The sequence below is a fragment of the Stappia sp. TSB10P1A genome (assembly GCF_900185725.1).
Lineage (GTDB): Bacteria > Pseudomonadota > Alphaproteobacteria > Rhizobiales > Stappiaceae > Stappia.
Window position 1 is genome coordinate 222,324 of record NZ_FYAU01000026.1, and the last position, 55,010, is coordinate 277,333.

Here is a 55,010-nt window from a genome sequence, read left to right on the forward strand (position 1 = left end):
GAACTGGCCGATACCGACGGCGTGGTCCGCGCCACCCATCAGGTGCTGGGCACCGAACTGGGCACGGCCAGGGAGGTCGTCTCGCGGACCTTGTCGGAGTTCCAGCGCCGCGGCTGGATCGCCCAGTCGCGCGGCGAGGTGCGCCTGCTCGCCAATGACGGGCTGGCGGTGCTGGCCCGCGCCGGCGGCGACCGCTGACCGCTATCCGTGTTTCAGCGCCAGCCGCGCCAGCCGGTCCAGCGACTGCAGGAAGCGCGACCGGTCGGCCTTTGAAAACGCCCGGCCGCCGCCCTGGTGAAACGGGTCCGCCGCGCGGATGTCCTGCATCAGATCGCGGGTCGCGAGCCGACCGCCGATATTCGCGGCGTCGAGGATCTGCCCGTCATGCTGCACCACATGCGCGCCCGCCTTCAGGCAGCGGTCGGCAAGCGGCAGGTCCGAGGTGACCACGATGTCGCCGGGACCGCACTCTTCGGCGATCCACTTGTCGGCCATGTCCGGCCCCTCGGCGACGATCCTCAGCGAGACGAGCGGGTTGGCGGGAGGCCGGATGCCGCCGTTGCAGACCAGCACCACCGCAATGCCGAGCCGGGTCGCAACCCGCTCCACCTCCGACTTCACCGGACAGGCATCGGCATCGACATAGAAGGTGGTCACGTCCTGCAATCTCCATGGTGGCAACGCGGCGCGTAACGCCGGGGCCTCCCTCGTCGCTCCAGCACGCCCCCTCGCGCGGCGTCTTATAGACGGCTCCTGCCCGGAGTGAAATCCGCAAGGCGCGCCTTTCCAGGGTCCGGCTACAGCATCTGCCTCTGCGCCAGATGGTGGAAGGTTCCGCCGCGGGCCAGCAGCGTATCGAAGCGCCCTTCCTCGACGATCCGTCCCCCGTCCAGGACGATGATCCGGTCGGCATGGCGGATCGTCGAAAGCCGGTGGGCGATGACGATACGGGTCGCCTCGATCCTGTCGATGGCATCGGACACGATGGCCTGGGTGGCATTGTCCAGCGCGCTGGTGGCCTCGTCGAACAGCACGATGCGCGGCCGGCGCACCAGGGCGCGGGCAATCAGGATCAACTGCCGCTGACCGCCCGAGAAGGTGCTGCCGCCTTCGGTCACCACGGTTTCCAGCCCCATCGGCAACCGCTCGACAAGCGGCGCCAGCCCGACAGCGCGGGCGGCGGCCATCACCTCGTCACGACTGGCCATGCTGGAGGCGGCGATGTTCTCGTAGAGCGAGCCGGGCGTCAGTTCGACCGTCTGCATCACCGCGCCGATCTGGCGGCGCAGCAGGCGCAGATCCATGCCCGACAGGGCCTCGCCATCATACAGAACCTGTCCCGCGCGCGGGGTCTCGAAGCCCAGCATCAGGCGCATCAGCGTGGACTTGCCCGACCCGGACGCCCCGACAATCGCCACGAACTCGCCCGGCGCGATGTCGAGATCGATGTTGGAGAGCGTGAGGCTGCGCTTGTCGTCATAGGCGAAGTCGACGCCGTTCAGGGTGATACGGCCCGAAAGCACCGGCGGCGGGGCGTTGGAATGCAGCGTCTCGGGAGCCTGGGTGAAGACCGGCCGCGCGCGGGCGAGCAGCGGCGCGGCCACCAGCGCGGCGTTCATCGTCTGGCTGAGGCTGGCAAGCCCGCCCACGAACTGCCCGAAGGCGACGTTGAACGCGGCGAACGTCGCCAGCGTGATGCCGTCGCGCCCCACCAGGAGGAAGATGCCGAGCATTCCCACCGGCGACAGCAGGGTGGAGAAGACCATCTCCAGATTGGCGATGCGCCCGGCCGCCAGGCGACGGCGCACCTGTTTCTCGAACAGGCCGGCAAACCGCCCGAGCGCCCGCTCCTCCGCCCCGCTCATCCGCAGCTTGCCGATGGCGCCGAACAGTTCGACCAGGAGGCCGGAGGTGGCGCCGACTTCGGCGAAGACCTTGCTTTCGCGCCGCACGCGGAGCCAGCCCAGCAGGGCAAGGAGCGCCGTCGCGCTCACCCCGTAGATCAATCCGTAAAGGGCCAGTCGGGCGTCGAAAGTCAGCATCAGGACGAGGCTGCCCAGGGCCGAAACCGCTCCCAGCAAACCGCCCAGCGCCGCCCCGCCCAGCGCCCGGCGGGCGTGATCGACGCCAAGGACCCGTTGGGCGAGATCGCCGACGGTATAATCGCGGAAGAACCGCGTCGGCAGGTCGAGCACACGGCCCCACAGGGCAGCCTGAAGCCGCAGGTCGACCCGGTTGAGGATGCGCGTCAGGGTGAGCGAGCGCATGATCTGGAAACCGGCCGCACCGATCGCGCCGGCGCAGAGCAGGAAGACCATCTCGCCGACCATCCCCATGCGCCCGTCCGGCAGCGCCGTGCCGACAAGGGTTCCCATGGCGATCGGCGCGATCAGGCTCACCAGCATCATCAGAAAGACCGCCAGGGCGAGCGTCGCCCCGTCCCGCGCCACGCCGCGCAAGGTGAAGGACAGCAGCGCGGAGCGGGTGATCTGCGCCGGCAGCGGCGCATAGAGCTGGATCGCCTGCGGAGCGATGGCCCTCGCACCGGCCGCGTCGAGCGGGATCGGAGGACTGTAGGGCGACGACGCGACGCCATAGCCCGCGCTGCCGGCAACCAGCGCCACGGGGCGCCCGGCGGCATGGCCGAGGAGATCCGGGCCGGACCTACGCCACCACTCGCCGCCCAGCGTCACCGGACGCAGCAGCAGTCCGGCGCGGCGGGCGAGGGTCTCAAGGTCGCCCGTGCGGTCGGCGGGCAGGTCCACCCCTTCGCGCTCGGCCAGGATCGACACCGCCTCGATGAGCGCCCGGCCGGACGGAGCGGACGCGGCTGCCGCCCGATCCGGACCCTCGACCTCCTGCGATCCGGATCCTTCCGGGAATTTTCCGAGAGCGAGCCCCACGGCTGTCAAATCTCCCTCACCAGACGGGCATAGGCCCCGCCCGTCGCCAGCAGGTCGGCATGGCTGCCCCGCTCCACGATCCTCCCGTGATCGAGCACCAGGATCTCGTCGCAGTCGCGGACGGTGGACAGCCGGTGCGCCACGACAATCAACGTGAGGCCGCGCGCCCTGACCGCCGCCATCACCTGTTCCTCGCTGACGGCGTCGAGCGCGGAGGTCGCCTCGTCGAGCACCAGCAGCGCCGGGTTCCGGACCAGAGCGCGGGCGATTTCGACGCGCTGACGCTGGCCGCCGGACAGATTGCGCCCGCCTTCGGTGAGCGGCATGTCGGGCGAGAAATCGCCGAGGCCGGCGTCCTGCATGGCGCGCCGGACGTCGGCGAGCGGGATCTCCTCGTCCCACAGGGTGATGTTGTCGCGCAAGGTGCCGGAAAACAGGCGGATGTCCTGATCCACCCGCGCCAGCGCATGGGAGAGATCGGCGCGCGGCCATTCGGCAAGCGGGCGGCCGTCGAGGCGGATGCTGCCCGCCTTGGGCAGATAGAGCCCGCAGACCAGCGAGCCGATGGTGCTCTTGCCGCTGCCCGAATGGCCCACCAGCGCCACCGACCGTCCCGGCTCCAGCGACAGGGAGAAATCGGCGATGAAGGGCGGATCGAGGGGGCCATAGGCAAAGGCGACGCCGTCGATGTCAAGGCGGCCGCGCGCCCGCTCCCCGGTCGCGGCCGGCGTGGCGTAGCGCCAATCCTGCCGCGCCGCCTCGACATCCGCCAACCGCGCGAAATCGGCCCGCGCCGCCTGCAGGCTGCTGCCCGTTTCCACCAGGTGGGAGGCATGGGCGGAAAACGCCCCCATCAAGGCCTGAAACGCCACCAGCCCGCCGACGGTGAGACTGCCGGCCATCACCTCGACCGAGCCGGCCAACAGCACGCAGGCCGCGGCGATCGCCGTGGTCAGGGGCGTCAACACGGCAAAACCCTGTTCGAACAGGGCCGACCTTTGCTCCGCCTCCAATGCACGGGCATGGTGGCCCGCCCATTTGGCGAAGGCGCCGGTCTCGTTGCCGCCGGCCTTTATGGTCTCGATGGTGGCAACGCCCGTCACCGTGGCGGAAAACAGCTTGGCGGCCTCGGTCTGCAGGCGCAGGGCGAGATCGGTGCGCCGCCGCCGCACCATGTGCAGGACGCCGAGATTCACCAGGACCATCAGCAGGGCAATGGCGGTGAGCAGCGGGCTGTAGGCCAGCATCAGGGCGAACAGGAACACCGCCGCCAGCCCGTCGAGCCCGACGCCGGACAGATCGCGCGACACCAGCCGCGCGGCCGTTTCCACCGAGCCGGTTCTCGACACCAGATCGCCCGTGTGGCGGCTGGCGAAGAAGGCCACCGGCAGGCGCAGGAGATGTTCGACGAAACCGAGGGTGCGCCCGCGCAACAGCGCCATATGCACGCGCAGGCTCAAGGACTGGGTGAGCAGGCTCACCCCGGCCTGCACCAGCACGGCCACCGCCAGCCCGAGAACGATCGGCCCGGCCCAGCCGGGAGACCGCTGCACCAATACGCCGTCGATGAAGGTCTTGATCATGCCCGGCACGGCCAGTCCGGCGACCGCCAGCACCAGCGCGTAAAGAACGACCAGAACGGCCGGCTCGCCGAGCCCGCGCGCCATCTCCCTGACCCGGGGCCAGAAGGCGGGCGGACGCCCCCCGGCGGCAAAGCCTTCTCCGGTCTCGAAGACGAGCATCACGCCGCTGTAATGGCGGGAGAAGTCCTCGCGCGTCATCTCGCGCGGACCATGCGCCGGATCGTTCAGGAACACCGTCTTCCCCCGCGCCCCTTCGAGCACGAGGAAATGGTTGTAGTCCCAGAAGACGATGGCCGGAAACGGGCCGGCGAGCGCGGCCTCGACGGGCCGCCGCAGCCCCTTCGCGGCAAGACCGTAGGAGCGGGCGGCCTTCAGGATGTTGGCGGCGTTGGCGCCGTTGCGGTCCACGCCGCAGCGCGCGCGCAGGTCCTCCAGTCCGACGAAGCGCCGGAAATGCCCGAGGATCATGGCAAGCGAGGCCGCGCCGCACTCGGCCGCTTCCATCTGCAGGATGGTGGGGGTCCGCGCGCGGGCCATTGGCTACGACTCCAGCCAGCGCTTCAACAGCGGCAGCACCAGGGTAATCGGGGCCTGGTGGAAGACGTCGATTTCGACGTTGGACAGTGTCCCGCGTTCGACAGGGAACTGGGGACCGGTCCCGCCCCACCACGCGAAGCCGTTGGGCGTGTCGGCGGTGACGAGCTTCAGCCGCGCGACGATCGGCGGACCGGCCTGGGTGTAGTGGCGGGCCATCTCCGCGTTGCGGATGAGCGCATAGACCTGATCGTAGCTGACCGGACGCGGATTGATCGCCACCACCTCGGCGCGGATCGCGCCGAATTCCTCCTTCTTGATCGAGGCGGGAATGACATGGGCACGCATGCCGGGCTGCACGCGCAAGCCTTGTGCCGGATCGAGGAAGGCGATGAGCTCCGCCCCATCCGCGTTGCCGTCGTCCAGTTCCTCGTGCAGACCGAAACGGGCACCGCCGGCAACGACGATCCCCTGTTGCGCGGCCACCACGCTGTGATCGCCCGACGCCGCCAGCACCGCGAGCTTCTGGCCGACGCCGAGGATATCGCCAGGATCGGCGAAGACCTCGGCAATCGTCCCGGCATAGGGCGCGCGCACCTCCTCGTCGTGATCCAGCCTCTCCAGCAGGACGACAAGACGGGCTTCCCGCGCGGCCAGTTCGTCCTCGGCCGCACGCAGTTTCGCCGCCAGCGCATCGAGAAAGGTTCCGTGCTCGGCGCGCAACTGGGCAAGACTGGTGCCGACCCGCGCCAGGGCCAGGGCGGCGTCATTGTAGGTGTTGCGGGTATCCTCCACGTCCAGGCGGCGGATCACCCCGCGCTCGAACAGTTTCTCCCGGTTGGTGAGCAGTTCCTGCAATTGCCGCGAGCGCTGCACCAGCACACGCCGCTCCTCCTCCAGCGCCGCCACCTGCTCCTCGAAGGCGGCGATCCGGTGGGTTCTCTCCCGCTCGCTGGCCTCGCCCAGACGCTCCAGCGCCCGCGCCGCCTGATCGCGTGCCAGCTCGCCGGAGCGGATTTCCGCCTCGATCTCGCGCACGTCCATCCGGGCGATGACCATGCCCGCCTCGACCTTCTGCCCGGGGACGACGGAGATCTGCTCCAGCCGGCCGGCGACCGGGATCGCGATGGTATAGAGCGCCTCTCCCGCCGCCAGGATCTGTCCCATCCCCTGAACCTTGACCGAGACGGTGCCGACCACCGACCAGGCAAGCGCGGCGCCGACGACCAGAAGCGCACCCAGCGCTCCGGCCCAGTAGCCGCGCGGCAGGTAATGGCTGGGCTGGCGCGTTTCGTCGAAAGGCTGAGGCAGAGCTGGCAGGCTCATGGAGCAAGTGCCCCCATCGCTTTCCCCTTTTTTCCTGCCGGCGGGCCGATCCCGACCGAATCCGCCAACACCTTCAACCCGCGGCGGGATGCGGCATTGCGCCCGATGCAGGGCTCCGCATCCCCTCGCTTGCCCCTACTTAAGCGTGGGGTAGCCGCCAAACTCCGTTTCATTCCAGATGACCTGCTGCCCTGCCCGCATGCGATCCCGGATGAGCTGACGCTCGTTACGAGACATTCCCTGCGGCCAATCGTAACCGCCACTGATGGTTTCAAGTTCTTCGTCGGAAAGAACTTCATGGTCCGGGGGGATATGGTCGTTCCGCTCACGCATCTCGGCCTCTTCTGCTCAATCCAATCCGTCAGTCCGCAGCAATCGCGGCGCCAACGCCAACGGTGACCGCTCCTGCCTTGACCGCAGGAAAGGCAGCGCCTTGCGTCATGATAATCACGGGGAGGCCCGCAACCATGGTGGTGCCGTAGCCCGTCATGAAGGCCGTTACATGCTTCATCTTGATCTTGTCGAAGAAGCCGCCATTGATCGCCTCAAGCTCTTCAGCGGACAATTCCTCGGACAGTTTCGGCGGCAGAACGAGGTGAAGCTGCGCGGGCGTATCCTCCACCACCGTGATCTCGATCCCTTCGGGGATTTCGACGCCTTGCGATTTCAGTGCCCCCTTCGCATCCGCCAGCAGCGCGGCGCGGAAAGCCTCGTCGGTCGCAGCGCGGACGAGGAATTGGGCGTAAGCGTTCTGTTCGATCTGTTCGGTCATTGCTACTGCTCCCTGGTTCAATCCGCGATCACCGCGCCGGCGACGCCACCGCCGATCATGGCCGCTCCGACCAGGGGCGCGGCCGCCCCGCCCGTCGCGATGATTGCCAAGGCGCCGCCTCCGATCATGACGGCGCTGGCGCCGATGCCGAAACCGGCCAGATGCTTGAGCTTCAGGAAGCCGCCATTGATCGCCGCAAGCTCGTCGTCCGACATGTCCTCGCTGACCAGCGGCGGCAGGACGAGATGGAGGCTCTCGTGGGTGTCCTCCACCGCCTTGATCTCGATCCCTTCGGGGATTTCAACCCCCAGCGACTTCAGCGTGCCGGTCGCGTCCGACAGCAGCGCGGCGCGAAAGGCCTCGTCGGTCGCAGCGCGGACCAGCACCTGCGTATGGGCGTTCTGTTCGATCATCACACACCTCTCAGATTGAGCCGCCGATTTTTGCCCCGGTCGCCTCGCCGCCACGGACCAGCCCTGACGCTTGACGAGCCCCATTGCCCCCGGTTCCTACAATCACACCCGTGGCCAGAAGCCCGCCGAAGGCAGCGCCGATGCCAGCCCCGAGAGTGCGACCGAACCACCCGCCATTGACGGCGCCGAGTTCCTCATCGCTCATCTCTTCCGAGATCTTCGGCGGGACGATGAGATGAAACACCGTGCCGGTGTCCTCCACCGCCTTGATCTCGATCCCTTCGGGGATCTCAACCCCCAGCGACTTCAGCGTGCCGGTCGCATCCGACAGCAGCGCGGCGCGAAAGGCCTCGTCGGTCGCGGCCCGGACCAGCACCTGCGTATAGACGTTCTGTTCGATCTGTTCGGTCATCTTCATGTTCCTTGGCTGAAGGGAAGGTCGCGATTATCGCGGCGGCGCAGCAGCCAGGGCGCGCTCGATATGCTCCATCGCATACTCGACAAGATTCGCATTGGGGTCGCGCGGACGCACCGGAGCGGCGGTTCCCGGCGCAAGTCCGCCGACAATGGAGGACAGTTCATCCTCGCCGAGTTCTTCCGCTTCTCTGGCGAACAACTCGCGATCCAAGTCTTTTGTCATTTACAACCCCCTGCTATCCAGTTTTTTGAGACGATTTCCCGTCCTGCCTACAGAAGATGACGCAGGGGCTCTTTCCGAATTGTGAACTTCCGGCGGCAAAACAGAAACTTCGGACCATTCGTCAAGGAACTGCAACGATCCGCGCACAGATGACGCAACGGGCGCCACAATTCACGCAAATCGGCCGATCCAGGCGTGCCAGCTTTCCGACTTGCCCTCGCTCGCAAGCGTCCGCGCCCTGGAGACCTGGCGATACTGCCCCGGCGTCATGCCGAAGGCGCGCTCGAAGGCTCTGGCGAAACTGTTGCGATGGGCAAAGCCGTGGTCCTCGGCGATCCGCTCGACCGTCCTGTCCGCCTGCGCGGGATCGGTGAGGGCGCGGCGGGCGAGCAGCAGGCGCTGATGCCCGATATAGGAGGCAACGCCGCCCAACTCCGCGAAGAGATAGGACAGCTTTCTCTCCGAGATGCCGAACAGCCGGCCGAGCGCTGCCGGGGACAGGCCAGGATCGCGAGCATGGGCGCGGATGTGACGGCAGATCGCATCGACGAGCGCGGCCTGCACGCTGCTCCGCCCCACCTCCGGCACCGCCCCCCTGATGGCCGCGACGGCCAGGTCGAGCGTCGGGCCGACGAGCAGCCCCGCCTCGGCGACCGTCATGCCGGGTGCGGCGCGCATCACCGCCGCAAGATGATCCTGGAACAGGCCGACAAGCGCGTTGTCGCGCCGGATCACGGTCATGTCGAGCCCGTCCACCGTGCCCAGGCGCGCCTCCAGCTCCGCGCGGGGCACGACAAGCGTGAGGCTATCGATATCGGGGATGGCGGTGCGCTGAACCTCCGCCAGATCGGTGACGAACAGATCGCCAGGCCGCACCCCGGCATCGGCGTCCCGGTCGCGGCAGAAGACGCTGCCCCGGTCGAAGAACCGCAGGACGAGCTGATCCAGTCCGTCGCGGGCGATGCGGAAGCGGGACCGGTCGAAGGTCTGGGCGGGCTGGATCGAGCGGCCGAGCACCAGCGGCCCGATCTGGAAAGCCTCGACCTGGACGTGGAAGCCACTCGCCACCGGCCGCAGGGAGCGCGCCTCGCCCATCGCGTTCAACTGCTCGCGCCAAAGCTCGAACGCCGCCCCGCCCGCCATGCCGCGCGTGTCGACAACGGACTGCGGAACCCGGTCCCGTGCCTCCTCCATCCCTCCCCCCGTCATGCCGAAGACGTCCCCCATCCCGCGAAAGCGACACCGGTAGATGCCCCGCGGATCGCATCCAGCGCCTGCGCAGCTTGGCCCGATCGCCGCCCGATCTCAACGATCCCCGTCGCCCCACAGCGCTTTGGGGATCGTCGCGTGAACGCCGAAATTGCCGTCCGCGACCTGGGTGACGCCGAAATCCGCGCCGAGCGACAGCAGACAATGCGCCTCGTCCTCGTTCATCCCGTAATGCTCCATCAGGAACCGCCGCGCCTGCCGGAACGCATTGCGCATCGCCAGATCGATGGAGGAATGCTGGTAGATCTTCGACTGGGCATCGCGCCCCAACTCGCGCAGATAGTTGGGATAGCTGAAGCTCTGGAGCACCCAGTGGGTTTCCGTCTCGATCAACGGTCCGCTCAACGCCCGCAGAAACGGCCTCCCCTCCCCTGACGCCTTGTGCAGGGTCAGGCGAATGTCGGCGGTCAGCGAACATTCGAGCCCGGTACCGTTCACTTCGCTGTCGCCTTGCGCGAAATGACCGTCGCCGATGGACAGCAGCCCGCCCGGCACGGAGACCGGCAGGAAGACCCGGCTGCCCTTGCCGAGCCTCCAATTGTCGATATTGCCGCCGAAGTAACCGGGAGGAATGCTGTCGACCAGATCCTCCTCCCGCGGCGCCAGCGCGACGGTGCCGAAATGCAGCCGCGCCGGGATCTCGATCCCCCGAAGCGCGCGCCAGTCGGGGGTGACCGTCGCCGGATCGACGAGGACGCCGGGATAGTCCATCGTCTCGTGGACGATGCCGAACGGGTCGGTCTGCGGCGTCCAGCGATAGCTGTAGAGCGGCCGCGCCACGTCGGGCTCAGTGAGGTCGATCTCGAAGATCGTGACGGTCTCTCGCCGGGCGCCGGGGACGATGGAATCCTGGTACTGATACCCCCACCAGGCCGAGACATTGGAGGCGAAGGCTTTCCCGGCAAACTCCGGATTGGCGCAGGGGCGCAGGCGGATGTCCAGAAACTCCACCTCGATCACGTCGCCCGGCTCGGCCCCGCGCACGAAGATCGGCCCTGTCAGGATGTGAACACCGAAGCCTTCGCCCGCGCCGCGCCCGAAGATGGAGGCATTCATCGGCCCCGCTCCGCGCCGGTCGACCGCCTTCCAGTCCCTGGTCCATTCGAACACGCTTTCGGCGCCCGCATCGCCCTGGATCATGCGCTCGGATGCGTCGCCGGCATGCTGGGTCAACGTCTCCACGGTGACGGTCGCACCCGACCTCACCGTCAGCACCGGCGGCAGGCTCTTGCTCAGATAGCCCCAGTGCACCGTCTGCGCGTTCGCGGGAAGATGGAACCGCGCCTGCCGGAACGGCTCGGCCAGCTCCGTCGTCGGGCTTTCGCCATGGGTGCGAAACTCAGCCGCCGACCGTGGAAACGCCATCGGCGCGGCCGGGCGCTTCAGCGGTTTGCCGCGCTGGAGCGGCCGGCCGTCCGCAACCGTCCCGACACCCCGTCTGATGTTGCTGGGCGACACTCCATAGGCGCTGCTGAAGGCGCGGCTGAAATAGGACTGATCGCGAAATCCCCACCGCATGGCAATCGCGCCCACCGCCTCATGCGCATGCGCCGGGTCAGCGAGTTCGGCCTTGCATCGTTCAAGGCGAAGCCGGCGCACATAGTCCGAGAAACTCTCGCCATGCTGCTTGAACAGCCGCTGCACATAGCGTTTCGACAGGCCTTCGTCGCGCGCCACATCCTGGATCGAGAGACCGGCTTCGCCCAGCCTGCGATTGACCGCGGCCGCGACGCGGCGAAAGTTCGCCATCTGCGAATCCGTCCGTTCATGGCCGTTGCCGCGCAGTTCCGCCAGCAGCGCGCCGCTCACCAGTTCGGTCACCGCGACCTCGGCGGCGGCGAAGTCGCCGGCACCGAGCGTGTCGAGGTTCATGGCCAGCGTGCGCAGCACCGGCCGGGCAGCGGACGCCGCCACGGTCCCTCCCAGCACCACCGGAAAGCCGGCACGGTTCCGGCCCACACGCGCCTCCACCGCGCTCCGGGACAGATCGAGCAGCAGGATCGAGAAGTCGCCGCGCATCTCCACCTGCACTCCCGCCTCCGGGGCAACGACGACAAGATCCGCGTCGGCGAGTTCGAAGGCCTTTGAGGGCGCGACGATGCGCCCGCGCCCGGACAGCACGAGCAGCAGCACCAGCGGACCGGGAGCCTTGCCCGGCGCGCTGAAGGCAAAGCTCTGGCCGCGGGCCTGGACCATCGTCATCCTGGCGCCGGCGGGCGCCCGGAACGAGGTCACGGTGCCGGTGTCCAGGCAGCCGGTCTCGGCAAGCGGCAGCAAGCCGACCCCGCGCAGCGTCTGACGCCAGATGTCGGACCGGCCATCGCCGGGCACCGCATCGAGATCGATCTGCTCCACCGCCATCCGGCTGGACCTTTCTCTCGCTTCCGCAGCAAACACTATCCCAGAACCGGGCGGGATACTTGTCCCAGAGCGTCCGTAGTTTTGACTTTACGGAGCGCCGCCCCCGAAGGAAGCCGGCGTAAAAACCACTCAACACTTTGCGATAAAATAATTTTTCGTCACCAGACGGGGAGTGACGGGGCAGCCGGCGCGCCGGTCGGGCGGTTGCGTGGAGCCCGTCGCCAGGCATCATGTGCAGTGCACAATCCACCCATAACCAGAGAGGAACGGCAAATCATGTGCAAAGGCGACGACGTTCACTGCCCGCATTTCGAGGCCCATTACAAGGCGTTCAGGGAAGACCTCAACCCGGAACGGCGGAGCTTCCTGAAGAGCGGCGTTCTGGCGGCGGGAGGGCTTGCGGCCTTCGGCGCGGCCGGCGGCGTGACGCTGGTGACCCCGGCCCTGGCGCAGGCGAGCGCCGCACGCCAGAAAGGCACCCCCAGCTACCATTATCTGCCGGCGACCGCCGACACGGTGCATTGGGGGTATTTTTCCAAGACCCTCAAGCCGCAGGTCGAGATCGACTCCGGCGACATCGTCACCATCGAAGCGCTGACGCATCACGCGGCCGACGACCTGGAACGCATGGTCCAGGGCGACCCCGGTGCCGAAAGCGTCTACGAGTGGACGAAGGACAAGAAGGGCGTCGACCGGCGCGGCGCGGGGTCGACCGATCCGACCGTCTACACCAAGGGCTCCGGCGACGGTCTCGGCGTGCACATCATGACCGGCCCGGTCTATGTCCGCGGTGCCGAGCCGGGCGACGTGCTGGAGGTCCGCATTCTCGACTGCGTGCCGCGTCCGTCCGCCAATCCGGCCTATGCCGGCAAGGCGTTCGGCTCCAACGCGGCGGCGTGGTGGGGCTTCCACTACAAGCACCTGCTCGGCGGCGACAAGCGCGAGGTGGTGACGATCTACGAGATCGACGCGACCGGCGGCAAAAGCTGGGCCGAGGCGGTCTACAATTACAAGTGGACCCCGCAGACCGACCCGTTCGGCGTGGTGCATCCGGTCATCGACTATCCGGGCGTGCCGGTCGACATGTCGACGGTCGATCGGAATTATGACGTGCTCAAGGGCATACGGGTGCCGATCCGGCCGCATTTCGGCACGCTGGGCCTGGCACCGGCCGAGGCGGACTTCGTCGACACCATCCCGCCGAGCCATTTCGGCGGCAACATCGACAACTGGCGCATCGGCAAGGGCGCGACGATGTATTACCCGGTGTCGGTCGAGGGAGCGTTGCTCTCCGTCGGCGATCCCCATGCCTCGCAGGGCGACAGCGAGCTGTGCGGCACCGCCATCGAGTGTTCGCTGACCGGCACCTTCCAGCTCATCCTGCACAAGAAGGCGGATCTGGCCGGCACGCCGCTGGAGGACCTCGACTACCCGATGCTGGAGACCCAGACCGAATGGGTGGTCCACGGCTTCAGCGTTGCCAACTACCTGGCCGAACTCGGCCCCGATGCCCAGAGCGAGATCTACAACAAGTCGTCGATCGACCTCGCCCTGCAGGACGCGTTCAAGAAGATGCGGCACTTCCTGATGACCACCAAGGGCCTGACGGAGGACGAGGCGATCTCGATCATGTCGATCGGCGTCGACTTCGGCGTGACCCAGGTTGTCGACGGAAACTGGGGGGTGCACGGCATCGTCAAGAAGGATCTGTTCTCGGGCCGGGCCGCGTGACGCAGGCCTGACGTCCGGCGAGCAGCCCATGTCTCGTGCCGCCCTCCGACAGGAGGGCGGCACTTTCCGGTCATATCCACGGACGGCAGCGGCCGCGCCCTTCGGTTCGAACTGCCGGGACCGTCCGCGCATGACGTCCGCTGCGCTGGATCCCCCGGCAGACTGCGCTGCTCAGGACAAAGTCGGCCGGCAGGAACAGACAGATGCCGGCGACCGGGCGGCTCTATGGCAGGGTGAGGATCACTGCGCCGATCTGCCCGTCCGCCCCGTCGATCCGGGCCGCGACGTGGCGGGCTTCGAAGCGGCCGCGATACCCCTGGGCCTGTGCCAGGCGCCAGGTTTCGGCATCGACCATGCAGGTGCTGCCGAACGCCTTGTTGCATTTCTCGATCTTGGCCGAAAGGTTGACCGCGGGCCCGATCACCGTCAGTTCGAGCCGCTCATCCCGTCCCACAACGCCCCAGCTCACCGTTCCGGACGAGATGCCGATGCCGATCGCCAGCGGCTGCCGCAGCGCCTGCATCTCGGGCAGATCCGCCCACCCCTTCAGGTCGGCAAGCACGGCTTCCGCGCAGGCAATGGCATCGGCGGCATAGGATTCGCTATCGGTGCCCAGACCGAAGGTCACCATGATCCCGTCGCCGAGGAACTTGTCGATCATCCCGTTGCGGGCATGCACGATGGGAAGCACCCGCCCCTGATATGCGGCAAGGACACGCATGACCGCATCGGGCTCGCACTGCTCCGCGATGCGGGAAAAGCTCCTGATATCCAGGTTCATGATCGCCGCCGCTTCCCGCTGCGCGGTACCAGGGATCGGCTGATGCTCGCCGGCGCGGATGGCGCGAGCAACGCCTGGATCGAAGAAGCGCGACAGCCCCGTCGCGGCGGCCTCTTCCGTGACGGCGGTGATCAGGAGACTTCGCGAGCCGTTCACCGCCAAGGCCAGCACCGCGGTCACGGCAAGCATCGAGATGATCTTGTCGACCTCCGCGCCGATCAGCAGCGCATTGGAGGTCAGGTACTCGACATAGGACCGCGTCAGCACGAATTCCGACGGATCGACCTGCCGCACATAGACGATCACGGCACCCCACCCCGCGGCAGCCACCAGACCCGCGAAGATCACGAACTTCGGGTTAAAGCGCAGAGTTCGCAAGGCGATGAAGATGAAGACGTAAAGCAGTGCCGGCGCCTTGAGCAGGAAACTCGCGGGCTGGGCGTACTGATGATGGAAGCTGATGATCAGTCCGTAGAGCAGCGCGAAATCGAAGATGATCGAAACATAGCTCGCCCAGTCCGGCGGTTCCCGCAGATATCCCCAGACGAGGCCGATCACGGCGAGCACGAAATAGGCTGCCAGCACGAACGGCGTCGGCGACAGGCTCCCCGCCTCGAAGGTCTTGGGCGACAGCGCATAAAGGAGACTGAAGAAGCAGATCATCAGCAACTGGATGGCGCGCAGCAGACGCTCGTTGGCCCAGTCGCGTTCGGCGATGCGTCGTCGGATCGCCTCGGGAAGCCTCGAGACGTCGGCGCCGCCACGCAGGATGCGGCCGAACCGCCGGCTCAGGTCAGCGCGCACGAGGGACCTCCGGGCAGCGAGTGTCCGGCGACGACGTCCCCTGCGCCCCGGTTGGGGCCCCGGTTGGCGCCGCGCCTTCGCTCACAGGGTCCAACCGATCGAGCAGCAGGTCCGCACTGCCTGACATGACGACCTCCTCCAGCCTGTCGCCGCGAGCTTGGCGCCTGCCACCTTCACATGAAAGTCAAGACTGCGCGACACGCACGCTGCACAAGTGCCCAAGCGTCACGAGGTCAGTCCCGCCGTCAGGATCGCGACCGCACCCTTGCTCGTGTCGCGCAACGTTTCGGGAGCAACGCCCGCCCGGGCGCTGAGCATCAAGCCGCGCGCGAGGGCTCCAACGACCGCGGCGACCGTTGCCGGGCTTGCCGCACCGGACATCTCGCCGACCGACTGCGCATGCGCGACGCGCTCGGCGATCCGCGCTTCGACCGCGGCAAATCGCCGGCCCAGTTCCGCCCTCAGCCGCGGATCCGATCCGGCCGCATCGGAAAGAACCGACGCCACGAGACACCCCAACCGCTCGGGATCGGCCGTCGCATGCCGCACGACGGCGTCGAGGAAGGCAGCCAGATCGCTCCGGAAACCGCCGCCGCCGTCGAGAGCCTCGAGGAGGGGCTCGATCCGGGTGCGCGCGTAGTGTTCCACCGCGCTCAGGAACAGGGCCTCCTTGTTGCCGAAGGACTGGTAGAGGCTCGACCGCGAGATGCCCATGGCGCCGGTGAGGGCATCCATCGAGGTGCCCTCGTAGCCCATCCGCCAGAACAGACCCATCGCGATGTCGAGCGCCTCGGTTTCAACGAAGGTGCGGGGACGGCCGCGCACGCGGCGCTCATGAATTTGTGAACTCATCGTTCCGAAAATAGTTTGCCGGGCCGCGCCTGGCAATATATGGATCGATCATTCCATATTTGGAGACGACCCCATGTCCCAGTCATCCGCCAGCCTCACTCTTGCACCCCTGACCGCGGAAACGGCCGAACCCGCTGCCGCAACCGCTCTGGAAACCGCCGCCAGGAGATTGGGCTTCGTTCCCAACATGTACGGCTACATGGCCTACGCGCCGGACCTGCTCGGCACCTATCTGGCGGGCTACGACGGCTTCCGCCGCACCTCCGGCTTCCAGCCGGACGAGCAGGAAACCGTCTTCCTGGCAGTGAGCGAAGCCAACGGCTGCGACTATTGCGTCGCCGCTCACTCGATGATCGCCGAGAAGATGAGCAAGGTGCCGGCGGACGCGATCGCCGCCCTTCGCAACGGCGGTCCGCTTCCCGACCCGCGCCTGCAGGCTATCGCCACCTTCACCCGCACCATGGTCCGGACGGCCGGGCGGCCGTCGCGCGCCGATGTCGACGCCTTCCTCGCTGCCGGTTTCGAACCGCGTCAGATCTTCGCGGTGATCCTGGCCATCGGCGTCAAGACCTTCTCCAACTACACCAATCACATCGTCGCGACGAAGCTCGATCCGGCTTTCGCCGCCTACGAAGTGACCGCCTGACCACGGCCGCGCGTCATCTCGTCCAAGGACCGTGACGCATCGGCCGACGCCAGGCTTGCCCTGCCCGCAGCCAGCAAGAAACACCCGGCGACGGCCCGCAAGGCCGCCGCGGGATCGCTCTTGCACCATCGAAAGGAACAGACATGACCAGACTGAATGCATTGCTCGGCGCCTTCCTGCTTCTGTTGTTCTCCGCCGCCACGTCCTTCGCGGGGAGCGAGTTGAACGTGACGTCCACGGGCCTTGCCCTGCGCGGCGTCGATCCGGTGAGTTTCTTCTCGCCGGCCGGTCCCGTCCCGGGCGACTTCAGGGTCACGGCCGTGCATGGCGGTGCCGTCTATCGCTTCGCCAGCGAGGAGAACAAGGCGGCGTTCACAGCCGATCCCGACAAGTACCTGCCCCAGTATGGCGGCTATTGCGCCATGGGCGTGAAGATGGGCCAGAAGCTCGATGGCGATCCGGCCGTCTTCACGATCGTCAACGACAAGCTCTATCTGAATGTCGCTCCGGCGGTTGCCGACATGTGGCGCTCCGAGATGGCGGCAAACATCGAGGCCGCCGACGAGATCTGGACCAAGATCGAGAGCACGGATCCGGGCGCCCTCTAAGCCGGCCCGTGTCCCGGGAGCGGCAACCGGCCGCTCCCGAAACCGCCGGCGCCGCCCCTGCGAAGACCGGCCCGAGCGCCGCGCGAAACGACCTCGCATGTTTTTGAGTGTGCGCCCTGCCCGGATCACCTTGCCGTGAAGCTGTAACGGCCACGGCACCGTCCGCGAATTGTTCAATGAAGGCGCTGGAGCGTCTTCGTCGAGAGACAGGAGAATGACATGACAGCACGACACACGAATATCGCCCTGAGCGCCGCTTTGGTCTCCGCGCTCACGCTGATGGCCGCGCCGGTGCAGGCCCAGACGACGGAAAAGTGCTTCGGCGTCTCGCTTGCCGGCCAGAACGACTGCGCCGCCGGCCCAGGCACGACCTGCGCCGGGACGTCCAAGGTCGACTATCAGGGCAATGCCTGGAAGATGGTCCCGGCCGGCACCTGCACCACGATGGAACTGCCCGCCCAGGCCGACGGGACGCCGCGCAAGGGCTCGCTGACCGAACTCAGCCGCGATCTCCCTGCCTGAGGCCAACGCACGGGGCGCGACCGGTCGCGCCCCGCCTTCCTCCAATGCACGGTGCACTCGAGATGCCTCAGTTACCCGCGAGCGTCGGTGTGGGCTTCAAACCGCAGCATTTCATCGACATCACCCAGGATCCCGGCAAGGTCGGCTTCTTCGAGGTCCATGCCGAGAACTACATGGGAGCCGGCGGTCTGCCGCACGCCCAACTCACCGCGCTCAGGGCGGACTATGCCCTTTCGGTTCATGGCGTCGGCCTGTCGATCGGCGGCACCCGCGGCCTGGATCCCGATCACCTGGCGAGGCTTCGCCAGCTCTGCGAACGCTACCAGCCCGAGAGTTTTTCCGAGCACCTCGCCTGGTCGAGCCACGACACCGGTTTTCTCAACGATCTTCTGCCGCTGCCCTACACGGACGAGTCGCTGAACGTGATCTGCGCTCATGTCGACCAGGTGCAGGAGGCACTCGGGCGCAGGATGCTGCTCGAGAACCCGTCGACCTATGTGATCTTCGAGCAGTCGACGATCGCCGAGGTCGACTTTCTCGCCGAAGTCGCGCGGCGCACCGGCTGCGGCCTGCTCCTCGACGTCAACAATGTGTTCGTGTCGGCGACCAACCACGGTTTCGACCCTTGCGCCTATATCGACAGCTTCCCGCTCCAGCATGTCGGCGAAATCCACCTGGGCGGTCACGTGGTGGAAGAGCTTCCGTCGGGGCCGCTGCTGATCGACGCGCATTCCTCCGAGGTCGCCGACCCGGTCTGGTCGCTCTTTGCCGATGTCGTCTCGCGATGCGGAGCGATCCCGACGCTCGTCGAATGGGACAATGACGTTCCCTGCTGGTCGGTTCTGGCCGACGAAGCCGCGCGCGCCGCGCGCATTCTCCATGCTCCGGAGAAGCGTCATGCGCAGGCTGGCTGAGCTGCAATCCAGCTTTGACGCAGCCCTGCGCGGAGGCCCGCTTCCTGCCGGACTGACGGCGCGGGACCCGGCGGAGGCCGAGCGCCGCTTCAATGTCTACCGCAACAATGTCGTCGTCAGCCTGACCGAGGCGCTGGCCATGCGGTTCCCAGTCGTCCAGCGGCTCGTCGGCGAGGCATTCTTCCGGCAGATGGCGCGCGTCTATGTCGAACTGGACCGGCCGAAGACACCGGTGCTGACGCAGTGGGGAGACGGCTTCCCCGCGTTCCTGGCGGGTTTTCCGCCGCTTCTGGACTATCCCTACATGGCCGACGTCGCCCGCATCGAGTATCAGCGCGGCGTTGCCTTTCACGCGGCCGACCATGAACCGGCAACGCCGGACCTTTTTGCCAATGCCGACCCGGCCGACCTCGTTCTGGCCTTGCACCCTTCCGTTTGCGTGCTTGCTCTCGCGCATGCGGCGGTCGCGATCTGGGCATCGAACCAACCCGGCGCGCTGCCCGGCGCCATCGTTCACGGTCCCGAAACGGCGCTCATCTTCCGGGATCGCTTCTTCAACGTGCCGGTGAAGGCGATCGCGGCCGGCGATGCCGCCATGATCGCCGCGCTCAGCGACGGCCGGCCCTTGCTGGAGGCGGCGCAACTCGCCCAGGCGGCCGACCCGGCCCACGACGCCGGACGCCTTCTCGCCGAGTTCATGGCAGCCGGTCTCATCCTCAATGCGGAGATTTCGACATGCAGACCCTGATCAAGCGGCTGAACGGCTGGTTCCAGCTCATTCCCGACGACCTTGTCGCCCTCGGGCTCCGCTTCTTTCCGGCCATGGTGTTCTGGCTGTCGGGCCGCACCAAGGTCGACGGCTTCGCGATCAAGGACTCGACATGGTTCCTGTTCGAAACGGAGTTTGCCTTGCCGATCATCCCGCCGAATGTCGCAGCGGTTCTTGCCACCGTCAGCGAACATGTGCTGCCGGTGCTGATGATCCTCGGCCTTTTCACGAGACTGTCCGCCTTCGGTCTGCTCGTCATGACCGCCGTCATCCAGATATTCGTCTATCCCAGCGCATGGGTCACGCATGGGCTGTGGGCCGCCGCCCTGCTTGCCGTCGTGGTCCGGGGACCGGGCAGGATCTCGCTGGATCATGTGCTGCGTCTTGACGGCCCGCCGCAGAAAACGACCGCATGATGGACCCGGTCTTCGCCTGTCGCACAGGAATGCGAGCCGCCCAGATCAAGGGACGTGCCGGCGCCACGCTCGCTGCCGTGACCGCATGACGGCGTCGCTCGCAACTCTGCGTGATGTGGGTTGCCTCGCGATCGCAAGCCCCGCTAGGTTGCCTCTCGCGGACGCGCGACGGGAGGCCGAGATAGCCGACGCTTGCAACGATCTGGAGGCGCTGTTGACCGCCGCGAACGCAGGCGACGCAAAGGCGTTTGCCCGCTTTCTCACCGCCGTCATGCCGCTTGTCCGAAAGGTCGTAAAAGCCCGCGGGCGCGGGCTGCCGCCGGACCAGCACGACGACGTGGTGCAGGAGGTGCTGCTGGCGATCCACCTCAAGCGCCAGACCTGGGACCCGCGCACGCCGGTGCGTCCCTGGCTCTATGCCGTCGCGCGCTACAAGGTGGTCGACGCCTTCAGACGGCTGGGAGCTCACATCCACCTGCCGGTGGACGACTTCGTCGATCTCATCGCGCAGGACGAGCCGAGCGATCTCCTGTCGGATCAGGAGGCCTCGAGGATGCTGGCCCAGATCGATACGAGGTCGGCCGCCATCGTGCGCGCAATCGGCCTTGACGGCGACCGCGCAACCGAGGTCGGCGCCCGGTTTTCGATGAGCGAGGGAGCCGTGCGCGTTGCCTTCCACCGCGCCATCAAGAAGCTGTCCGCTCTTGCGCGGGGACCCGACCGATGACCCGGAAAAGACTGTCCACGGAGGACTTCATCGCCGACCTGGCCCGGGCCCCTGTCCCGAAGCCGTTTGCAGCGTCCTCGATCGCGCTTTGGACCTCGGCGGCGACGGCCCTTGGTGTTGCCCTCTGGCTCTCCCTGATGGGGCTGCGGCCGGACCTCGGCACCGCGTTGAGCGCGCCGGTGACCCTCGCCAAGACAGGGCTGCCGGCGTTGCTGTCGGTCTCCGCATTGTGGCTCGCGATCCGCTCCGCCTATCCCGGCAAGGGGCTCAGGCTGTCATACCTGCTTCTGCCGCCGGCAATGGCGCTTGTCCTGATCGCCGATGCCGCAGCCGCCACGCCGGCACCGTTTCTGACGCAAGCGATGGTGGGCAGTACGGCGATGAAATGCCTCTCCGCCGTTCTCGGCCTGTCGCTGCTTCCGATCGCCGCGGGACTGAGTGTCTTGAAGAACGGCGCGAGCACGAATCCGGCCCTGTCCGGCGCCTTGCTCGGCCTTGCGGCCGGCGCCGGAGCGGCGGCCGGCTATTCTCTCGCCTGCACGGAGGACTCTCCGCTCTTCTATGTGGTCTGGTATGGGCTCGCGATTGCCTCGGCCGGCGCGGTCGGCTCCCTCGCAGGTTCGCGCCTCCTCAGGTGGTGATTGCGAACAGACCCAGGCCTGCTGACAAGAATTGTGAACACCGATGAGGGGCATCCTGCGACCGATGCGCCTCAGTCAGATCGCCGTGTTCAGCCGTCTTTGCCTGTTCCAGATCGCGCAAGGGGGACCGACAGTGCGCGAGAAGCCTGCCGATCAGGCGTGAACAAAAAGGGCGCCTCGCGGCGCCCGTTGTCGTTCAGCCGCAGCCGCCGCCGCAACACTCGTCGCGCCTTTGCTCCTCGACCTGCCCTTCCTTGCCCACGAGGACATGCCAGTCGACAGGACCGAGGACCCGATAGGTCCAGGAAAACTGGCCGGGAATGGCTTGCTGGAACTGGTACAAGAGCCCCTGCGGATCATGATCGTTGATCAGTTCGAAACATTCACCCGGGAGCAGCGCGTCGTACTGGCGGAAGACCAACGAGTGACGTTGCGGCCTGGGCAGCGATCGCAGATCCACAATAGCGACAGGCCGATCGGCATGGGCAGGTGTAAGGGTCATGGCGCACTCCGATGTTGATGCGGATGACCCTGTTCTTAGGGGGCGAATGAGCGGCCGTCCTTGTCCGGGAACAAACTCCCGCCGGCAGCGTTGCCTCGCCCGGTTTACGGAGTTCTCCAGCCGTCACGGCCGTCCGACAACATGACGTCGATGTCGCCTTCACGCTTGGCTACCGCTCGGATGTCCTCAGACGACATCAAGCTGAACGCGGTCGAGAATGCATCGGCTTTCGCAGCGTCCCGCGCGGTGACGGTAACACTTCTGTCGCCGGTCACGCTTGCCCCGGTGCGGGGGTCCAGCAAGTGCGTGAAACGGCCCGCGGCATCGAAGCTGAAGCCCGCCGCGCTCGATGTGGCCACCGCCTTGTCGACCAACTCGATCGCGGCCGCGCGCCCGGCAGGGGTAGCCACGTCCCGGATGCCGACCTGCCATGGACCACCGTCCGGTTTCGATCCGAGCACGCGGATCTCGCCGAGATCGACGATGCTCTTTTCGATGCCACCCCGACGCAGAAGCTCGACAGCCCGGTCCGTGATGTAACCCTGGGCGATGCCGTTGAGCGTCAGGGCCATGCCAGGTCGGCCAAACGCCACACGGCTCTGATCGAAGCTGACCTTGTCGAAGCCAACCAGATCGAGAGCCTCACGAATTTCGGTCGATGTGGGACCGCCGGCCGAAGCACCGGGCATCGAAAAATGCTCTGCCAGCACTTTCCACAGCGGCTGGACCGTGGGGTCGAACACCCCACCGGTCACTTCCCAGGCCTTGCGACAGATGTCGAGAAGCGCGACCAATTCGGACGGAGGCATGGCCAGGGCGCCCAACCGGTTCAACTGCGAAATCGCCGAGCCGGGCCGGTAGAGACTGAAGATCTGCTCCAGCCTGTCGACCTCGGACCGGACCTGCCGAAGCAGGCGCTCCGCAGCGACGGGGTCCTGATGGTAGATCACCAGGGAGGTCGGCGCGCCGAGCGCCTGCCCGCGCCAGCTCACCGCCTCTTGCCAGGGCGTCGCCGCAAAAGCCGGCCAGGCTAGGCCGCAGCCGGCCGCCGCGGCGGTGATCGAGATGAAGCGTCGGCGGTTCATGGTGCCCATGGCGTGCCCCTATTGTGTCGAACCCGCCGCCCCAGGCGCCGTTGCCGCGTCACCGGGCCCCAGCACGTAGTCGACAGGGATGTCCTCGAACGTCACCACCTCGCCGCCGTTGTCCTGCGCAAACCGCTCGGCGGCGTCCCTGGTGGAGAAGGGAACCGTCTCGGCGGCCCCCATCCCGCCCCTTGCCGAACTGCCGATCACATAGAAGGCGGCTCGCGCATCGACCCAGTTATCCGCGCCCGGATTGTCCCAGTCCGGCGCATGCTTCATGTCGGACACATAGATGGCGGAGTAGGTCTTGGGTTCCTCCGGAAGCATGGTGAACGCCACCGCATCACGGGCGGAGGAAAACCAGATCGGCTCGGGTCCGAAGATGACCTGCCCCTTCGGGCCGGGGTGCTCGAGCACGTTCATGCCGCAGTAGCGCCCCATGGCGTCCTGCGTCAGGGCAAAAGGCTCCGGCAAGGCGGCAGAGCCTTCCTCGCCGCATCCCGCCAGACCGAACGCGGCCGCCACGATGATCGGAAACAACAGGCGTCTCACAGTTCCCTCCTGGAGAAAACCAGGGCAGCGGCGGACAACGGCACCGCCACCCAGACAAGCAGCGCGCCGACCAGCGTGGCCGGCGAAAGCGCCGCATTTTCCGCAACGCCGCCCATGCCCGAGAGGGCTCCGACATTGCCGGAGCTCAGGTTCAGCAGCCGGTATGCATCCGTCGGATTGGCCAGCAACAGAGCGTCGAGCACCCCGCCGCTGATGATGCGGCCCTGATCGACGACCAGCAGGCCGAGAAGCGCCATGTCATAGATCAGCACGTAGAGCAGCCACACCCCGATCGCGATGCCGCCGGCGGTGCCGCGCTCTCGAACCAGCACGCTGACGAGATAGCCGATCGCGATGAAAACGGCTCCGAGCAGGATCGACGACAGGATCATCGAGGCAAACGCACCGAAGCTGCTTCGATCAATATCCGCGCCGGTCGCCGCCAGCGCAACAGCAGCGGCCCCGTAGCCAAGCAAGGTGGCAAAGGCGAGGATGGCCAGATGGCCGGCGAACTTGCCGGCGATCACCTGCCAGCGCCCTACCGGATAGCTAAGCAGGAGCAGCATCGTGCCCCGCTCCATTTCCCCGACGATGGCGTCGTGCGAAATCAGCAATGCGATCAACGGCACGAGGAAGATCGAAAGGCTCGACAGGCTGACGATGACGACGTCCAGCGCGCTGGCGCCGATATTCCCGGTCGGGGCGCTGCCGAGAAAGGTCAGCGTCAGGGCCAGCGCCGCCAGAAGCAGCGTCGTGGCGAGGACCCAGCGGTTGCGCAGCCCCTCCTGGATTTCCTTGCGGGCGATAATGAAGATGTTGGTCACTCGCCCCTCCCCCGCGCCTCAAGGAAATGCGCGTAGAGTTCATCCAGCGTCGGCGGTATCACGTCGAAGTCGGCAACGGGAGCGCCCGGCTCGGCGACCCGGCGCAGCACCGCGACCTTCTCCCCCGGCTCCGCGTCGATCTCCAACTGGCGCCCGTTGACCCGTCGCCAACCGCCGGCGCGGGCCCAATCGTCGGCTGCGGAAACGACCTCGCCGGCCAGCGTGAGACGGATGCGTGTCGGCAGACGGGCGATCCGCCGGAGATCGTCGAGCGTTCCATCGGCGATCTTGACGCCCCGGTCGACGATCACGACGCGGTCCGCCCTGCCTTCCAGCTCGGTCAAGGCATGGGAAGACAGCAGCACGGTCGCGCCGCCGGCGCGCAGCTCCGCGACGATGTCGTAGAAGCTGCGGCGCAATGCCGGATCGAGGCCGGTGGTCGGTTCGTCCAGCAGCAGCACCCGCGGCTGCCCCAGAAGCGCCTGCGACAGCCCCAGCCGCTGGCGCATCCCCTTGGAATAGGTGCCGACGCGCCGGTCGGCCGCGCCCCCCAGCCCGACCCGCTCAAGCAGCGCTCCGGTCGTCTCCACGGGCACGCGTTTCAACCGGGCGTAGAAGGCAAGGGTCTCGCGGCCCGTCAAAGCCATGTTGAAGGAGACGTTTTCCGGCAGATAGCCGAGCCTGCGGCGCGCTTCGAACTGTCCGGCCGCCGGGTCTTCGCCAAGCACCCGGACCGTGCCGGCGGTCGGTTTCACCAGGCCGAGCATCAGTTTGATGAGCGTCGTCTTGCCGGCGCCATTGTGACCGACAAGTGCGATGGTCTCGCCTTCGCGAAACACGCAGGAGATCTCACGCACCGCCTGCACGGCGCCGTAGGACTTGGCAACGTTCGATACCTGGACCGTCTCGACCATCATTGCTCCATCCGCATCGGTCTTGGGGGCGTCATCAGCGGCCGGCTGTCGACCACGCCGCCGGGCAGCAGAGCCGGAAACTGCGCCTGTGCCCAGCGGATCACCTGGACGGCAGGGCTGTTCACGAGAACCTTCGCCTGCGGCGCGGTCCACAGCACCCTGTCGATGATGTCGTTCGGGCGGTAGGGAGTGTCGCCGATCCCGTCACCGTTCAGGTCGAAGGCCGGATTGTCGCTCCAGTAGTTTCCTCGCCCCTCGAACGACCAGTCGAGCTGCCGCGTCCCGACATACTTCACCTGGTGCCTGTTGCCGATGAAGGCATTGTCGGTCATCGCGTTGCTTTCCGACCCGGCGGTGAAATGGATGCCGATGGCGCAGCCCTCGAACCAGTTTCCGGTCAGCCGGTTGCGGTTCGCATTGTAGATGAAGACGCATTTCTCCGGGCCAAGCCGCATCCCCCCGCTCACGCGACCGGCGGTCTCGCGCTCACCCGGGAGGCCGTGCACCCCGTCGATCCGCGCCGCCGCCGTCCATCTGTGGATCGGAAGCGGCCGGCCGCGCACGATGTTTCCGGAGATCTGCGACCCGTTGGCGTAATTCAACAGCAGGCCATGGTCGCGGTCGCCATCGGAGATGTTGTTGGTGACACGCAACCGGTCGGAAAACATGATCGCGTAGCCGACGGTGTTGCCCGACGACAGGTTGTCGCTGACCTCGCTGTCGTTGGTGTACATGTAGTGGATGCCGAAGCGGACATTCTTCAGCGTGTTGCCCTTGAAGACGTTGCCCTGGCTCGTTTTCGTGAAAATGCCGTCCCGTCCATAGCTGATCTCATTGTCGACAACCTGGGCGCCGGGGGCATTCCACACCGAGACGCCGTCGCCGGCCTCGCTGGTGCGCCCCTCCCGCAGGCCGACGATGCGATTGCCCCTGGCCAGCGCGTCCCTGGCTCCGTGCAGGTAGATGCCGACGAGGTTGTCGAGGATGGCATTGTCCTCGATGCGGGCCCCTGTCGCCGTCTGTGCGACGAACACCCCGGAATCCATCTCGAAAAGGTCCCGTCCCGACCCCCGTATTTCAAGGCCGCGGACAACCGCGCCGGGTGCCGTCACGGTGATGACGCTGCCCTTGCCGTTGCCGAGAACCACCGCCCCGGCCTCCCCTTCGAGCGTCAGCGACGTATGAAGCGTCACCGACCCGGCATGCTCACCGGACTGGAGACGGATTACGTCGCCCGGCGCGGCGGCATCGACGATCGCCTGCAGGCCGGCGCCCCCCGGACGGTGCTCGATGACCCGCGCCGAGGCAGGCGCCCCCACGGTGGCGGCGAGGACCGCCGCCACCAGGGCTCCGATGAACGTGGAGCCGGATCGCATCGTTCAGGCGCCTTGCGGTTCGACGAACATGCGGCCCTTCATCTCCATGTGCATCGCATGGCAGAACCACGAGCAGTAGTACCAGTAGACACCCGGCTGGCTGGCGGTGAAGGTCACCGAGGCGGTTGCCTGCGGTCCCACCTCCATGTTGACGCCGTAGTTGATGACGCAGAAGCCGTGGGTCAGGTCCTCAACCTCGTCGAGGTTGGTGACATAGACCGTGACCTCATCGCCCTGGCGCACGGTGAAGTCCTCGAGGCCGAACGCCGGTGCAACTGAGGTCATGTAGACCCGCACCTTGTTGCCGTCGCGGATGACTTCCGAATCGCTCATCAGATCGATGCCATCGGCCTCGGCCTGAGCCACCGCATCGGCGAAGAACGGGTCATCGCGGCTCCACACATGCACCGGGTTGATCTTCGAGCGGTGCACGAGCGTCGCGTCATGCGGCTCGGCGAAGGTCGGATTGTCATGCACCAGCACCATCTCATCGCCCGAGATGTCGATGAGCTGGTCATTCTCCGGCTTCAGAGGGCCGACGTTGAGGTAGCGGTCCTTGGAGAACTTGTTCAGAGAGATCAGCCACTTGCCGTCCGCCTCCTTGGTCTGGCCCATGGAGGTGTGGTTGTGTCCGGGCTGGTAGTGGACGTCGAGTTTCTGCCGGATCGGGTCCACCTGTTCACCGGCATAGGCACGCTTTGCGTCCTCGATGTTCCACTTGCAGACCTGGCTGTCGATGAACAGGGTGGTGTAGGCGTTGCCGCGTCCGTCATAGGCCGTGTGCAACGGCCCGAGGCCCAGTTCCGGTTCGGCGACGACGGTGTCCCGCGGCTGGATCTTGTCGTCGAACAGATCGTCGAACTTGCGGACGTCGAAGACGGTGACCGTCGGCGACAGCTTGCCGTTCGCCACCACATGGATGCCATCCGGCGCGGTGTTGATCCCGTGCGGGCTGTTGGGCACAGGAACATAGCGGGTGTAGGGCGATCCCTTGCGGCCATCGACCACCGGCACGCCGTTGAGCTCCTGATAGTCGCCGTTGGCGACGGCCTCCTCGATCCGGGCGAGGTTGAAGATGACGATCCAGTCCTGCTCGTTCGCCATCATCTCCGCGAGGGTGACGCCTTCCTCCGAGTTGTAGCAGGTGGCAAAGGCGTACTTGCCCTGGTAGTCGGCGTCGACATTGTCGAGATTGCCGTCGACCATGACCTGCCACGCCACTTCCATCGTCTCGCCGTCGACGGCGGTAAAGATGGCATGGTAGCTGCTCTTGTCCCCCATCGTCGTGCCGTCATTGGGGATCGGCACGCGGTCCTCGCCGTTGCAGAAGACATAGCCGGTCCTCGGATATTTCTGCACGCGCAGGCCATGCACGGTGTGCTGGTTCGGCAGTTGGATGATCTTGTCGCACTTCATCACGTCGAGACGGATGCGGCAGACCCGCGTGTTCGCCTTGTCGTTGGCATAAAGATAGCGGCCGTCATAGGTGCCATCGGTGAAGGAGGGATGCGGGTGATGCAGGTCACCGTTGAGATAGGTGGCACCCTTGTCCTTGAGGAACTCCTTCGTCTGAGGAAGCAGACCTTCGGTCAGCACCTTCAGGCTCTCGTTGGTCTGCCCCCAACCGGTGGCGCTGCAACGGTTGAACACCGGGATGCGCATCAGCTCGCGCATCGAGGGTGCTCCCACGACCCGGATTTCTCCAGTCTGGCCGCTGGAGAAGAAGACATAGTATTCGTCGAGTTCGCCCGGCTTGACCTCATAGCTGCTGCCGGAGGCCGACTGCGCGACCGCTGGCGTCACCGGCCCACCCGAGAGGGCAAGGCCGCCGCCCATACCGGCCGCGCCTGCAGCCGCCACCGCAGCAGTGCTACCAAGCAACTGACGCCGATTGACGCCCTTGTTCTTATCTTCCGACTGCATCGCCTTTCTCCCGTTTCGGTTCTAGGTGGTCGGTCGCGTCACGGCGCCCGGAGTTTCGATCCGGGTTCCCTTGTGTGAAATGACCGTCTTCACAGGCCCCTCGCCTCGCGATGCAGGCGAAGAAAGGGCCTGGAACTTTTCCCGCTTCAATCGCACCTGGATCATGTGCGGACAGCGCTGATCGTCGTGATAGAGCTCCTGGCAATGCATGCAGTAGATGCACTCATTGACGTTGATCTGCCCCTCGGGATGGATGGACTGCACCGGACAATCCTTGGCGCAGCGCTGGCAGGGCGAGCCGCATTCGGGCCAGCGCTTCAGCCATTCGAACATCCGGATGCGACCCGGTATCGCGAGGGCGGCGCCGAGCGGACACAGATAGCGGCAATAGAATCGCTCGATGAACAGGCCGGCGGCGAGAAGGGCGAGTGCGAAGACGACGAAGGGCCAGTCGCGCACGAACTTCAAGATGATCGCCGTCTTGAAGGGCTCCACCTCGGCCGCGATCTCGGCCATCGCCACCGAGTAGAAGGAGAGCCCGAACAGACCAAGGAAGATGATGTACTTGATCGGCCAGAGCCGCTCGTGCAGGCCGAACGGAACCTTGATCTGCGGCACCTTCAGCCACTGCGCGATGTTGTTGGTCAACTCCTGCAGCGCGCCGAAGGGGCAGAGCCAACCGCAGAACGGGCCACGCCCCCAGAACAGCAGTCCGGCTGCAACCGCCGCCCACAGGATGAAGATCAGCGGGGCGGAGAGGAAGAACTCCCAGTTGAAGTCGGTGATCAGCGCGTTGGTGAAGGTGAGGACGTTGACGACGGAGAGCTGTGCGTTGGCGTACCAGCCGAGCCAGACCAGCGTGAAGACGAGGTAGCCGCGCCGTATCCAGCGATAGAGCACCGGGCGGCGGACCAGCCAGTCCTGGAAGAAGAAGATCGCGGTCAGGACCAGCAGCGCCACCACGGTGATGCCGATCGACACCGTATTCATCTTCCAGATGCGCTGCCACAGCGGCTCGTCGTCCGCGGCTAGACGCGCCTCGGCGGCGGCATCAAGGCCCGGCGCCTCCGGCTGGGCGATCTGCTCGCTCGGTGTCGGCGCGGGCGCGGCGGGCACCTGCGTCACCGTCACATATGCGTCGGGCAGCGTATAGCCGAGTTCATAGGACAGGGTCGCCTTGTCGCGCGCACCGATGCTGCGTTGCACGAGGAGCTGCAACTCCCAGGGTTCGGTGACATCGAAATCGAAATCCTCCGGCACGACGAAGAGCGCGATCTCGCGCAGCCGCGGCGCACCGTCTGCCGCCAGATCGGCGAGGCGGGTATGGTTGCGGTCGCGGAAGCGGATGCCCTGGCCGTCCTGCAGAAGCTCGATGCGGTCGAAGATGCCGCCGCGTACGTAGCCGGAGCCCTTGAACGAATAGGCGCCGTCGCCCGCCACCACGATGGCCTGCTGACCCGGCTTCAACCGCTGGACCAGCCGTTCATACTGAACCTCGCCCAGCAGGCTGCGGCCGATCGTCGGCACACTGACCGGGGCGATATAGAGCTCGATGAACTGGTCCTGAGGATCGCGCGTCTCGGGTCGCTCCGCAGCTTCCGGGCGGCCGATCTCGCGGAATGCCTCGCTCACCTCGCCTACCGACAGACGCAGGGTTCGCACCGACCCATCGCCGATGAGCGTCTCCCAGTCGCGCAATTCGCTTGTGGTGAGATCGACTTCTCGGGTTTCGGTCGGCGCCATGACCTGCGCCTGGGCCGCCGCGAGCCGATTGCCGCGGATGAGACGCACGGCGGAGCGCACAACGCTGTCCCCCATCACCAGCACAGTCACCGTGGCGCCGCTGACGATATCGACCTGCGGCGGCCGGACCGCCCCGGCGGAGACGCGTCCGAGGTCCTGCCCGATCAGCGTGTTGAGGGACGCGACGACCTTCTCCTCCGGAATGCCGATCAGCACGATCGGCTCCTGATGGTCGACCATCTTCAGGCCGCGAATGACGCCCGCCTCATCGATGCCGACGAGAATGTGGATGGGCTTGCCCGAATAGCCGATGGCGCTGGTGACGTCCGAGTTCAGATAGACATGCCCGACGAGATCCCGGCCACGGAACACCGGCGCCATCGGAGGATCTCCCTCGATCTCCCCGTACCGGTCAGCGCCCGCAAACAGCTCGCCGGGCTGCGCCCTGGACAGGAACTGCTCCAGGCGACCGGCAGCACCCGCCTCGAACGACAGGCATGGGACCAGCAACGCCATAACCAGCACCCGCAACAAAGCGAGCGCCGGGGCCGTTAACAGGCGGGGGTGGAGGGCCCCCAGACGGATCCAATGCATGTTCCTGCTCGTCCTAACAGGGACAACCGAAGCCTGCCGCTGGCGGCTCGCCAGCAGATCCAGGTTGTAGCCCTCCCCGTTTCATGAGGCACTCCAAGGCACCGGTCTTTGTTCCCGGACAAACTCCGGAACAGATCAGATGCTATGGATGGGGGACCCACGAGGAAGGTTGCCACGCAGGGAGGCTGCCGTGACGCTGCTGAGATCGGAACCGTTTGCGGAAGTGGAGACCCTGGAGGAACTCCTGGCCATCGCCTACCGGATGGAGCAGGAGGCCTTCGGCAACTACACCGACCTTGCCGAGCGGATGCGCCGGGAAGGACGACCGGACCTCGTTCCAGTCTTCGAGCGGTTGGCCGGAGAAGAGGCCCGACATATCGACAATGTTGTGGACTGGTCGCAGCGTGTCAGCGGCACCATGCCGGATCTGGCGAAGCTGCAATGGGAACCGGCGGACACCTTCGACGATGAAGGCGCAAGCGCCATCGCGCCCGAGTTGATGGGGGCCTACCGATCGTTCTCCATGGCCGTGCGCAACGAGGAGCGGGCTTTCCTGTTCTGGACCCATGTCGCGGCTCAGACAGACCAGGACCCGTTGCGGCTGGCGGCGGAACAGATGGCGCGCGAGGAACTCGGTCACCTGACAACGCTGCGCGTGGAACGCCGCCGCGCCTTTCATGCGGAACGGGCGGCCAAGGCACAGCTCGAAGCGGCCTCGCTGCCGGACCTCGAGCTGCGTTTCGCCGACCTGCTACAAGCAGCGGCGGCCCGCCAGGAGGGAGCGAGCGGCTCCGGCCTGGAGGCGGCGGCCCGAGAAGCCCGCGAACGAGCGGCCGCGCTTGCCGACGCGCCGTTCGGCCCCTCTCCGCTGGTGCAGGATGGGCTTCGGCCGGACGTTCTCGGGCGAGCGGTGCCGCTGTGCGAGTTGCTGCTCGACTGCTATCTCGACTTCGCTGAGCGCCTGCCCGGTGAAGAAGACCGCACCCGCGCGCAACGCTTTGCCGGACGCCTCGTCGCTTGCCGATCCGCGTTGAGGGACGTGCAGCGATGAGACTTGTGGGCGCTGAGCCGTCACGGGTCTTTCATCCAGCCGCGATCGGAGATGGCGCCGCTTTGAGCCGCACAGGGAGAACCTCCTCCGGTTTTCCCTTCCTCTCCCTATGGCTATCGGTAGAAAAATTCGGAAGTTCGGACCTTGTTTACTTGGTCTTCTTGTTGACGGCGGGGGCCTCTCCGAGGCCCAGCCTTGCCGCATGCCAGGACGCTTCGGCGCGCGAGGAAATACCGAGCTTGCGGTAGATGTCCTTGATATAGCTGGCCACCGTATTGTCCGAAATTCCCAGCGTGTCGGCCACCTCGCCATTGCGCAGCCCCCGGCCGATCAAGCTCAGCACCTCGCGCTCGCGCCCCGTCAGATTGTCTTCCGGGGCGGCCGGGCCCGTTCTCTTGAAATGCTCCATGATCCGGCGCGCGACCGAAGGCGAGAGCGCGGGGATACCCTCGGCCATCTGCTTGAGCTGCCGCACAAGCAACTCTTGGGGCTGCTCCTTGAGCAGATAGCCCTGGGCACCGGCTGAAAGCGCGCCCACGATCGATGCGTCATCGCCCATCACGGTGGTGACGACACAGACGGCTTGGGAGCGCAGGAGGCGCAGATTGCGCAACACATCGAGGCCGGACCCGTCCGGCAGGCCAAGATCGATCAGCGCGACGTCGTAGTCGCGCGCCGCCGCCTGTGCGATGCCTGCGCGCATGCTCGCCGCTTCGTGGATTTCGGCCTCGTCGAAAGCCGCGGTGACGATCTCGCTCAGCCAGCGGCGGGTTTCACTCAGGTCCTCGACGATGAGTATCTTTGTCATTGCGCAATCCGTGCAACATCTATCGCGAACTCTGCCTCAATACGGGTGCCGCCGGCCCCGCTTGCGACGTTGAAGCGGCCGCCCAGGCTTGTCACGCGCGCCTGCATATTGGCGAGCCCGTTGCCGGCCTGGACGCTGCCGGGATCGAAACCGGCGCCGTCATCGGTGACGGAGAGCTTTATGATATCCCCCTCGAGCCGAACCGTGACGCTGATCGTTTCCGGCTGCCCATGCTTGAGTGCATTCTGGACCGCCTCGCGGACGACCGAGCGCACCGTATGCGCGGCGGTCAGCGGCAGGATCGCGGAGCCGGCATTCTCCACTGTCCATTTCATTTTCACGCCGGCGGCGAACAGATGCTCGGAGATTTGCGAGCGCAGGTCGGCCAGCATCTCATCGAAGGAGAGGTCGGGATTGGAGGCGTTGTTGATAATGTCGCGCAGGTCCGTCAGCGTCTCGCGGATCATCATGTCCTTGCGGGCCAGCCCGGGGCTGTGCAGCGCGCCCATCAGTTGCACACCGATATTGTCGTGAATGTCGCGGGCGATGCGTTCACGCTCCTCGGCGACGCCTTTTTCGTAGGCTTCCCGGCTCTCCAGCGCATTGGCCAGCATGGCCGTGAGCTCGGCCGCCAACTCCGCGTCACGCAGGGAAAACAGCTTTCGCCCCCCGCCCGCATAGTCCAGACGATAGTCTGGCAGGCCACGGGGACCCGGCACGGCGAGCGCCAGACCGTCATCGATCAGCGCTGGAGCCTCCGCCTTGCCGGGTGCGATGGACAGCGGGCGAAACGCATCCTCCAGGAGTGCGCGCCAGCGCGCCTGCTGGTCACGGCCCGGCGGGGTGAGCGCCACGTCCATCACCTGGCGGAACAGGTTTCCCCGCGCAGGCTCGGCGCGGCGCAGCACAAGACGCGCCAGCATGTCGCGCAGGGGCAGCCAGGCCAGCGCCACGATCAGCAGCGACAGCGCGAAGGCCGGTGCGCGCTCATCGACAATGGTGACGATGAGGATGGCATCGAGCGCAAGAAGAAGAAGCACGCCGACAACATAGAAGAGAATGCGGAAGGCCCATTCATCGAGCTGGAACAGGCGATACCGGGCAACCCCGAGCGCAACCCCTACATAGACCAGCAGGAAGAACAGGAACGCTTCACCCTGCGAGACGACGGCACCGATCCCCAACGCATTGGGCGCTATGACCGTGACGACGAAGCCACCGGCCCCCACGATCACCGCCAGCCCAAGCCAGGCGAGCGCCGCCCGGTCGCGCGGGTGCCCGCGCGTGACCTTGAACTGGATGGCGACCAGAATGACGATGGTGAGCATGGCAAGAACCACCGCCAGATGGAAACCCAATCCCGGCCCGCCCGCCAGTTGCCGGATATCCACGATCTGCCAGGCACCGAGAACAACAGTGGGAACCGCCAACCAGCGGGGCGACACCAGCCTTCGGGGATAGACGAGAAACAGCCCGATCATGCCCACGCCGAAGGTGAGTGCTCCGATGTGGTTAAATGTAGAAAGAACCCGGAACAGTCCGCCCGGAAGCGCCAGTTCCCGTGTGGAATAGACGGCGGCTGGGAAGGCCGAGATCATCAAGCCCGCGCCCGCCACCAGCAAAAAGCGTGTCGCCCATTCGCCGCGCCTCAACGCCCAGATCCACGCCCCGATCCAGAAACCGGCAAGCCCCACGCCGATCTGCATCCAGAAAGCCACCGGCAAAGAGGAGACCGGGCGCTGTCGACCGGGAGAGACTGAGTAGGTTTGTGTTTGGCCCAGAAACGCGACGCCCAGTTCAACCCCGCCGATGCTGCGCAGAACCGCGGCAATCTCATCCTGCCGCGCGAAGAAGGCGCGCATATCGGCATAAGTCTCGAGTGCGTCCGGTTCCTCCACGAGATCGCCGGGTTCAAGCCGGACCCTCCTTCCGTCTGAACCTGCGATCTCCACCAAGGACGCGACAGACGCGGGTATTCCCGCGCCCGGCTGCTCGGCTGCCGGGCTGTCCTGCTCTATTGCGTCGATCCACAAACCGTCGAAGCTGACCGGAATTGCCAGTCTGGGTTCAGCCGCGAGCTTGAGCCCCAGCCAGCGCTGATCCATCGCCAGACCCAGCATAACCGCCGCCAGAGCTACGCTGAGTGCGATGGCAGTCGACAGCAGGACGTTGGGGGTGAAGCGGACAAGCAAAAGCCGAGGCCTCCTGTGGCAACGGAAAGGTCAAGGTCAAGCTGCAGCAGGCGACAGCGGACGCCCGGCGGTTCAACTCCTACCTAACCTATTGCCGCACCTCTTTGCCATAACCCCCCTGAACAGGGGGTGCCCCGCTAGACGCGTTGGCCTGACCCTGTGGTCCCAGGTGTGGAGATCGGCGCTGGGAAACGGATATGGCGATGATGCCGCCTGCGTGCCGAACGGTGGCTTTGCCCAGACGACGGGCAGCAGGCCCGAGCGAGGGGGGGGACATGAAGGCGTTCGCGGTCATCCTGGCACTGTCCATCGGATTTCCGAACGGGTCGGCAAAGTCAATCGAACGCGCCGAGGCCCACCTCGATTGCCTCGGCCTTTACGCCCTGCTCAAGATGGCGGCGCCGACCTTCGCCAATCTGGCCGAAGAGCGCATGGACCGGGTCCGGCAGAGCTATTTCCGCGACCTGCCCTTTCCTTCACCCGTGCCCATGCCGCTGACCAGCGGCGAGATGGAAGAGCAGGCCAGCGCGCGGATGCGGGCGCGCGGGGCACGACTTGCAGACACGGTTTCCGAGGAGGATGTGACGCGCGAAACCGATGCCTTTCTTGCCGACATTCACGCCTGCGACGCCCGCTATGGTCTTGCACCGACCCCGACACCCTGGCGGGATTGATACCCCCTGAACAGGGGGGTGCGGGGATGCAAGCACTGTCCGATCCTGCGGCAACAGGAGGATAGCCCCCATGAAAGCGACACCCGCCCGTCTCGCCCTTGTCATGTCCGCGGCGCCCGGCTTTCCCGCCTGGGCGCGGCTCCCCGCCGGCGGCGAAGGCATCAGCGGCCTCCATGCCGGGAGCGATCTGCGCGAACACGGTGAACATGGCGTCGTGCCGGACATTGCGGTCAGCGACTTCGAGGGCCGAACGGAGTTGTGCATCGACGGCACGCTGGGCTTCGGTCCTGTTCTCGCCGGAGCGAACCGTGAATTTGCTGATGCCGCGGGCAGCTTCGCGATCTGCGGGTTCCTCCTGACAAAGCCGCGCGGCGTCAACAATGCCGGTCATATCGAATTGCAGCGCGAAGAGTGGCTGCCCGAAACGGGGGTTTACGGTTCAGCCAGTTTCCACGGCAAAGCGGCCCGGCACGATAGCGGATTGTGGCAGATCGCCGGCACACCTCTGGCCGGGCCGAAATCGGAACTCTGTTCCGATCTGATCGCTCCCCGGTCCTGCCATCGACAGCGGATCGGCGACCAATGACCAGCGCCCTCGAACAGAGCCAGCATGGCCATTTCTTCCGGCCTGGTCGGCTTCGCCGACAACGGGCCTATTGGCTGGACGGCGCCGTGCTGCATTGGCGCATTGGCTCCAGAGAGGGCCATGTGGCGCTCACCGATATCGCGTCCCTGCGCCTCAACCTGCCCGCGCCCCCCCGGCTGGCGGCGAGCTGCGTGCTGGTCGAGAAAACGGGCCGGGTCCACAAGCTCTCGGACATCTACTGGCCGCGCTGGACGAGGGAGGAACGCCCCTATTGGGGCCGGCTCCAGCGGCGCGAGGCCACGTTTCGCGCCCTGACCTTCACTCTGGCGCGCCGGCTGAACAAGGCCAACCCGGACGCTATTCTCGAAACGGGGCCGGGCCGAGCCGAATGGCTCGCTACCTGCGTCGTGGCCCTGCTCGCCGCCGCCATCGTCATCGTCGGTATCGCGCTGATGGTTGTTCACGGCAGGTTCGAGCCTGCTGCCGCTGCCTTCATGGCCGTCGCTGCGATCTATCTGCCCGTGCTCTGGCCGGTCATCCGTTCGGGCGGCCCCAAACCGCTCCACCCGGACACCTTGCACAACGCCAACCCACCACCCGACTGGGTGGATTGGTGATCTGACTCTACGTGCCCCCCTGAAGAGGGGGGAGAACCGACCGCGCTGTCCCGACAAGATGACATTGACAACTATCCAGAGGGAAAATCCAAATGAAGCATCCGCTCAAGATCGCCCTGGCCCTGTCCGTAGCGGCACTTCTATCCGCCTGCAGCACAGCCGACATGGAACATTTCACATCCGGCGGTCCGGGCGTTTGGCCGAACGGCACGTCCTACGGCTCGTCCACGTCTGTTCGCACCTACCAGCCCCCCAGGTGCTACCAGACATCGCGCACGCATCAGACATGCTACAACTGACGAAGCGCGGGTAGCGGGGCGCTGGCCCAGGGGCACCCATGCGGTCGATCATGTTCAGCATCGTCTTCGCCGCTATCGTCGCGGCGCCCGCGCATGCCCAGCTTCCCTTCACCCTGCGGGACTGCCTCGCCGATCGGGACGCGGACGCCAGGCTCCATATCTGCTCGATCATGTCCGGCACCGAGGAGGAAAAGGCGTTGAGCGACATGCAGGGCGCCATCGCCGATTTCCGGCAGGTGATCGAGGAGAACCCGGAGCATATCGGCGCCCGTCAGGCTCTTGCTGACATGGCTGCACAGCCATGACGCACGAAACGGAGGCGCCCGTCATGACCTTGCGCAGAAAGATCACCGTGGTCGCCCTTGTCGTGCTCGGCGTCCTTCTGGCAGCGGGCGCGTTGCTGGGCTTCTGCGACGTCTACCAGAACCATATCGCCAGGGATTGCGGGGCTGAGTGCGGCACGCCACCGTCCGACGGAACCGTTAGCGGCGGGTTTTGAGGGATGGCAGGGGCAAGTGATCGCTACGAGCATCATTTCCATGAGCACACCGTCGATCAGTACGACAATCTGCTGACGCTGGCGCGCTATCTGGTCGTCAATGCCGGGAAGATCGACGCCGCTGGCGGGCTGCTGTTCGATCGCGCCTATATGCCGGACTTCGAGCCGATGCCCGAGGGTATTGCCGCTCATCCCCCCGCCGCCCTGCCGCCGCTGGCCCATGGTCCTTTGGCCGGCATCGCGGCGCTGCCCGGCGAGGACTGGCAAGACTATTGCGAACGCGCTTTCGGCATCGAAATTCTACCCTACGACCCCTTCTGCCTGTGGCTGCAATCGCCGCTCTGGGCCAGGACCGAACCGAGCGCCAAGGGTGCGGGGCTCCGGATCGTCTATCTGCTCGATGTCGGCGTGCCGCACAATCATGTCGAGATTTCCATGGGCCAGGCCTGGACCGATTATGACAAAACCGGCTTTCTGTGGGACAAACTCGATCTGCCCCTCGAACTCTTCAAAACCGGGGTTCACACGCCGATCCGGGAATGGCCCGAATGGATCGGCGCGTCCACGCTCAACGCGCGCCGCGCCGCCATCACGCTCAATGCGGACAATCTGCGCGAAACCCTGATCGAACGCGACATCGCCCGGCCCGAGGATATTGCGGGCCTGAGCGACGAGGACATCCGTCAGCTCGAGTTCACGACTGGCGCGTTGCCGCGCAGCTACCGCGATGTGCTTTCCCTGATCGGCCATCGGGCCGGGCGGCTGGTGGACGACCGCGAACTCCAGATCTACGCTGATCAGTTGCCCGAGGTGAACCGCATGGGACGCGAAAGGCGCGCGGAATGGGAGGCGGAGGGGGGCGATCCCGTTCCCGACGACGCCATCTTCATCGGCGCGCGCTATGGCATGTCACCCTGGTTCATCCTGCAGGACAGCCGCACCCACTTCCCCCCTCGCGGGGATTCCCCTGTCTTCCTCTTCGATACGGATACGGGAAAAGTCACGCAGACCTCGATCAGCGTCTGGGGCTGGGTCGAGGGGCTGGTCCGCGATGCCGAAACCTTCATCGCCGAGGGCATCCCCGAGAAGAACGCCCGCCGGGGCTATTCTTCCGGCCTCCCGCCCCTGGCGATGAAGTACAAGCAGCAAGCGGAAAGGGATCGCAATATCACCATCGCCATGATGGCGGGCGCAGTGCTGCTCGGCGTCGTTCTCAGCCTCGTATATCTACTGACGACCTGACCGGCACGAACAGCCGGCGTGCCAATGCCGCGCAGGCGATGGCGGCAAGGAGATGCGCGGCGATGACAAAGACATACTCGGCAGGCGTTTCGACGCGCAAGGGGTCCTTGCCCCCGAAGTCGGGAAGGCCGAGGCCCAGTGGAACGGCAAGCGCCACAAGCCCGCAAAGGGCTGCGAGGACAAGTGGGACGGTGCCGGTGCGCCGATACCAGAGCGCCATGGCAAGGCCGACGAGGATCCCCTGGAGCCAGCCGCACGCGAAGGCCATGTAGATGCCGACAACGACGACAAAGATCAGGCCCTTCAATGAACCGGAGGGCATGAACCGAACGAACTCCAGCAAATCGCCAAGGCCGAGGGGGGCGACAATGACGATCCCCACGAGCGGCCCGAGGACGGCGAACAGCGCCACGATGCCGGCAAACCGCCGCCAGCAACGCCGGTGCCGCCGATCCGCTTCAGCCATGGGTTCAGTCGTCACTACTCCCCCTTCCCAAATTGCCGGGATTGCCGACGCTATCGGAAAATCCGGCGCACGATCCACGTGCAGACGACCGTCGCCAGCACGTGCGCGACAAGCAGCGCACCAACCCAGCGCACCAGTCCTTCCGGCGGCACCACCGCGGTGACCGCAATCGACATCAGCAGCCAGACAAAGAGCGCGACAACGAGCGCGGTCCGCCAGGAGATCTCGCCCTTGCGCCGGTCGCGAAATGCGACCGCAAGACCGACCGCCACAGCGGATATGCTTCCGAAGGCATAGGCTCCTATGGCGAAAAGCGCTGTTCCCATCACGATGCCGCCCCAGAACAGCCGGGCGATGTCGGAAAAATCGCCCCGGGCGATCTCGACACCCACGGCATAGACCGCGAAAAGCCCGTTCACCGAAAACGCACCCATTAACGGGCCGAGCAGGGCATAACTGGCGACGATTGCGATAGGCCGTCCCCAGGATTGCGAACGCGGCCGAGGCTGACCCGCCCTCGTCGGGTTTGGCATGTTCATTGGTTTTCCCCCATTCCGGATCTGCTCGACACGGCTGGACGGCCGAAGATCACCCGCGCCACCAGCCAGCACAGGCCTGCCGCGGTCAAATGCGCGAGCAGCATGGCGAGTTGTGCGATCCGTTCGCCTTCCGAAGCCCAGGCAGGATCGCCCTGACGCAAAGCGGCAAGACCACCCAGCGCCAGGGCGCCACCAAGGGCGACATGAAGGGAGATCACCCCTTTGCGGGTATCCCACGCGGCCGTCGCAACGCCAATCAACAGCGCCGGGACGCCCCCAACGATGTAGGACAGCGGCAGGCCGAACGCGGTGCCGAGCAGCAGCATCCCCGAGAACATGCGGGTCCTCGCCATCCAGCCGTCGACGGCAAGGTCCGAACTTGCAGCCAGCGTGGCAAGAAGGATCGAGATGGCCAACCCGCCGACCGGCGGTCCGAGCACCGCAAACACGGCCACGATGCCGGCGAAACGGCGGATGGAGGGTTGGGGTTTGCTGTCCTGGACCTGCCGCATATCTGTCATGATGACAGGCTGCACGTCGACACCGGGGGCCGCACCCCCCCGTTCAGGGGGGTGCCGGATTCCTGCGACACCATACGCTCACGTCATGTCGGAGAGCCTCGTCAGTATCGTCACCCTCACCGCTTTCGCCGTCGGCCTGTTTTATCTCATAGGCGGCGTCGCCCACATGCGCTCGCTGGTCCTGGATTCGATGGCCGGCGAACTTCTCACTATGCTGGGCGATGGCGAGGCCGGCCGAGAGCGCTGGCGCGTGCGCGTGCTGACGGCCGGGGCGGCGCTGACCTTTGCCTCCGGGCTTTCGCTGCTGGCGCTATCGCGCTGGACATTGCCGCTCTTTGTCGCCAACGCGGCGCTGCAAGGCTTCTATCTTGTCTGGGCGACGCGCGCCTTCTCGCCGCAAGAGGGTGCGGAACCGAAGGGCCGCCGAAGCACGGTCCGCGCCTTCATCCTCTATCTCGCGGCGCTCGGCTTCGTCGTCGCGCTCGACCGGCTCGGCCTGTGGCACGTCTGGCTCGAGCCCGTCCTTGTCGAACTGGCGGTCATCGCCGCGCCGACAATCGCGATTTCGTTGTTCTTCCAACGACGGAGCAGACCGGCGAGCACCTCTTCCCGCCCGGCGCTGGACCAACGGCCTGTCGAAGCGACGGAGCCACCGGCGCGCCCTGAACGCCTGCGGCTCATGCCCGAGTATCACTGCGCACCGCTCTGGGACGACGTGCGCGGAAACAACATTGACCCCGGCGACCTCGGGTTGAGCCCTGAATTGTTGCAACGCCTCCATAGCTGGGATGCCCTGTTTCAGGCGACCTTCGATGAGGCCGATCCCTTCGCCTCCGGATTTGGCGACATCGCGGCAGAGCACGCCTGGGCCAAACAAGGCAATGCCATCGTACAGGCCCTCGCAAAAGAGTGGCCTGGACCGCTCAGCAACCAGATTTCCGCACTCGCCATGCTGGTGCGCGATGCCCGCCAAGACCTTGGGCCTTGGGACGAGCTTCCCGAGGATCGCCTTGCGGCGATCGGGGAGAAATGCGGCGTTGCGGAGATTGTGGCCGCCATCGTCTGGCTCGACGAGCTGTCTCGCGAAACCGACGCCTTGCCGGAGTGGGATGGCGACAGCCAGGACGACATCGCAAGAGCGCGGGCAATGCTCCACGGCATTCTGGCGAGGGTTCCCGGCCGCTATATCGAGATCGTCGCCAGCGGTCTGCAAAGCCCGGAATGGCATACCCGTGTCCATATCGCCATGGCGTTGGCCGGGCACGACCGCGCTCGCGCCCTGCCGATCCTGCGCGATGCGCTGACGCGCGAGGAAGACGAAACCGCCCGCCAACTGATCGCCATCATATTGGCTGATGCCGAAAGTGAGGGACAATGACACGAGGCAGTCCGAACCGCATTGCCAGCCTCGCGCTGATTGCTGCCACCATGAGCGCGCCGGTGGCACTGGCCCAGGATTTCTCCCCCTATTTCAAGACGACCGGCAGGGGCGCCTATGACCTCTACAACGACACAGTCCTGTGCAGCGCGGTGCTGGAGCGGGCGCTCGAAACCGACCCGAAGGGCGAACAGCGCCCGGAGTTCGGCAAGGGCATCACCTACACCGTCAACTTCGCGCGGTTCCTGCTTGAAAGCGGCGATGTCGTCGACATGAGCGGAGCGATCCTCGCGCCCGACAACCTCCCCGTCGACCGGCGCAATGCCCGCGCCGACTGGCAGGCCGTTCTCTTTTCGCTCGAGGAAGAAGGCAAGACCCCGGATGCCGAGATCGCCCGCTGCCTTCGTCTTTACGGACATGACTGGGAATGATGGTGCCACAGGGCTGGGCCGAATTCGACCTGCGCACGGCCCTAGGGCCGCATATCGGGCTCGGCGATGTGTTCTGATCCCCCCTGTTCAGGGGGGTGAGCGCAGTTCCGGCGGTCGATAACCTGCCGGCACGATTTCGCGGATTGGAGGATAGCGATGCGTTTCTTGGGTACTGTCAACGCGGTTCGTTCCCTTCTGCTCGCTATCGCACTCACCCTTTCATTGACCATCCCCGCCTTCGCGCAGAGCTTCGAGGACGGCCAGACCGCCGCGCAACAGGGAGACCCCGCCTCCGCCATCGCGATCTGGACGCCATTGGCCGAGGCCGGGAATCCGGACGCGCAGTACTGGCTGGCGGAGTCCTATTGGGGCGGTTGGTGGGGCGTGCCCGAAAACCCTGAGCGAAGAGCGTACTGGCATATGCGCGCCGCCGAACAGGGTCATGCTCCATCCTTCGTCCAGTTGGGTCGGATGTACGACTCGGGCCATCATTTCGCGCAGGACGATGCCGCAGCCGCTGAGTGGTATGCCCGTGCCGCCGAAGCGGGAAACGCGGACGGCCAGTATACGCTTGCCCATCTTTATCAGGAAGGTCGCGGCGTAGCACAGGATCTGGAACGGGCGCACATCCTTTGGGAAACCGCCACCCTGCAGGGTCACGAAGCCGCCAGGCTCGAACTGTGTGAGAGATCCGGCCGCTTCTGCCGTACCTGCGTCGCTGATCCCCAGACGTTCGAGATACGGCAGTTGCGGGGAAGTGACCCGATGTCATTTCTCGAGGAACAGGAACTCATGACCGCCTCGTGGGCCTGGGACGATGAGATCATCATCGAAGGAAAAACCTACAGGAAATCGGGTCTGCCGCAGGTCCGCACGTTCGATGTGCTCGAGTTCTTTGCCTTCAGGGACAAGGTGCCGTTCATGATCGACAGTGGAGATGGACCGGAGCCCAACGTGATCTACGCGCTCTACAAGGGCCTGGACTGCGAAGTGCAGCCTTACCGGATCGTCTTCTGAGAGCCGTCCTCCCGGACCTGCGCCTTCGCGCCGTGGTCGATCTGCAGGACCCTTCACAACAAGAGGCTCTTGTGATGTGCAATTTGGCCCCAGGTGCGGCAATTATCGCGATCTGCTCCCTTACCTTGTCCCTATCCGCCGCCCCGACCTTTGCCGGCATGGTGACGTTTCAATCCACGCGGTTCTCGACCGCCAAGCCGGTGCCGCATCTCCATTACGAAGGCGATGTCGTGCCGGGCGATCTCGATCGGATCGTCGCGGCAGTCCGTCAGTATGTCGACTGCGATCCCAGGACGCTGCCCGATACGGGTGGGAACTGCGCCGTCTTAACCATGACCAGCGAGGGCGGAAACTATGTCGAAGGCCTCAAAATCGCGCATTTCCTCCGCGAAAACGCCATCGCCACCTGGGTTAAGACAGGTTCCTATTGCTATTCGGCCTGCGCCTTCGCCTTTCTCGGCGGCTCGGGCCATTCGTCCTGGCCAGCGACGGGAGACTATATCGACCGCATCATCGAGCCCGGCGCCGCGCTCGGCTTCCACGCGCCCTATGTGACGGCGGACTCGCTTGGCCAACTCGTCGCCCAATATGGCGTCGAGGAGGTCCTGGGCGGCAACCGCGAAAGCATCGCCCTGATGATCGACCAACTCGTCTACTGGAATGTCGATGACGGCGTACTCTCGCGCATCACCAATATGGGCGCCGACGAGGCCTATACCGCATCCACCGCGCAAGATCTCTATCTGCTGCGCACCGCCCTGCCGAACGCGCCGCGCCGGATGTGGGCGCCAGACCCGGCCGAGGCACTGCGCAATGCCTGCATGCGGCTGCTCGCCCATCATCAAGACGTCTGGCCCTATGACGTGCGGGACAGGGTGTCGGGCGAGATCATCTACAATCTGGGGACCGATGATCGCGGATGGGATCTGTCGGGATACCAGCTCGTCGGCGCTCCCGGCGGGCTGACCGTTTCCTATTGCGCTGTCCACACCGCGGATGCTCATCTGGGTGCCAACGCGGACGTCGCGCTCTATTATGGCCCTGGCGTCGAAGGCCATATGCGCCCTGCGCTGACCTTCTTCCACCGGCCCGAAGGCTGGTCCACCCTCGCCACCGGCGGGGTGGCTGCCCAGCGCATTTTCCAGAAGGGCGGCATCGGCCATTTCTTCATGCCGCCTGACGCCGAGCTTGGCGGCGCCCATGCCCTGACCTGGCGGCTGGTGGGCGAGGACTTTTTGAAGACCGGTCGGCTCGGACAATACCCCCCTGAACACGGGGGTGAGCGCGGCATCCTCCGCCGCTAGCCTGCATCCAGGGTTTGATGGATCGGGAGGATTGAGATGCGGTTTTCGGGTTTCGCAGGCTGGATGAGGGTTGCGCTCGCTGGCGGAACCACGACACTGGCGGTGCTTGGCGCCGCGCCTGCGACGGCCCATGCCGAAACACCCGATGACGCGGCTTTTGTCGCCGCCTTTGGCGAGGTCTGCATCCCCAAGCGATTGAGCTATCGGGGTACGCTGGCGCTGGCCGAGGAACTGGGTTGGCGTCCTGTCGTCACTGGTGACAACGCAGAATACGACCGGTTCATTACCCATGCCGCCGACCTGCTGGCACGCGAGGTCGCGGAAGACCCGGACTTGTACCAAGGATCGGGCGGCGCGTGGTTCACCCGCCAGATCGGCGGTCGCTCCCATCTTCTGACGGTCAGCTACCTGCTGACCGGGGTCATGGATACCATGGGGTGCCATCTCTACGACTTCGGAGCCGCAGCGCCCCTCGATCCCGAGGCGGTGACGAGGTTGCTGGGACAGCCCATCGCCTACACCACGGATGGCGGCGACCCATTCTACGCCGTCGATCCGGCCGTGCTCGTCACCACCGTCTGGGGGCCGCCGCCCGACCTGCCGCGCACGCTCGACACCTATCTCACCTTCATTCCCGAAGGCAGCGAGGTGGCAGCTAAGACGGGGTTCACAGGTTTGACGCTCAAATTCTCGACCTCGTTGCCGGATCGCGCGGAGTTCGAACAATGACAAGGCTGTTGACCGCCGCCGCGCTCTTCCTTCTTCCCCTGGCTGCGCTGGCCCAGGGTCCGGTCGTCGGCCCGGCGACCTGCGAGGCCGAGCGGGCCGTCTATGAAATGACCGCCCCCGATACGGACGAGGTCTGGCGCATCGGCCTTGTGCCGGCGCGCAACATGGCCAGCATCGCCTCCGATCTCTATCTCAAGCTGACCACGCCCCGGCGCGACTACTGGTTCACCTTCTCCGTCTCCCAGGGCTATGCCGGCATATCGGTCTTTCCCGTCACCGATCCATACGCGGAAGGAGGCCCGCGCGACCTGCTCGGCCCGCCCTTCGGTGCGAACCCCAACGGCGTCACCGATCCCGACATCCTGAACGCCCTGCATTTCTTCACGCTCGACGCCGAACTCAATATTGCCTTCGAGCCTCCCATGAGCGGCGAGGAGGCGCCGCCCTATATCATGCTGCCCGAGATCGGCCGCGCGCTCTGGTACGACGCCGCGGCGCTGACCGACGATGAAACCGCCGACCGAGATCCGATGCCGCGCGGCGTGTTCAGGCGCACGGGTTGCCTGGTCGCTCCGCATCCACAGGCAGGGCTATGAGAGCGGCCCTCCTCGCCCTGCTTGCAGCCCTCACGCTGCCCGTCCCGGCCAGCGCCGAGTGGAGTTGCTCCGATGCAACCTATGCGTCCGAGGTTTGCCCGTGGTTCCGTGAGGCGCCGTGGTTCGGTGAAGCGGCGGATGGCTATGCGACGCCGGGCGTGGGAATGCGGTGGTCGAGCGACGGCTACCCTCCCGGCAGCGCGGCCATGAACTGGAACGACGGCATCTATGTCATCGCCACCCTTCCAGCCGCCGGGCCGCGTGACGCCGCCGCGCTGCTGGTCGACATCGCCTATGAACCACATTGGCAGCAGGGTCAGGCGCGCGCCCTCACGCCGGAAGCCGTGATCGTGCGGCTGGGGGAAAAGGAGTGGCGCGCCGACGCGCCGGAGTACCCGCTGCCTACTTCGGACCGGGTCCACTGGCCGCCGCTCTATGTCGAAGGAAATCTCTACCGTTTCACCTTCGGCCCCGATCTTGTCGCCGCCATGCTGGCCGCCAGCGCCACCGCGCCGCACAGCTACCGGGACATCTTTCTCAGTGACGATCCAGCGGCGGTGCTGCGTTTCGAAATCCTCTTCCGCGACGCCGATGGCGGCATGGTGTCCTCGAACGACATTCTCGAGATCAACAGCGGAATATGCGAAACAAATTGCCAGCCGCGCCTGTCCCTTGCCGGCTTTGCCGAGGCTTATGACGGGAGCGCGGCGGATGCCAATAAGTGAGCCTACGTCGGCAAGCGAGACGTCGCCCCCGGTTCCGCCATCCTGGTTCGAGGGTCTGACAGGCGGAGAGATGCCGCTCCGCATCGCCGCCGCTACCGCGCTCGACGACTTCGCGGATGCGCTGAGCAATGCCCCGCGCTGGCTGCTGGAAACGGGGAGCGGCGGCGCGATAACGCTACGGGTTTGCTCGCACCGCCAGGGGGAACGGCTCGAAATCCTGGTAGAGTGGGCCGGCGAGCGTGCGCAGATCGTCCTTGAACCGCACGCTTCGGACTGGCTGTCGATTGCCGCAGTGTGTAGAGGCCAAGAGGTCTTTCGCGCCTGGCTCGACCGCCCCTATGAAGAATTTGAGTTCTGGCCCGAAGGTGCGGCGATCCCAAGGCGCAGGAGGATCGATGCACCAGGACGCATCGGCAAGCGGCGCAACTGGATCAACCTCTCGGCAGCGGCATGGCCGCAATTGGCGCGGTTCGCCAATGCGGCCGGCATCGTGGCGGCGATTGAAGCGGGAGGGCCGGTGCCGGAAAGGTCGGGTCAGCCGTGACACTGCGTGCGGGACATCGGCGCAGGTTGCGCGCCGGTTTGGTGGTCGCCGCAGCGCTGGCGCTCGCTGGGTGCTACGAGACGCAGATCCCGATCGTCACGCAGCAGAACGCTCACGCCAGCCCGGTGATACCCGATGGCCGATATTGCGAGATGACTTTCGAGGATACCCGCCCGGTCACGGGGATTGGCCAGTGCATCACCCTGACCTGGGTGGACGGAGCCAATGGCTGGCGCACAGACAATCTTCTGCTTCCGGGCGACGAGCATGGCGTCTCCATACGCGCCCGCAAGCTGGGTCACGGAAACGACGCGGTCGGCCTCAGTGGCTTCTTCATGGTGCAGGCCGGCCCGCAACCTCGTCAGGCCGCCATTGGCGGGCGAGCGGTTCCTGTCGCCACGGCCCGCCTGATGGCGGTGCTGAGTAGGGGTGACATGTTCGCGATTGTCGATGCGCGCCTGCGGCAGGAGGACATCATCACCCGCGCACGAGAGCGGGATGTCGGGCTTGCGATCAGTGAGCGCCGGCCGACCATCGCATTCTTGAGCCGGCTTATATTGGACAGGGCAGACCTCGTCGGAGCCTGGCTGGCGCGCGAACTGACCCACGAGGTCCATGCCGCCGCCTTTCCTGGGGCGGAGCCGGAAAGGAATGCGATCCGAATCTTCGTCCCTGGCGACGTCGCCGACAGGGAGGGGCCGGATGGGCTGGCTGAGCGCGCCCGGACGATGCTCGATGCGGTGGTGTTCGAGGCCGGCGTTCTCAATCAGGCGCTGGGTCTCGGCCAGCCGCCGGCCCGGATCGATCCCGGCCTGCTCGATCGGACCACACCGCAGGTATCGCCCGCGCCTTCGTCTCCGCCCCGGACGCCATCACCGGCGCAACCCGCGCCTTCTGCCATGGCTGCGGCCGTCCAGGCCCCCTACGACAGGTTTCGGCGCTGCATGGGATTGCTGGAAAGTGCCCAGTCATATGCCACCGTCCTGTCGGTCTCTCTCGGAAACATGGCAAGGGAGGCGCACTTTGCCGGCCGCACTGAGACAGCCGGCAAAGTGCGGGGGCTGCGGGATGCAGTGAAAAATGAGATGGCCGTGCTCACCGCGCTCAAGGCGCATTGGGTGGATCTGGAGGAACGATTTCAAGCCCTCGGAGCAGACCGACGGGCGGGCGAAGCAAGCTTCCTTCTCGGCAAGACGGAATTCGGCATGCCGGACGAGAGCCGCCTATGGTCCGGTGGCGGAGAATTGAGAGCCGCCTTTCAAAAATTGCAGACCAACAAGGATACCGTGACGGCCTGTTTCAGTTCGATGACGACACCATAGAGAGTGCCGCTGACCTTGCCCCTGTGTGGCCTGCTGCCGGTTTTTCGGACACCAGGTTAAGCTGACATAGCTTGTTCCTCGATCTCGACGGGGCGGAGATGATCGAGTGCCAAGTGCGTCGCCGAGGGTTGGAGACGCGCTCGATGTCGTCGAACACATCCGCCCTCGCCTCATCCCGCGCCCTGTAGATCTTGCGGACCGCCCGCTTGGTTTTCAGCGAGGAGAAGAAGTTCCCAGCCGCAGCAATGTCCCGGCCGAATTCTGCCGGGAAGCGACGGCTGGATCTGGACGGGATGATCGGCTCGGTTCCTCGTCCGGTCAGGACGTCGCGCAACCGGTTCGCGTCGAAGGCCCCGTCGGCGTAGGCGAACTCGCCCGGCACCGGCCAGGTCTGCCGCACGAACCAGTCGCGTGGAGATGAGAGCCGCCTATGGCGGCGTAGGGCGGGTGCGAACCGGTCCGGCTCTTCGCCGTTGCAACTCCGCTCCCGCCTATTGCAGCTTCTTGAGGAGGCGATGCAGGGTGCGCTGCTCGGCGGAGGTGAGAGGAGCCAGCGTTTCGGCGCTGACCTTCAAGCCGAGCGGCGCGGTCGCCCTGAACCGGGCCCAGCCTTCGGCGGTGAGCGAGATGAGCTGGCGGCGACGGTCGGACGGGTCGCGGTCGGCGCGCAGCAGGCCACGGGCGGTCAGCCGGTCGACGACGCCCTTGGTGGTCGCGACATCGAGACCGACCGTGCGCCCGAGCTGGTTCTGGGAGACCGATCCAAGCTCGGTAAGCCGGGCAAGCACGGCGAACTGCGTCGGCGTCAGATCACCGATGTGCTCGGAAAACAGCACCGCGTTGCGCTGGTAGGCCTTACGCAGAAGATAGCCGACCTGCTCGTCGATCACATAGCCGTGGTCGGGAGACAGGGAGGCCTCCTCGACCGTGTCGTCGGACTTGCTCGTCACGAATATGTCCCGGTTGTTGCCGCGGAGCGGCGATCCTCACACGGAGAGATAGGCATCCCGTATCTCCGGCTGGGCTTCAAGTTCGGGGAAACTCCCATCGAACTTCTTCTCTCCCCCCTCGATGATGACGGCACGGTCGGCAACCATGCGGGCGAAGTGAAGGTTCTGCTCGGAAATGATGACCGTCAACCCCTCCTGCTTCAACCGTACGATGGTATGGGCCATCTGTTCCACGATCACCGGCGCGATGCCCTCCGAGGGCTCGTCGAGCAGCAGCAGTTTCGGATTGCCCATCAGCGTGCGGGCGATGGTGAGCATCTGCTGTTCGCCGCCGGACAGGGCCTTGCCGCGATTGTGGCGCCGCTCCCAAAGGTTGGGGAACAGCTCAAACAGGGTCTCCACCTTCCAGTTGGGCGCGCCCTGGCGGCGCGGCTGGCGGCCGACCTCCAGGTTCTCCAGGATGGTGAGATCCGAGAAGATCCTGCGCTCTTCCGGCACATAGCCGAGGCCAAGCCGCGCGACCTTGTGCGAAGGCAGACCGACCAGCGAGGTCCCGTCGAACCGGATCTCACCGGAGCGCGGCCGCACGAGCTGCATCACCGACTTCATCGTCGTGGTCTTGCCCGCGCCGTTGCGCCCGAGCAGGGCAACGACCTGACCCCGGCCCACGGAGAACCCGAGATCGCTCAGGATATGCGCCTTGCCGTAGTAGCTGTTGACATCGTGCAGCTCAAGCATCGGCGCCCTCCGTCGCGAACAGCGTGCCGCCGCCGAGATAGACCTCCTGCACGCGCGCATTCGCGCGCACCTCCGCCGCCGACCCCTCGGCGATCAACTCGCCCCGGTTCAGCACCATGATGTGGTGGGAATGGGCGAAGACGACGTCCATGTCATGCTCCGTGAACAGCACGCTGACGCCGCGCTCGCGCACGATATCGGCCGTGAGCTGCATCAACCTGATCCTTTCGCGGGGAGCCATGCCCGCCGTCGGCTCGTCCATCAGCAGCAGGCGCGGCCCGTGGGCGAGCGCAATCGCCAGTTCCAGGCGCTTGAGGTCGCCATAGGCCAGAATGGCGCAGGCGCGGTCCGCCTGATCCGCCATGCCCACGGTCTCCAGCAGCGCCATCGCCTCCTCGCGATAGAGCCTGTGGGCGCGCGGCAGCATCGCGAACAGCCGGCGGTGATGGGAGATCAGCGCCATCTGCACGTTCTCGGCCACGGTCATGCTCTGGTAGGTGCCGGTGATCTGGAACGTGCGGCCGACCCCCAGGCGCCAGATCTCGCGGGGTGGCCGCCCGGTGATGTCGCGACCATCGAACAGAACCCGGCCGGAGGTCGGCTTGAGCTGGCCCATCAGCATGTTGAAGCAGGTGGACTTGCCGGCGCCGTTGGGACCGATCAGGGCCTTCAGTTCGCCCGGCGCGACCTCGAAGCTGACGCCATTGACGGCCTTGATGCCTCCGAAATGCTTGGCAAGGTTCTCCACCTTCAGAACGGCGGTCATCTCGAGGCCTCCTCTTGCCGGCCGAGGCCGATGCGGTCGGCAACCTTGCGCAGCGTACCGACGATGCCGTCCGGTGCGATGATGACGACGCAGATGATCAGGAGCCCCATGATCAGCCGCCAGTATTCGAGACGGATGAGCCAGTCCTTGACCCCTTCGAGGAAGGTGGCGCCGACCACGCCCCCCGAAAGCGTCTTCACGCCGCCGAGGAAGACGACGATGAGGGCGTCGAAACTCTTGGAGATCTGCATCTCGTTCGGAAAGACGGAGCCCTTCGAGAACACGAACAGCGCACCCGCGACGCCGGCGATGGCGCCGGCCAGCGCGAAGCCGATCCATTGCACCCGGCGCACGTCGATGCCGGTCGCCTCCGCCTGGCGGGCACTGTCCCGCGTCGCCCGCAAGGCATAGCCGAACGGCGAGTGGACCACATGGCGCAGGAACAGGATGCCCGCCGTCACGAACACCAGGGTGAAGTAGTAGTAGGACGTCGTGCCGGAAAGCCAGGCGGACGGCCAGATGTTGACAAGGCCGTCGTCGCCGCCCGTGACCTCGTTCCACTGGAAGACCAGAGACCAGCCGAGCTGACTGAAGGCGAGGGTGAGCATGGCGAAATAGACGCCGCTGAGGCGGATGCAGAACCAGCCGACGACCAGCGCGATCAGACCGGCGGAGATCGGCGCCAGCAGGAAGGCGACCTCCATCGGCGTATCGGCATAAGTGATGAGCAGCGCCGCGACATAGGCGCCCGCCCCGTAGAACACCGCATGGCCGAAGCTGACGAGACCGCCCGTGCTGAGGATGAACTGCAGCGAGGCGGCAAACAGGCAGAAGATCAGGATGTCGATGACGAGGACCTGGGAGAAGCTCGAGCCGAACACCGGCAGCAGCGCCAGGGCCAGCAGCAGCAGACCCGTCAGGGCGCGGCCCAGCGTGCCGAAGGGCCGCACCGGGCGATCCGGCTCTCCGACCTGACCGTGCTCGCCCGCCTTCTCCTCGCGCCCGAACAGGCCATAGGGCCGGATCAGCAGCACGATGGCCATCACCACATACATCAGCACCAGCGTGCTCTGCGGCAGATAAGCGACGCCGAACACGTTGAGCACCGAGATCAGCACGGAAGCGAGGAAGGCGCCGGTGACCGAGCCCATGCCGCCGATCACCACGACGACGAACACCGCCGAGATGATGTTGAGATCCATCAGCAGGTCGGCGCCGCCCTTGGGCAGTTGGATCGCGCCGCCCAGACCGGCCAGCGCCGAGCCGAGGAAGAACACGCCGGTGAACAGCCACGCCTGATTGACGCCGAGCGCGCCGACCATCTCGCGGTCCTGTGTCGCCGCCCGCACCAGGATGCCGATCCGCGTCCTGGTGATCAGCCACCACAACGCGAACAGGATGAAGGGGGTGATGGCGATCAGCGCCAGATCGTATTGCGGCACCGGCTCGCCGAGGATGCGCACGACCGAGGTCAGGCCGGGGGCCCGCGGACCGAGCCTGTCCTCCGCCCCCCAGACCATCAGCGCGAGATCCTGGATGACGAGGATCACGCCAAAGGTGGCGACAAGCTGAAACAGCTCCGGCGCCCGGTAGACGGGTCGCAGAACACAGATCTCGATGACCACGCCGATCAGGCCGACGATCAGGCCCGACAGCAGGATCGAGCCCCAGAAACCGAAATGCCCCGGCAACGCGGCCATGAGCGTGACGCCGACATAGGCGCCGAGCATGTAGAGCGATCCATGCGCAAAATTAACGATGCGCGTCACGCCGAAGATCAGCGACAGACCGGAGGCGACCAGGAAGAGCGCTGCCGCATTCGCAAGTCCTGTGAGGATCTGTGCCACAAAGAGACCCATGGCGTTCTTTCTACCGACGATAAGGAGGGGGCGTTGCCCGCCGCAACGGGAGCGGCGGGCCGGTCTCGGGTGCGGTCGTGGCGAAGCCTACTTGGCCGGTCGCATCGCCCGGATCTCGTCTTCGCTCGGCATGTAGGGGGTCGGGTCCTTGAACGACCAGTCGACCATCACGCCCTGGCCATCCTGCACGGCGGTGACGCCGAGATAGGCGCCCATCGTCGACTGGTGGTCGAGCGCGCGATAGGTAACCTCGCCCATCGGCGTGTCGAGGGTGAGATCCTTGAACGCCTCCAGCAGCGCCGGCGTCTCCGTCGAACCGGCTTTCTCGATCAGGGCGGCGATGGACTGCACCGTCATGTAGCCGACGATGCTGCCGATCTTCGGCGTTTCGCCGGGGAAGGCAGCCATATAGCTGTCGACGAAGACCTTTTCCGGGCCGCTGGTGAAGCCGTACCAGGGATAGCCGGTCACGATCCAGCCTTCCGGCGCCTCAGCACCGAGCGGCTCCAGATATTCCGGCTCGCCGGTCAGCAGGCCGTAGACCGTGCGTCCCTCGAACAGGCCACGTGTCGTGCCCTCGCGGACGAACTTCTGCAGATCGGTCCCGAAGGTGACGTTGTAGATGGCATCGGGCTTGGAGGCCTCCAGCGCCTGCACCTCGGCGCCGGCATCGATCTTGAACAGGGCGGGCCACTGTTCGGTGACAAACTCGACCTCGGGCTTCAGCCGCGTCAGGCTCTCCTTGAAAGCGGCGACGGCCGCCGTTCCGTAGGCATAGTTCGGGGCGATGGTCGCATAGCGGATCGCGTCCGTCTTCGCGGCCTGCTCGGCCAGTATCGCGGCCTGCACATAGGTCGAGGTGCGAAGGCGGAAGGTGTAGGGATTGCCCGACTTCCAGACGAGATCGTCCGCCAGCGGCTCGGAGGCGAGATAGATGTAGCCCTTCTCGCCGGCATAGGAGGAGATCGCGAGGCCGACATTCGACAGGATCGTGCCGGTCAGCATCACCACGCCGTCGCGCGTCATCAGTTCTTCGGCGATCTTCACCGCGTCGCCGGGCTTGCCGTCATCATCGCGGAAGATGAATTCGAGCGGCCTGCCGAGAACGCCGCCGGCGGCGTTGACCTCCTTGAGCGCCAGCTCGATGCCTTTCTTGTAGGGTTCGGCAAAGGCCGCCATGCGCTTGTAGTGGTTGATCTCGCCGATCTTGATCGCATCGGCGGCAAGCGCCGCCGTGCTCGCCGAGAGAAGTGCGACGGCTGCCGCCGTCCATGTTTTCAAGCTCTTCATCTGTCCCTCACTCTGGTTGGTGCGCGACGGTCTTCGACCGTTCGTCTTTCTGGCCTTGTGGTTGTCTTTGTCTGGCTCTTCCGGGGGGCCGGGCGCGCGGACGCGCCAGGCGGGGTGCCGCCGCCGTCAGTCGTGGTAGACGTAAGCGGGGGTCGGGTGCGAGGCGATGTCCTGCGTACGCTCCTTCTCGATCAGCTCGGAAATGCGCTTGCGGTAGACCATCGGCCCCTTGTCTATCGCGATCCGGATCGGGCGCCGCTTCCGCGGCCGGTCCTCCTCGTCCTGGATCGCCTCCAGGATCTGCTTGTCTTCCTGGAAGGCTTTCCGCAGCAGGGCGTCCATCGTCGCGGCCGCGTCCTCGTCGTCCAGCGCGGTGTTGCGCAGGTGCATCCAGCGGTCGATCGTGTAGTTGGCGCTGACGGGTGTGATGAAATGCAGCGCGAAGACGCGCACGCCCTTGTCGCGCTCATCCTCGCCGATACAGGCGCGCGTCGGCGCGCTGCCGAAGTCGATCACCGCCGTGCTCGGCGTATGCAGATGGTAGTAGTGCCAGCGGTCGACATTCTCCGTGAACCCGCCGAAGACCTTGAAGAAGCCGACCGGCTCGCTGTCGCGGATCCAGCGCCAGGCGACGATCGCCTTGCCTTCGGTCGAAACGTGAACCGGCACGTTCTCGGACGCAGAGTTGCCGAGCGTCGTCGGGTGCACGAAGCTGACATGGGCGGGGTCGACCAGGTTTTCCGCCACGTTCAGGTAATTGGCCTTCAGGTGCAGCGCATCGCCCTGATGTGCCGCCCAGGCCGGATCGGAGAATTCCGGCATGTCGAAGACCTCGTCGGGATCGGCTTTTTCCGGGTCTCCCATCCAGATCCAGACGATGTCATGGCGCTCGACGATCGGGTAGCTGACCACATAGGCCGAGGCCGGCAGGTTCGACTGGCCGGGAATGCGCACGCAGGCGCCCGAGGCATCGAAGGTCATGCCGTGATAGCCGCACTGCACCGTGTCGCCGATCCGCTTGCCGAGCGACAGCGGCAGCAGGCGGTGCGGACAGCGGTCCTCCAGCGCCGCCACCGTCCCGTCCGACTTGCGGAAGAGAACGATGTGCTCGTCAAGGATCGTGAAGCGTCGAAGCTGCCCGT

General features: G+C 65.9%; 59 protein-coding genes (2 of these 59 cut by a window edge). 26 read left to right on the forward strand and 33 right to left on the reverse strand.

The genetic code is table 11. The annotated features are described in order from the left end of the window. Nucleotides 1–198 carry the final stretch of a Crp/Fnr family transcriptional regulator gene (locus TSB10P1A_RS12435; RefSeq protein ID WP_186388240.1) on the forward strand. 483 nt of this gene lie to the left of the window's left edge, so only the last 198 of its 681 coding nucleotides appear in the window; its start codon lies beyond the left edge, outside the window; the stop codon is at nt 196–198. 3 nt (nt 199–201) lie between these two features. Here the strand turns inward: TSB10P1A_RS12435 and TSB10P1A_RS12440 are convergent, their stop codons facing one another. From TSB10P1A_RS12440 to TSB10P1A_RS12490, 11 genes are all read right to left on the reverse strand, one after another. After that, nucleotides 202–657: a YaiI/YqxD family protein gene (locus TSB10P1A_RS12440; RefSeq protein ID WP_186388241.1), complete on the reverse strand. Its 456-nt coding sequence runs from the start codon at nt 655–657 to the stop codon at nt 202–204. Nucleotides 658–797: 140 nt separating this feature from the next. Then, entirely contained in the window at nt 798–2,903 is a 2,106-nt protein-coding gene (locus TSB10P1A_RS12445; protein WP_186388242.1) for an ATP-binding cassette domain-containing protein, read from the reverse strand. Nucleotides 2,904–2,908: 5 nt separating this feature from the next. Next, complete coding sequence (locus TSB10P1A_RS12450) at nt 2,909–5,023, reverse strand: cysteine peptidase family C39 domain-containing protein (protein ID WP_186388243.1); 2,115 nt, start codon at nt 5,021–5,023, stop codon at nt 2,909–2,911. Between the two features lie 3 nt (nt 5,024–5,026). Beyond that, complete coding sequence (locus TSB10P1A_RS12455; protein WP_186388244.1) at nt 5,027–6,346, reverse strand: biotin/lipoyl-binding protein; 1,320 nt, start codon at nt 6,344–6,346, stop codon at nt 5,027–5,029. A 135-nt stretch (nt 6,347–6,481) separates the two neighbouring features. Beyond that, the gene (locus TSB10P1A_RS12460; protein WP_186388245.1) at nt 6,482–6,679 is read right to left on the reverse strand and encodes a bacteriocin; all 198 of its coding nucleotides are present in this window, start codon (nt 6,677–6,679) and stop codon (nt 6,482–6,484) included. A gap of 28 nt (nt 6,680–6,707) precedes the next feature. Further along, nucleotides 6,708–7,118 (reverse strand): NHLP leader peptide family RiPP precursor, encoded by a 411-nt coding sequence (locus TSB10P1A_RS12465; protein WP_186388246.1) that lies wholly within the window; start codon nt 7,116–7,118, stop codon nt 6,708–6,710. Between the two features lie 17 nt (nt 7,119–7,135). Beyond that, nucleotides 7,136–7,531, reverse strand: a complete 396-nt coding sequence (locus TSB10P1A_RS12470) for an NHLP leader peptide family RiPP precursor (RefSeq protein WP_186388247.1) — start codon at nt 7,529–7,531, stop codon at nt 7,136–7,138. Between the two features lie 10 nt (nt 7,532–7,541). Continuing rightward, complete coding sequence (locus tag TSB10P1A_RS12475; RefSeq protein WP_186388248.1) at nt 7,542–7,943, reverse strand: NHLP leader peptide family RiPP precursor; 402 nt, start codon at nt 7,941–7,943, stop codon at nt 7,542–7,544. A gap of 33 nt (nt 7,944–7,976) precedes the next feature. Then, entirely contained in the window at nt 7,977–8,171 is a 195-nt protein-coding gene (locus tag TSB10P1A_RS12480; RefSeq protein ID WP_186388249.1) for a hypothetical protein, read from the reverse strand. Between the two features lie 171 nt (nt 8,172–8,342). Further along, nucleotides 8,343–9,380: a helix-turn-helix domain-containing protein gene (locus tag TSB10P1A_RS12485; protein ID WP_186388250.1), complete on the reverse strand. Its 1,038-nt coding sequence runs from the start codon at nt 9,378–9,380 to the stop codon at nt 8,343–8,345. A gap of 96 nt (nt 9,381–9,476) precedes the next feature. Then, nucleotides 9,477–11,801: an acetamidase/formamidase family protein gene (locus TSB10P1A_RS12490; RefSeq protein WP_186388251.1), complete on the reverse strand. Its 2,325-nt coding sequence runs from the start codon at nt 11,799–11,801 to the stop codon at nt 9,477–9,479. A 276-nt stretch (nt 11,802–12,077) separates the two neighbouring features. On the opposite strand from TSB10P1A_RS12490, the gene TSB10P1A_RS12495 reads away from it, so the two are divergent. Next, nucleotides 12,078–13,532, forward strand: coding sequence for an acetamidase/formamidase family protein (locus tag TSB10P1A_RS12495; protein ID WP_186388252.1), 1,455 nt, complete (start codon nt 12,078–12,080; stop codon nt 13,530–13,532). A gap of 223 nt (nt 13,533–13,755) precedes the next feature. Here the strand turns inward: TSB10P1A_RS12495 and TSB10P1A_RS12500 are convergent, their stop codons facing one another. Both TSB10P1A_RS12500 and TSB10P1A_RS12505 read right to left on the reverse strand, forming a co-directional pair. Beyond that, nucleotides 13,756–15,117, reverse strand: a complete 1,362-nt coding sequence (locus TSB10P1A_RS12500) for an adenylate/guanylate cyclase domain-containing protein (RefSeq protein WP_186388253.1) — start codon at nt 15,115–15,117, stop codon at nt 13,756–13,758. 225 nt (nt 15,118–15,342) lie between these two features. After that, nucleotides 15,343–15,942 (reverse strand): TetR/AcrR family transcriptional regulator, encoded by a 600-nt coding sequence (locus TSB10P1A_RS12505; RefSeq protein WP_186388254.1) that lies wholly within the window; start codon nt 15,940–15,942, stop codon nt 15,343–15,345. A 100-nt stretch (nt 15,943–16,042) separates the two neighbouring features. Between TSB10P1A_RS12505 and TSB10P1A_RS12510 the strand changes: the two genes are divergently transcribed. The 8 genes from TSB10P1A_RS12510 (at nt 16,043) to TSB10P1A_RS12545 (ending at nt 21,212) form a co-directional block, all read left to right on the forward strand. Then, nucleotides 16,043–16,615 (forward strand): carboxymuconolactone decarboxylase family protein, encoded by a 573-nt coding sequence (locus tag TSB10P1A_RS12510; RefSeq protein ID WP_186388255.1) that lies wholly within the window; start codon nt 16,043–16,045, stop codon nt 16,613–16,615. 143 nt (nt 16,616–16,758) lie between these two features. Then, a complete protein-coding gene (locus TSB10P1A_RS12515) occupies nt 16,759–17,223 on the forward strand; it encodes a YHS domain-containing (seleno)protein (protein ID WP_186388256.1) in 465 nt (154 codons plus the stop codon). Nucleotides 17,224–17,442: 219 nt separating this feature from the next. After that, entirely contained in the window at nt 17,443–17,745 is a 303-nt protein-coding gene (locus TSB10P1A_RS12520) for a DUF2282 domain-containing protein (protein ID WP_186388257.1), read from the forward strand. 62 nt (nt 17,746–17,807) lie between these two features. After that, nucleotides 17,808–18,659: a DUF692 domain-containing protein gene (locus TSB10P1A_RS12525; protein WP_186388258.1), complete on the forward strand. Its 852-nt coding sequence runs from the start codon at nt 17,808–17,810 to the stop codon at nt 18,657–18,659. Further along, complete coding sequence (locus tag TSB10P1A_RS12530; protein WP_186388259.1) at nt 18,643–19,407, forward strand: DUF2063 domain-containing protein; 765 nt, start codon at nt 18,643–18,645, stop codon at nt 19,405–19,407. Before TSB10P1A_RS12525 ends, TSB10P1A_RS12530 begins: the two co-directional genes overlap by 17 nt. Beyond that, on the forward strand, nt 19,395–19,844 hold the full coding sequence (locus TSB10P1A_RS12535) for a DoxX family protein (RefSeq protein ID WP_186388260.1): 450 nt from the start codon (nt 19,395–19,397) through the stop codon (nt 19,842–19,844). The genes TSB10P1A_RS12530 and TSB10P1A_RS12535 overlap by 13 nt, the downstream gene beginning before the upstream one ends. Before the next feature lie 85 nt (nt 19,845–19,929). Beyond that, a complete protein-coding gene (locus TSB10P1A_RS12540) occupies nt 19,930–20,571 on the forward strand; it encodes a sigma-70 family RNA polymerase sigma factor (RefSeq protein ID WP_186388261.1) in 642 nt (213 codons plus the stop codon). Continuing rightward, entirely contained in the window at nt 20,568–21,212 is a 645-nt protein-coding gene (locus tag TSB10P1A_RS12545; RefSeq protein ID WP_186388262.1) for an NrsF family protein, read from the forward strand. The genes TSB10P1A_RS12540 and TSB10P1A_RS12545 overlap by 4 nt, the downstream gene beginning before the upstream one ends. 196 nt (nt 21,213–21,408) lie before the next feature. Here the strand turns inward: TSB10P1A_RS12545 and TSB10P1A_RS12550 are convergent, their stop codons facing one another. From TSB10P1A_RS12550 to TSB10P1A_RS12585, 8 genes are all read right to left on the reverse strand, one after another. After that, nucleotides 21,409–21,714, reverse strand: coding sequence for a DUF2249 domain-containing protein (locus tag TSB10P1A_RS12550; protein ID WP_186388263.1), 306 nt, complete (start codon nt 21,712–21,714; stop codon nt 21,409–21,411). A 104-nt stretch (nt 21,715–21,818) separates the two neighbouring features. Next, nucleotides 21,819–22,808: an FAD:protein FMN transferase gene (locus TSB10P1A_RS12555; protein ID WP_186388264.1), complete on the reverse strand. Its 990-nt coding sequence runs from the start codon at nt 22,806–22,808 to the stop codon at nt 21,819–21,821. A 9-nt stretch (nt 22,809–22,817) separates the two neighbouring features. Next, the gene (locus TSB10P1A_RS12560; RefSeq protein ID WP_186388265.1) at nt 22,818–23,351 is read right to left on the reverse strand and encodes a nitrous oxide reductase accessory protein NosL; all 534 of its coding nucleotides are present in this window, start codon (nt 23,349–23,351) and stop codon (nt 22,818–22,820) included. Next, nucleotides 23,348–24,175 (reverse strand): ABC transporter permease, encoded by an 828-nt coding sequence (locus TSB10P1A_RS12565; protein WP_186388266.1) that lies wholly within the window; start codon nt 24,173–24,175, stop codon nt 23,348–23,350. Before TSB10P1A_RS12565 ends, TSB10P1A_RS12560 begins: the two co-directional genes overlap by 4 nt. Then, entirely contained in the window at nt 24,172–25,089 is a 918-nt protein-coding gene (locus TSB10P1A_RS12570; protein WP_186388487.1) for an ABC transporter ATP-binding protein, read from the reverse strand. The genes TSB10P1A_RS12565 and TSB10P1A_RS12570 overlap by 4 nt, the downstream gene beginning before the upstream one ends. Continuing rightward, nucleotides 25,089–26,465: a nitrous oxide reductase family maturation protein NosD gene (locus TSB10P1A_RS12575; RefSeq protein WP_186388267.1), complete on the reverse strand. Its 1,377-nt coding sequence runs from the start codon at nt 26,463–26,465 to the stop codon at nt 25,089–25,091. Before TSB10P1A_RS12575 ends, TSB10P1A_RS12570 begins: the two co-directional genes overlap by 1 nt. A gap of 3 nt (nt 26,466–26,468) precedes the next feature. Then, on the reverse strand, nt 26,469–28,388 hold the full coding sequence (gene nosZ, locus TSB10P1A_RS12580; RefSeq protein WP_186388268.1) for a TAT-dependent nitrous-oxide reductase: 1,920 nt from the start codon (nt 28,386–28,388) through the stop codon (nt 26,469–26,471). Between the two features lie 21 nt (nt 28,389–28,409). Then, a complete protein-coding gene (locus TSB10P1A_RS12585; protein ID WP_244293096.1) occupies nt 28,410–30,647 on the reverse strand; it encodes a NosR/NirI family protein in 2,238 nt (745 codons plus the stop codon). A 268-nt stretch (nt 30,648–30,915) separates the two neighbouring features. Between TSB10P1A_RS12585 and TSB10P1A_RS12590 the strand changes: the two genes are divergently transcribed. Beyond that, nucleotides 30,916–31,776, forward strand: a complete 861-nt coding sequence (locus TSB10P1A_RS12590; protein ID WP_244293097.1) for a ferritin family protein — start codon at nt 30,916–30,918, stop codon at nt 31,774–31,776. Nucleotides 31,777–31,924: 148 nt separating this feature from the next. On the opposite strand, the gene TSB10P1A_RS12595 is transcribed toward TSB10P1A_RS12590, so the two are convergent. Both TSB10P1A_RS12595 and TSB10P1A_RS12600 read right to left on the reverse strand, forming a co-directional pair. Then, nucleotides 31,925–32,584: a response regulator transcription factor gene (locus TSB10P1A_RS12595; protein ID WP_186388270.1), complete on the reverse strand. Its 660-nt coding sequence runs from the start codon at nt 32,582–32,584 to the stop codon at nt 31,925–31,927. After that, nucleotides 32,581–34,776, reverse strand: coding sequence for an ATP-binding protein (locus tag TSB10P1A_RS12600; RefSeq protein ID WP_186388271.1), 2,196 nt, complete (start codon nt 34,774–34,776; stop codon nt 32,581–32,583). Before TSB10P1A_RS12600 ends, TSB10P1A_RS12595 begins: the two co-directional genes overlap by 4 nt. A 197-nt stretch (nt 34,777–34,973) precedes the next feature. On the opposite strand from TSB10P1A_RS12600, the gene TSB10P1A_RS12605 reads away from it, so the two are divergent. The 6 genes from TSB10P1A_RS12605 to TSB10P1A_RS12630 all read left to right on the forward strand — a co-directional run bounded on the left by TSB10P1A_RS12605 (nt 34,974) and on the right by TSB10P1A_RS12630 (nt 38,693). Then, nucleotides 34,974–35,450: a hypothetical protein gene (locus TSB10P1A_RS12605; RefSeq protein ID WP_186388272.1), complete on the forward strand. Its 477-nt coding sequence runs from the start codon at nt 34,974–34,976 to the stop codon at nt 35,448–35,450. A gap of 70 nt (nt 35,451–35,520) precedes the next feature. Beyond that, nucleotides 35,521–36,036 carry a hypothetical protein gene (locus TSB10P1A_RS12610; RefSeq protein ID WP_186388273.1) on the forward strand — a complete coding sequence of 172 codons (516 nt, stop codon included), beginning with the start codon at nt 35,521–35,523 and terminating at the stop codon, nt 36,034–36,036. Then, the gene (locus tag TSB10P1A_RS12615) at nt 36,033–36,653 is read left to right on the forward strand and encodes a hypothetical protein (RefSeq protein WP_186388274.1); all 621 of its coding nucleotides are present in this window, start codon (nt 36,033–36,035) and stop codon (nt 36,651–36,653) included. The genes TSB10P1A_RS12610 and TSB10P1A_RS12615 overlap by 4 nt, the downstream gene beginning before the upstream one ends. A gap of 337 nt (nt 36,654–36,990) precedes the next feature. Continuing rightward, on the forward strand, nt 36,991–37,257 hold the full coding sequence (locus tag TSB10P1A_RS12620) for a hypothetical protein (protein ID WP_186388275.1): 267 nt from the start codon (nt 36,991–36,993) through the stop codon (nt 37,255–37,257). A 23-nt stretch (nt 37,258–37,280) separates the two neighbouring features. Beyond that, complete coding sequence (locus TSB10P1A_RS12625; protein ID WP_186388276.1) at nt 37,281–37,451, forward strand: hypothetical protein; 171 nt, start codon at nt 37,281–37,283, stop codon at nt 37,449–37,451. Nucleotides 37,452–37,454: 3 nt separating this feature from the next. After that, entirely contained in the window at nt 37,455–38,693 is a 1,239-nt protein-coding gene (locus tag TSB10P1A_RS12630; RefSeq protein ID WP_186388277.1) for a hypothetical protein, read from the forward strand. Here TSB10P1A_RS12630 and TSB10P1A_RS12635 read toward each other — a convergent pair. The 3 genes from TSB10P1A_RS12635 to TSB10P1A_RS12645 all read right to left on the reverse strand — a co-directional run bounded on the left by TSB10P1A_RS12635 (nt 38,665) and on the right by TSB10P1A_RS12645 (nt 40,219). After that, nucleotides 38,665–39,105 (reverse strand): hypothetical protein, encoded by a 441-nt coding sequence (locus tag TSB10P1A_RS12635; protein ID WP_186388278.1) that lies wholly within the window; start codon nt 39,103–39,105, stop codon nt 38,665–38,667. The two genes, TSB10P1A_RS12630 and TSB10P1A_RS12635, sit on opposite strands and share 29 nt — an antisense overlap. Before the next feature lie 104 nt (nt 39,106–39,209). Then, nucleotides 39,210–39,698 (reverse strand): hypothetical protein, encoded by a 489-nt coding sequence (locus tag TSB10P1A_RS12640; protein ID WP_186388279.1) that lies wholly within the window; start codon nt 39,696–39,698, stop codon nt 39,210–39,212. After that, nucleotides 39,695–40,219, reverse strand: coding sequence for a hypothetical protein (locus TSB10P1A_RS12645; protein WP_186388280.1), 525 nt, complete (start codon nt 40,217–40,219; stop codon nt 39,695–39,697). The genes TSB10P1A_RS12640 and TSB10P1A_RS12645 overlap by 4 nt, the downstream gene beginning before the upstream one ends. A gap of 85 nt (nt 40,220–40,304) precedes the next feature. On the opposite strand from TSB10P1A_RS12645, the gene TSB10P1A_RS12650 reads away from it, so the two are divergent. The 9 genes from TSB10P1A_RS12650 (at nt 40,305) to TSB10P1A_RS12690 (ending at nt 48,265) form a co-directional block, all read left to right on the forward strand. After that, complete coding sequence (locus tag TSB10P1A_RS12650; RefSeq protein ID WP_186388281.1) at nt 40,305–41,597, forward strand: HEAT repeat domain-containing protein; 1,293 nt, start codon at nt 40,305–40,307, stop codon at nt 41,595–41,597. Continuing rightward, the gene (locus TSB10P1A_RS12655) at nt 41,594–42,028 is read left to right on the forward strand and encodes a hypothetical protein (protein WP_186388282.1); all 435 of its coding nucleotides are present in this window, start codon (nt 41,594–41,596) and stop codon (nt 42,026–42,028) included. Before TSB10P1A_RS12650 ends, TSB10P1A_RS12655 begins: the two co-directional genes overlap by 4 nt. Before the next feature lie 156 nt (nt 42,029–42,184). Further along, nucleotides 42,185–43,045: a tetratricopeptide repeat protein gene (locus TSB10P1A_RS12660; RefSeq protein WP_186388283.1), complete on the forward strand. Its 861-nt coding sequence runs from the start codon at nt 42,185–42,187 to the stop codon at nt 43,043–43,045. Between the two features lie 32 nt (nt 43,046–43,077). After that, complete coding sequence (locus tag TSB10P1A_RS12665; protein WP_186388284.1) at nt 43,078–44,349, forward strand: hypothetical protein; 1,272 nt, start codon at nt 43,078–43,080, stop codon at nt 44,347–44,349. Nucleotides 44,350–44,385: 36 nt separating this feature from the next. After that, nucleotides 44,386–45,078: a hypothetical protein gene (locus TSB10P1A_RS12670; RefSeq protein ID WP_186388285.1), complete on the forward strand. Its 693-nt coding sequence runs from the start codon at nt 44,386–44,388 to the stop codon at nt 45,076–45,078. Between the two features lie 8 nt (nt 45,079–45,086). Next, nucleotides 45,087–45,674 (forward strand): hypothetical protein, encoded by a 588-nt coding sequence (locus TSB10P1A_RS12675; RefSeq protein WP_186388286.1) that lies wholly within the window; start codon nt 45,087–45,089, stop codon nt 45,672–45,674. Further along, nucleotides 45,671–46,399 (forward strand): hypothetical protein, encoded by a 729-nt coding sequence (locus TSB10P1A_RS12680; protein WP_186388287.1) that lies wholly within the window; start codon nt 45,671–45,673, stop codon nt 46,397–46,399. The genes TSB10P1A_RS12675 and TSB10P1A_RS12680 overlap by 4 nt, the downstream gene beginning before the upstream one ends. A 70-nt stretch (nt 46,400–46,469) precedes the next feature. Next, nucleotides 46,470–46,943 carry a hypothetical protein gene (locus TSB10P1A_RS12685; RefSeq protein WP_186388288.1) on the forward strand — a complete coding sequence of 158 codons (474 nt, stop codon included), beginning with the start codon at nt 46,470–46,472 and terminating at the stop codon, nt 46,941–46,943. Further along, complete coding sequence (locus tag TSB10P1A_RS12690) at nt 46,940–48,265, forward strand: hypothetical protein (protein WP_186388289.1); 1,326 nt, start codon at nt 46,940–46,942, stop codon at nt 48,263–48,265. Before TSB10P1A_RS12685 ends, TSB10P1A_RS12690 begins: the two co-directional genes overlap by 4 nt. On the opposite strand, the gene TSB10P1A_RS12695 is transcribed toward TSB10P1A_RS12690, so the two are convergent. The 7 genes from TSB10P1A_RS12695 to TSB10P1A_RS12725 form a co-directional block, all read right to left on the reverse strand. Further along, complete coding sequence (locus tag TSB10P1A_RS12695; protein ID WP_186388290.1) at nt 48,243–48,665, reverse strand: hypothetical protein; 423 nt, start codon at nt 48,663–48,665, stop codon at nt 48,243–48,245. The genes TSB10P1A_RS12690 and TSB10P1A_RS12695 overlap by 23 nt on opposite strands. A gap of 91 nt (nt 48,666–48,756) precedes the next feature. After that, nucleotides 48,757–49,215, reverse strand: a complete 459-nt coding sequence (locus TSB10P1A_RS12700) for a MarR family winged helix-turn-helix transcriptional regulator (RefSeq protein WP_186388291.1) — start codon at nt 49,213–49,215, stop codon at nt 48,757–48,759. Nucleotides 49,216–49,251: 36 nt separating this feature from the next. After that, entirely contained in the window at nt 49,252–49,953 is a 702-nt protein-coding gene (locus tag TSB10P1A_RS12705; RefSeq protein WP_186388292.1) for an ABC transporter ATP-binding protein, read from the reverse strand. Then, nucleotides 49,946–50,719 (reverse strand): ABC transporter ATP-binding protein, encoded by a 774-nt coding sequence (locus TSB10P1A_RS12710; RefSeq protein ID WP_186388293.1) that lies wholly within the window; start codon nt 50,717–50,719, stop codon nt 49,946–49,948. Before TSB10P1A_RS12710 ends, TSB10P1A_RS12705 begins: the two co-directional genes overlap by 8 nt. Continuing rightward, a complete protein-coding gene (locus tag TSB10P1A_RS12715) occupies nt 50,716–52,578 on the reverse strand; it encodes an ABC transporter permease (RefSeq protein ID WP_186388294.1) in 1,863 nt (620 codons plus the stop codon). Before TSB10P1A_RS12715 ends, TSB10P1A_RS12710 begins: the two co-directional genes overlap by 4 nt. Before the next feature lie 87 nt (nt 52,579–52,665). Next, nucleotides 52,666–53,868 carry an ABC transporter substrate-binding protein gene (locus TSB10P1A_RS12720; RefSeq protein ID WP_186388295.1) on the reverse strand — a complete coding sequence of 401 codons (1,203 nt, stop codon included), beginning with the start codon at nt 53,866–53,868 and terminating at the stop codon, nt 52,666–52,668. 126 nt (nt 53,869–53,994) lie between these two features. After that, a protein-coding gene (locus TSB10P1A_RS12725; protein WP_186388296.1) for an aromatic ring-hydroxylating dioxygenase subunit alpha crosses the window boundary here: on the reverse strand, nt 53,995–55,010 show its 3' portion. The gene runs 52 nt beyond the window's last position; 1,016 of the gene's 1,068 nt are visible here — the last part of the coding sequence; its start codon lies beyond the right edge, outside the window; the stop codon is at nt 53,995–53,997.

Coding starts and splice junctions, on each gene's coding strand:
- TSB10P1A_RS12655 (WP_186388282.1), top strand. CDS start 41,594: ATGACACGAGGCAGTCCGAACCGCATTGCCAGCCTCGCGCTGATTGCT.
- TSB10P1A_RS12615 (WP_186388274.1), top strand. CDS start 36,033: ATGACCAGCGCCCTCGAACAGAGCCAGCATGGCCATTTCTTCCGGCCT.
- TSB10P1A_RS12465 (WP_186388246.1), bottom strand. CDS start 7,118: ATGACCGAACAGATCGAACAGAACGCTTACGCCCAATTCCTCGTCCGC.
- TSB10P1A_RS12710 (WP_186388293.1), bottom strand. CDS start 50,719: ATGACCGCCGTTCTGAAGGTGGAGAACCTTGCCAAGCATTTCGGAGGC.
- TSB10P1A_RS12480 (WP_186388249.1), bottom strand. CDS start 8,171: ATGACAAAAGACTTGGATCGCGAGTTGTTCGCCAGAGAAGCGGAAGAA.
- TSB10P1A_RS12620 (WP_186388275.1), top strand. CDS start 36,991: ATGCGGTCGATCATGTTCAGCATCGTCTTCGCCGCTATCGTCGCGGCG.
- TSB10P1A_RS12515 (WP_186388256.1), top strand. CDS start 16,759: ATGACCAGACTGAATGCATTGCTCGGCGCCTTCCTGCTTCTGTTGTTC.
- TSB10P1A_RS12650 (WP_186388281.1), top strand. CDS start 40,305: ATGTCGGAGAGCCTCGTCAGTATCGTCACCCTCACCGCTTTCGCCGTC.
- TSB10P1A_RS12715 (WP_186388294.1), bottom strand. CDS start 52,578: ATGGGTCTCTTTGTGGCACAGATCCTCACAGGACTTGCGAATGCGGCA.
- nosZ (WP_186388268.1), bottom strand. CDS start 28,388: ATGCAGTCGGAAGATAAGAACAAGGGCGTCAATCGGCGTCAGTTGCTT.
- TSB10P1A_RS12630 (WP_186388277.1), top strand. CDS start 37,455: ATGGCAGGGGCAAGTGATCGCTACGAGCATCATTTCCATGAGCACACC.
- TSB10P1A_RS12625 (WP_186388276.1), top strand. CDS start 37,281: ATGACCTTGCGCAGAAAGATCACCGTGGTCGCCCTTGTCGTGCTCGGC.
- TSB10P1A_RS12525 (WP_186388258.1), top strand. CDS start 17,808: ATGCCTCAGTTACCCGCGAGCGTCGGTGTGGGCTTCAAACCGCAGCAT.
- TSB10P1A_RS12475 (WP_186388248.1), bottom strand. CDS start 7,943: ATGACCGAACAGATCGAACAGAACGTCTATACGCAGGTGCTGGTCCGG.
- TSB10P1A_RS12720 (WP_186388295.1), bottom strand. CDS start 53,868: ATGAAGAGCTTGAAAACATGGACGGCGGCAGCCGTCGCACTTCTCTCG.
- TSB10P1A_RS12575 (WP_186388267.1), bottom strand. CDS start 26,465: ATGCGATCCGGCTCCACGTTCATCGGAGCCCTGGTGGCGGCGGTCCTC.
- TSB10P1A_RS12545 (WP_186388262.1), top strand. CDS start 20,568: ATGACCCGGAAAAGACTGTCCACGGAGGACTTCATCGCCGACCTGGCC.
- TSB10P1A_RS12570 (WP_186388487.1), bottom strand. CDS start 25,089: ATGGTCGAGACGGTCCAGGTATCGAACGTTGCCAAGTCCTACGGCGCC.
- TSB10P1A_RS12485 (WP_186388250.1), bottom strand. CDS start 9,380: ATGACGGGGGGAGGGATGGAGGAGGCACGGGACCGGGTTCCGCAGTCC.
- TSB10P1A_RS12605 (WP_186388272.1), top strand. CDS start 34,974: ATGGCGATGATGCCGCCTGCGTGCCGAACGGTGGCTTTGCCCAGACGA.
- TSB10P1A_RS12645 (WP_186388280.1), bottom strand. CDS start 40,219: ATGACAGATATGCGGCAGGTCCAGGACAGCAAACCCCAACCCTCCATC.
- TSB10P1A_RS12520 (WP_186388257.1), top strand. CDS start 17,443: ATGACAGCACGACACACGAATATCGCCCTGAGCGCCGCTTTGGTCTCC.
- TSB10P1A_RS12535 (WP_186388260.1), top strand. CDS start 19,395: ATGCAGACCCTGATCAAGCGGCTGAACGGCTGGTTCCAGCTCATTCCC.
- TSB10P1A_RS12680 (WP_186388287.1), top strand. CDS start 45,671: ATGAGAGCGGCCCTCCTCGCCCTGCTTGCAGCCCTCACGCTGCCCGTC.
- TSB10P1A_RS12640 (WP_186388279.1), bottom strand. CDS start 39,698: ATGAACATGCCAAACCCGACGAGGGCGGGTCAGCCTCGGCCGCGTTCG.
- TSB10P1A_RS12490 (WP_186388251.1), bottom strand. CDS start 11,801: ATGGCGGTGGAGCAGATCGATCTCGATGCGGTGCCCGGCGATGGCCGG.
- TSB10P1A_RS12460 (WP_186388245.1), bottom strand. CDS start 6,679: ATGCGTGAGCGGAACGACCATATCCCCCCGGACCATGAAGTTCTTTCC.
- TSB10P1A_RS12585 (WP_244293096.1), bottom strand. CDS start 30,647: ATGGCGTTGCTGGTCCCATGCCTGTCGTTCGAGGCGGGTGCTGCCGGT.
- TSB10P1A_RS12540 (WP_186388261.1), top strand. CDS start 19,930: ATGACGGCGTCGCTCGCAACTCTGCGTGATGTGGGTTGCCTCGCGATC.
- TSB10P1A_RS12685 (WP_186388288.1), top strand. CDS start 46,470: ATGCCGCTCCGCATCGCCGCCGCTACCGCGCTCGACGACTTCGCGGAT.
- TSB10P1A_RS12595 (WP_186388270.1), bottom strand. CDS start 32,584: ATGACAAAGATACTCATCGTCGAGGACCTGAGTGAAACCCGCCGCTGG.
- TSB10P1A_RS12510 (WP_186388255.1), top strand. CDS start 16,043: ATGTCCCAGTCATCCGCCAGCCTCACTCTTGCACCCCTGACCGCGGAA.
- TSB10P1A_RS12455 (WP_186388244.1), bottom strand. CDS start 6,346: ATGAGCCTGCCAGCTCTGCCTCAGCCTTTCGACGAAACGCGCCAGCCC.
- TSB10P1A_RS12550 (WP_186388263.1), bottom strand. CDS start 21,714: ATGACCCTTACACCTGCCCATGCCGATCGGCCTGTCGCTATTGTGGAT.
- TSB10P1A_RS12450 (WP_186388243.1), bottom strand. CDS start 5,023: ATGGCCCGCGCGCGGACCCCCACCATCCTGCAGATGGAAGCGGCCGAG.
- TSB10P1A_RS12470 (WP_186388247.1), bottom strand. CDS start 7,531: ATGATCGAACAGAACGCCCATACGCAGGTGCTGGTCCGCGCTGCGACC.
- TSB10P1A_RS12705 (WP_186388292.1), bottom strand. CDS start 49,953: ATGCTTGAGCTGCACGATGTCAACAGCTACTACGGCAAGGCGCATATC.
- TSB10P1A_RS12660 (WP_186388283.1), top strand. CDS start 42,185: ATGCGTTTCTTGGGTACTGTCAACGCGGTTCGTTCCCTTCTGCTCGCT.
- TSB10P1A_RS12555 (WP_186388264.1), bottom strand. CDS start 22,808: ATGGGCACCATGAACCGCCGACGCTTCATCTCGATCACCGCCGCGGCG.
- TSB10P1A_RS12530 (WP_186388259.1), top strand. CDS start 18,643: ATGCGCAGGCTGGCTGAGCTGCAATCCAGCTTTGACGCAGCCCTGCGC.
- TSB10P1A_RS12670 (WP_186388285.1), top strand. CDS start 44,386: ATGCGGTTTTCGGGTTTCGCAGGCTGGATGAGGGTTGCGCTCGCTGGC.
- TSB10P1A_RS12495 (WP_186388252.1), top strand. CDS start 12,078: ATGTGCAAAGGCGACGACGTTCACTGCCCGCATTTCGAGGCCCATTAC.
- TSB10P1A_RS12610 (WP_186388273.1), top strand. CDS start 35,521: ATGAAAGCGACACCCGCCCGTCTCGCCCTTGTCATGTCCGCGGCGCCC.